Source organism: Stenotrophomonas sp. KH_029, assembly GCF_057839765.1.
Genome location: NZ_CM174498.1, coordinates 1,153,173 through 1,210,460, shown reverse-complemented (window position 1 = coordinate 1,210,460; position 57,288 = coordinate 1,153,173). Strand labels below are relative to the sequence as shown.

The following is a 57,288-nucleotide window of genomic DNA, read 5'->3' as shown; positions in this document are numbered from 1 at the left end:
CGCAGCCGCCCTGCCCGCCTCGACCTCGACTGTCTCTGCCTCCGACGATTTCCTCGGCCACCCCAAGGGCGTCTACGTCTGCTTCTTCACCGAGATGTGGGAACGGTTCTCGTTCTACGGAATGAAGGCGCTGCTGTTGCTGTACCTGACCAAGTACCACCTGTTCGGCGACAAGGCCGGGCTGGACCTGCTCGGCGCCTACGGTGGCCTGGTCTACTGCATTCCGGTATTCGGCGGGCTGCTGGCCGACCGCTGGCTGGGCATGCGCAAGGCGGTGGTGTTCGGCGGCGTGCTGCTGGTGCTGGGCCACCTGGGCATGGCGTTCGAGGGTCATGCGGCTACCCGCATCGACGGCCAGGTCGTGCGCGACGACGCCGCGCTGGGCATCACCTACCTGTCGCTGGCGCTGATCATCATGGGCGTGGGTTTCCTCAAGCCCAACATCTCCACCATCGTCGGCAAGCTGTACCCGGAAAACGATCCGCGCCGCGATTCGGGCTTTTCGCTGTTCTATGCCGGCATCAACCTGGGCGCGCTGTTCGCCTCGCTGGTGTGCGGCTTCCTCGGTGAAGCCTACGGCTGGAAGTACGGTTTCGGCGCGGCCGGAATCGGCATGGTGATCGGCCTGGGCATGTTCCTGTGGGGGCAGAAATACCTGCAGGGCCACGCCGAACCGTCCGATGCGCCGGCGCTGCGCCAGCGCGTGCTGGGCATCGGCCGCGAGTGGCTGATCTATGCGGTGGCCGTGCTCGCGGTGATTCCGGTGGCCGCGCTGATGTGGGCCGCCGCCAACGGCGCGTTCGCGCTCGGCGGCGAGCTCAGCCTGGCGCTGATGCTGATGATCGTGGTGCTGGGCGCGGTGCTGCTGTGGTTTGCCTGGTTCACCGGCACCCGCTGCACGCCGGTGCAGCGCCAGCAGATGATCGCGCTGATGGCGTTGATCTTCATGGCGCTGGTGTTCTTCACCCTGTACGAGCAAACCTACGGTTCCTGGGTGACCTTCACCGACCGCCTGCTGACCAAGGACCTGGTGCCGGCGCTGGTGGTCCGTGGCGGCACTCCGCTGCCGTGGTCGATCGCCTCACTGCTGCTGGCACCGCTGGGTTTTGTGGCAGCCGCGCGTCTGTCCGAGCGCAGCCCCGCCTCCAGCGCGCCGCGCAACCTGTTCATCGCCATCGTCGCGCTGATGCTGGTGATGCTGATCCGCGACTGCCTGGTGATTCCGCAGACCGCCGGTTCGCTGACCTACCTGGGCGGCCTGTTCCTGGTGGTGCTGGCGCCGCTGTTCGCGATCCTGTGGGCGTGGCTGGACCGGCGCCGGCTGGACCCGTCCAAACCGCTTAAATCTTCGTTCGGGCTGGTCTTCGCCGCGCTGTCGTTCGTGCCGCTGGCGCTGGCCGCCCAGCAGGTCGGCGCGACCGGGCAGATGGCCAGCGTGTGGTGGCTGGTGCTGGCCTACCTGATCCTGGAAATCGGCGAGATGTGCCTGTCGCCGGTCGGCCTGTCGGCGGTCACCCAGCTGGCCGCGCCGCGCGTGGTCAGCCTGATGATGGGCACCTGGTTCCTGGCCACCGCGTTCTCCGAAACGCTGGCCGCGCTGTTCGGCAAGCTGGCCGCGATCGAGGTGCCCGAGGGCGGCACCCTCAACCTGAGCAGTGCCGCCGCCAGTTACGAACACCTGTTCTGGCTGCTGATGTGGATCGGCCTGGGCTGCGCGGCGGTCGCATTGGCCTGCGCGCCGCTGTTGAAGCGGATGATGCACGGAGTGCGGTAGGTCCGACCCATGGTCGGATGCATTGCGGTGCGGCGATGTCCGCGATGGCGTTGCCCGAGCATGGCCCGGGCCTACCGGGAGGTGGCACGACAACGGCACCTTGCGGTGCCGTTGTCGTTTCGCGCCTTGCCTGGCGCCTAGCGCTTGGCCGGCTCGGCCGCTGCTGCAGCAGCGGTGCTGCCGCCCAGGCTGCGCGACAGGAAGGCCAGCAGCTGGGTGTAGTACTCGCGGCGGTGCGGATCGGTATAGAAACCGTGGCCCTCGGTGGGGTAATACAGGGCCTCCACCGGTACCCCGGCCTTCTTCAAGGCCGCCTCCATGCGCCTGGTGTGCTGGATCGGCGCGCGCTCGTCCTCGCCACCGGCGGCCAGGAATACCGGCACCTTGATCTGCGCGGCCAGATTGACCGGCGATACCGCCGCCAGTGTCTTCGGGTCGCCGATCCATTCCTTCAGGTAGGTCTCGCCCGAGCCACGGCGCTGGATGTCGCCGGTGGTGAACATCATCGGCAGGTCGTACACGCCCACGTAGCCGGCCGCGCAGCGGTACAGCGCCGGTTCCCTGGCCGCGCCCATCAGGGCGGCGTAGCCGCCATAGCTGGCGCCATAGATGCAGACCTTGGCCGCATTGGCCACGCCCTGCCCGATCGCCCAGCGGGTGGCATCGGTCAGGTCATCCTGCATGGTGCCGCCCCACTGGCGGCCACCGGCATTGCGGTGCGCGCGGCCGTAGTTGCCCGAGCCGCGGTAGTTCACCTGCAGCACCGCATAACCGGCCGCAGCCAGCAATTGGGTCTCCACGTCGTACTTGCCATCGTCGAACGGACCGAACGGCCCGCCATGCGGCATCACCACCATCGGCAGGTTGCGGCCCTCGCCGCCGGCCGGCAGGGTCAGGAAGCCATGCAGCGGCAGCCCGTCGCGGGCCTTGAGCTGGAACGGCCGCACCGTGGCCGTGGTGCCCGGATCGATCCAGTCGCTGCGGCTGATCACGTGCTCGGCCTTGCGGGTGTCGGTGTTGTAGATGAAGAAGTCGCCGGGATTGCGCCCCGACCAGGTTTCCACCATCAACTGCCTGCCGTCGCGGGTGCTGGAGGTGACAAACACCGCATCGCCGCCGAATGCCGCTTCCAGGCTGCGGTACAGCCGGGCCTCGGGCGAGGTTTCGTCGAAGAACCGCGTGCGCGGGGTATCGCCCAGATACAGCGCACCGACCGGCACGGCGGTGCCCGGCTTGTAGATCACCCGGTACGCATCCACCAGCGGGTCGCGCAGGATCTGCCGGCGCTCATCGGTGGCCGGGTCCCAGCTCAGGATGGCGTCGGGGCCCTGCTCCATCTCGGTGTGCAGGTAGGCCAGGCGGCCATCGGCGGAGAACCCGATCGGCAGTTCGATGCGGTTGTTGTTGACCGCCTCGTCGTTGATCAGCTTCCAGGTATCGCCCGAGCCTTCGCGGTAATACAGCTTGTTGACGTTGTCGGTGCCGGCGCCATGGGCGAAGCGCACCTGGCCCTGGTGGTCGGTGACGAAATCGGCGCGCCGCACCGGTGAGCGGGCCACGGTCTGGCGGCGGCCGCTCTGCACGTCCAGGCGGTCGGCGCGGGTGAACGGATCGTCGCTGAACGGCCACACGCTGACCAGCACGTTGCGGTCGTCCTGCGGCAGGTCGTCGGCCAGGAACGCGGCAACGGCTTCGACTTTCTTGGGCTGGATCAGGGTGCCCGGCCCCTTGCTCTCCACCCGGTAACCGACCAGCAGCTCGCCGCGGCCGCCGTTGGCGTTGATCGCATACAGCTCACCGGTCGGGCGCGGTTCGTCCAGCGAGCCGAACTTCTCGGCCAGGCCGATCAGCACGCGCTCGGCGTTGACCCAGTCGAAGGAGCTGGCGTGATTGTTCCTGGGCGGCACGAACGAACCCACCACCTTGCCGTCCTCGCGGCGCAGGATCGCCAGCGCGGTACGGTCTTCCATCGGCACCGTGGCCGCGTAGTAGTCGCCGCCCGGCGAAATCTTGATATCGGCGAAGGTATCGCGCTTGAGATAGCGCTCCAGGTCCACCGCGCCGGCCTGGCCGACCAACATGCCCCACATTCCCGCTACGGCCAACGCCGCCCAACCTGACTTGCGCATCCCTTACCCCCTGTTTCCGGACATCGTGTCCGTGTCGGCGATTCTAGGGGGTGGGCCGGGCTGCGGACCAGCGGCAGGTCACAAAGAAGAATGGCACCGCGAACGGTGCCATTCAAAGGTATGCATCGATGGAGAGAGATCAATGCATGCCGCGGAACACCAGGGTCAGGGCCAGGATCGACAGGATCACCGCGATGGTGCCGTCGAGAATGCGCCAGGTCCTGGGCTTGGTGAACAACGGGGCCAGCAGGCGCGCGCCCAGGCCCTGCGCGGTCAGCCACAGGCAGCTGGCGGTGAACACCCCGGCGGCGAAGGCCATGCGCGCATTGCCGAAGTTTTCGGCGATGCCGCCGATGACCATCATGTCCAGCCAGAAATGCGGGTTGATCAGCGAGAAGCCGACCGCGGCGGTGAGCACCGCGCGGCGCGAGCTGGTATCGCCATCATCGACATTCATGCCACCGCCACCGGCCAGCGCGCGGCGCGCGGACTGCCAGGCGTACCAGGCCAGGAAGGCCACGCCGCCCCACAGCACCACCGTGGTCAGCCACGGCAGGGCCTGGGTCAGCGTGCGCAGGCCGGCCACGCTGGCGAAAATGAAGATGCCGTCGATCGCCGCGCAGGTGGCCACCACCGGCACGATGTGCTTGCGCAGGATGCCCTGGCGCAGGATGAAGGCGCTCTGCGCGCCGACCACCGCGAACAGGCCGATGCCGGTGGCCGCGCCACTGAGCCACGCGGCCAGACCCGGGCCGCCGGAGATGATCGAGAACATGGGGTACCGCCTTGTCTTGCTTGGGGAGCGGTGCCTCGCCAAGGCGTACAGCACCGGATGCGCGTATTGTCGCGCCGCAACATTAAAAAGTAGAGCTAAACTTACTTAACCATCTTTAGCAGGACTTAAGATCATGCGCATCGACCATGCCCAGCTGCGCGCCCTGGCCGCGGTGATCCGCGAAGGCAGCTTCGAGCGCGCCGCGCAATCGCTCAATGTCACCGCCTCGGCGGTATCGCAACGGATCAAGGCGCTGGAAGACCGGGTCGGCCGGCTGCTGGTCAAGCGCTCCTCGCCGGCGGTGGCCACCCACGAGGGCCAGGTGCTGGTGCAGCTGGCCGAACAGACCGCCCTGCTCGAGCACGACGCGCTGCACCGGATGGGCCTGGCCGACGAGGACCTGCCGCATGCCAGCATCCCGGTGGCGGTGAACCACGACAGCCTGGAAACCTGGTTCCCCGAGGCGGCGCTGAGCTTCGCCCGGCAGACCGGCACCACCCTGGACCTGCGCTCGGAAGACCAGGACCACACGGTGGCGCTGCTGCGCCAGGGCGCGGTGCTGGGCGCAGTGACCACCCTGGACGAGCCGGTGCAGGGCTGCCAGATCCATGCACTGGGCAGCATCCGCTATGCCGCCACCTGCACCCCGGCCTTCCAGGAGAAGTACTTCGCCAAGGGGGTCAACGCGCAGTCGCTGGCCCAGGCACCGGTGCTGGTGTTCAACCGCAAGGACGACCTGCAGGCCCGGTTTGCGCGGCGGCTGGCCGGCACCGACCTGCCGCTGACCGCACCGACCTGGTGGATTCCCTCCACCCGCGCCTTCGTCCAGGCCAACCTGGGCGGGCTGGGCTGGACCATGAACCCGCTGCCGCTGGTCAAGCGCCACCTGGAGGCCGGGCGCCTGGTCTACATGAAACAGCGCGCCTGGGAGGACGTGCCGCTGTACTGGCAGCACTGGAAGGGCGACGTGCAGACCATGGCCCTGCTGACCCGCGCGGTGCTGGCGGCATCGGCGACGCTGGTGCGCAGGAAGCGCTGACGCCCCGGCCGGGCAGCACCGGCTCTACACGGCGTGCTTACCCGGTCCGGGGCAGCATCGACCCATCCAGCCATGGGGACATCGATGGGAACCGATCCGGTCTACCTGCATATCCGCGTGGTGCTCAGCATCATCCTGGGCCTGAGCATCACCACCCTGCTGCGCGGACTGGCCTCGATCATCGAACACCCGCAGCGCCGTGGCTGGTCGTGGATCCACCTGTGCTGGGTGGTGTGGGCGCTGATCTCGGTGGTCAGTTTCTGGTGGTGGGAGTTCGGCCTGGGCGAGGTACGGCAGTGGACCTTCGAGCTGTATCTGTTCGTGATCGTCTACTGCGCCTGCTGGTTCATGCTGTGCGTGCTGCTGTTCCCCGACGACCTGCGCGAGTTCGGCAGCTACGAGAACTACCTGCTGCAGCGCCGCGGCGGTTTCTTCGGGATGCTGGCGCTGGTCACCCTGCTCGACCTGGGCGATACCGCGATCAAGGGCCACAGCCGCTGGCAGATGCTTGGCCAGGCCTACCTGGTGCATACCGCGATCATGCTGGTCATCGCCGGGCTGGGCATCGCCTGCCGGCGGCGCCGTGTGCAGCTGGGCCTGGCGCTGGCGGCGCTGGCCTACCAGTGCGGCTATTTCCTGGTCGAATATTTCACCCTGGCCGGCGACTGACCGGCGATCGGATGCTGCGTTGCACCAAATCAAGGGGCAAAGGCGATAAAATCGCCACCATCGGACGCCCGGCCGCTGCATCTTCACGCCTGCTCCCCATGGCGGCGGCATCCTGTTCACATCTCCCCCACCCGAGATCCCCATGAAAAAACTCGCCAAGGTCGTCCTCGGCCTGCTCGTGCTGCTGCTGTTGGCCGCAGCGGTGTTCCTGTACTGGCCGCTGCACCAGCGCTCGGTGCCGGCCGCCGGCAATGACAAACCCGTCGACGTGGTCCTGGTCGGTGGCGGCATCATGAGCATTACCCTTGCCACCTTCCTGCAGGAACTACAGCCGGACTGGAACATCCAGGTGTACGAACGCCTGGACGGGGTGGCGCTGGAAAGCTCGGACGGCTGGAACAACGCCGGCACCGGGCATTCGGCCTTCGCCGAGCTCAACTACACCCCCGAGCTGCCCGACGGCAGCATCGAGACCAAGCGCGCGGTCGGCATTGCCGAGCAGTTCGAGATCTCGCGCCAGTTCTGGTCGCACCAGGTCAAGGCCGGCCGCCTGAGCCAGCCCTCGGACTTCATCAACCCCACCCCGCACATGAGCTTTGTGTGGGGCGATGACAATATCGCCTACCTGCACAAGCGCCAGCAGGCCCTGGTCAAGAACCCGCTGTTCTACGGCATGCAGTACTCCGAGGACCCCGCGCAGATCCGCCAGTGGGCACCGCTGCTGATGGAAGGCCGCGACCCCGGGCAGAAGGTTGCCGCCACCTGGATGCCGCTGGGCACCGACGTCAACTTCGGGGTGATCACCCGCCAGCTGACCGCCGGCCTGCAGCGCAGCCCGAACTTCAGCCTGCACCTGGAGCATGAAGTCAGCGCGCTGCGCCAGAACGGCGACAAGAGCTGGAACGTCACCGTCAAGGACCTCAAGGCCAACACCGAATCCACGATCAAGTCGCGCTTTGTGTTCATCGGCGCCGGCGGCGCCGCGCTCAAGCTGCTGCAGCTGTCGGGCATTCCCGAATCGAAGAACTACGCCGGCTTCCCGGTCGGCGGCCAGTTCCTGGCGTTCCAGTCGCCGGCGATCGCCGGGCGCCATTCGGTCAAGGCCTACGGCATGGCGGAAACCGGTTCGCCGCCGATGTCGGTGCCGCACCTGGATGCGCGCAAGCTGGACGGCAAGCCGGTGGTGCTGTTCGGGCCGTTCGCGCTGTACAGCACCAAGTTCCTCAAGCATGGCTCGTGGTTCGACCTGTATTCCTCGGTCAACCACAACAACGTGGCCGGCATGCTCGATGTGGGCGCGGAGAACCTGGACCTGGTGAAGTACCTGATGGGCCAGGCGCGGCTGGATGACGCCGACCGCCAGGCCGAGCTGGTCAAGTACTTCCCCAACGCCAGGCGCGAGGACTGGAAGCTGGTCACCGCCGGCCAGCGCGTGCAGATCATCAAGCGCGACCCGGAAAAGGGCGCGGTGCTGCAGTTCGGCACCGAGATCGTGACCGACCAGGACCACACCCTGGCCGCGCTGCTGGGCGCCTCGCCGGGCGCGTCGACCTCGCCGCCGATCATGCTGGACCTGCTCAAGAAGGCCTTCCCCGAGCAGATGGCCGCCGGCTGGGAAACCCGCCTGCGGCAGATCGTGCCGTCTTACGGCCGCAAGCTCAACGACAGCCCGGCGCTGACCAACCAGATCCGTCGCCAGACCAGCCAGGCGCTGAACCTGCCGTACCTGGACGTACCCGAGCAGACCAGCCCGGCGGTGATGCTGACCGCGCCGGCGGCCCCCCCGCCGGCGCAGAAAAAGCGCAACGCCGACGAAGAACTGCAGGCGCTGTAAACCAGCCTGCGGCAGCCCCGGCTGCCCGCTGCAACCGATCCGGCCCCATTTGGGGCCGGATTTTTTTTGCGTCAGTGGCCATACCCCAGCGGCGGCAACCCGGCCGGGCGCGAGCTGCCGCCTGTTCTACGATTGTAAAGCGAGTGAGAACCATTTACATTTGCTCCCCGCTGCACCGACGGTGCGGGTGCCCGACGGTCTCAATGGACTGCCGCCGGCCCCGCTGCGCCTCCCGCCGCCGGTGACCGCCGCGCCGCTCCCGGCCGGTACCCGCATCCCCAGAAGGACCTGTGCCAGGCACCTCCCGTGCCTGGTCCGCCGTGCCCGCTGTCCTGCTGCCTCCCCTCCGACACCGATTCGAGACCTCCGCATGTCCTTCCGCGCTCCTTCGTCCCGTCCCTTCCGCCGTGCGCCACTGGGCCTGGCCCTGCTTGCGGCGCTGTCGCTCGCCCCGCCGCAGGCCCTGGCCGGCACCGCTGCCGATGCCGCCGGCAACGCCGACGCCAAGACCCTGGACAAGGTCAGCGTGGTCGGCGATCGGCCGGCGCCGTCCAGCACCACGCGGCTGCCGCTGACCCTGCAGGAAACCCCGCAATCGACCACTGCCATCGGCCTGCAACGGCTGCAGGACGAATCGTTGTTCAGCCTCAATGACGTGATGCGCAACGTCACCGGCGTCAGCGTGTCCTTCTACGATACCCAGCGCCCGCTGTACTACGCACGCGGCTTTGCGATCACCGATTTCCAGGTGGACGGCATCCCCACCTACAGCGGTTCGACCAACCAGGAATACGACACCGCCTTCTACGACCGCGTCGAAGTGATCCGCGGCGCCAACGGCCTGCTCAGCGGTGCCGGCGTGCCCTCGGCCACGGTCAACCTGCTGCGCAAGCGCCCGGGCAAGGCGTTCGATGCCTCGTTCTCGGTCAGCGCCGGCAGCTGGGATTACCGGCGCATGGAAGCGGACGTCACCGCGCCGCTCAGCGCCGATGGCCGTTTCCGCAGCCGCGTGGTGGCCGCCTATACCGACCGCGATTTCTATTACGACCGCTACAAGGAAAACAAGATGGCCGGCATGGCGGTGCTGGAAGGCGACCTCACCGACAGCACCACCGTCACCGTCGGCTACCAGACCCAGGACAACAACCCGGTGGGTTCGACCTGGGGCACGGTGCCGTTCTTCGACAGCCAGGGCAACTTCGCGCACCTGCCACGGTCGACCAACCTGGCGCCGAAGTGGAGCTACTGGCAGCGCGAAACCAGCACGGTGTTCGCCAACCTGGAGCAGCGCTTCGGCGAAAACTGGCTGCTGAAGGTCAACACCGCCTACACCCAAGGCAACGTGCAGAACATGCGCCTGTACGGCACCGGCAACCCCGACCCGGTGACCGGCGCGGGTATCTACCTGCGTGCCGCCGCCGGTGATTCGGAAGACACCCGCCGCAACGTCGATGCCTACCTGACCGGCACGTTCAACCTGTGGGGCCGGGAGCACGACGTGACCGTGGGCGCGCAGTGGGCGGACCTGGAAGGCACCACCAATACCGTGGCACTGAACTTCCCCGCCGACTGGGCCCGCTGCGGCACCGAGCGGTGCCACTACATCCCCGACATCCGGGCGTGGGATGGCGACATCTCCGAAGTGACCTACACCCGCACCGGCGCGCGCCGCGTGGCCCACACCACCCAGAGCGGCTTCTACCTGGCCACGCGCCTGCGTCTGGCCGATCCGCTGTCGCTGATCGCCGGTGCGCGCCTGAGCCGCTGGGAAACCCTGACCCGCACCTACAACGCCGTCGGCGCCTATACCGGTACCAGCGGCGGCTACAAGGTGAGCGACGAGGTCACCCCGTATGTGGGCCTGGTCTACGACATCACCCCGCAGCTGTCGGCGTACGCCAGCTATACCGAAATCTTCAACCCGCAGAACTACAAGGACCGCAACGAGAACCTGCTGGCGCCGGTGCAGGGTTCCAACCTGGAAGCAGGCATCAAGAGCCAGTGGCTCGACGGCCGCCTGACCGCCAACGCGGCCGTGTTCGAGGCCAAGCAGGACAACTACGCGGTGCGCGACATGAGCGTCCCGGACGGTTCGCTCAGCGATGGCAGCTCGGCCTACCTCGGCGTCAACGGCACCAAGGCGCGCGGCTGGGAAATGGACATCAACGGCGAGATCCTGCCGGGCTGGACGGTCAATGCCGGCTTCACCCACGTCAAGGTGACCCGCGCGGCCACCGACCTGCTGTATGCCAATCCGGCCGAAGACCTGCTGCAGATCAACACCCAGCTGCAGCTGCGCGGTGCGCTGCAGCGGCTGAGCGTGGGCGGTGGCGTGCAGTGGCAGAGCAAGGTGCGCGGCTACAACATCGCCACCCCGGCCGGCGGCACGGTGACGGTGAACCAGCCGGCGTATGCGCTGGTGCAGTTCAACGCCAACTACCGGATCAGCGACAACTGGACCGCCACGCTCAGCGTGCGCAACGCGCTGGACAAGACCTACTGGGCCAACCTGGACTACAACAACTACGGCGAACCGCGCTTTGTGGCGGCCAGCCTGCGCTGGAAGTTCTGACGGCGCGCAGCCAATACCGTGCTGCAACGGACCGGTCGCCTTCGGGCGACCGTTTTTTGTTCGGCAACCCGACATTACGGTAGTGCCGGCCGCTGGCCGGCTCCTCGGCAACCCAGCCATTGCAGGGAGCCGGCCAGCGGCCGGCACTACCGGGGGCGGGTCTCGCGCAATCCCCACAGTACCGGCAGCACCAGCACCGCCACCACCGCGATCATCGCACCGGGCGCCGCGGCCCAGCCGGTGTGGCGCACCAGCAGTTCGGCCAGCAGCGGCGTGGCGCCGCCGAAGAACGCGGTGGCCATGGTCACCCCAAGCGCCAGGCCACTGAGCCGGCCTTCGCCCGGAAACTGCTCGGCGGTGGCCGGTGCGGCCACCGCGCTTACCCCGCCGGCCAGACAGGCCAGCACCACGGCGGCGAGTCCGATCCGCAACGTCTGGCCGCCGGCCATCAGCGTGAACATGCTCAACGGCAGCAGCGCGCACAGCAGCGCCAAGCCGATCAGCACCGGTCGCCGCCCGACCCGGTCGGACAGCGCACCGGCCAGCGGCGTCACCACGATCACTGCCACCGCCGCCACGGCAGACAGCCACAATGCCTCCGATTCACCGACCTCGCCGGCCGAACCCAGGAACGCCGGCACATAGGTGATGCCCACGTAATAGGTGATCGAGCCCAGCGCGGAAATGGCGAAGGTGCGTGCCACCGCACCGCGATGGAAACGCCAGGTATCGCGGATCGGTGAGGTCGGCACCGTACCGGCGGCCTGCTGTCGCTCGAACTCCGGCGACTCGTGCATGGTCGAGCGCGCCAGCAGGATCGCACCGGCCAGCACCGCACCGACGAAGAACGGGATGCGCCAGCCCCAGCCATCCAGCTGCGCGGTGCTCAGCAGCGCCACGGTCAATGCCGACAATGCCACCGCCAGCAGCGCGCCGACCTCGCTGGCCGCCGAGGCCAGTGACGTCACCAACCCGCGCCGCCGGGTGGGCGCGGTTTCCAGCAGATAGGCCACCACTCCGGTGTATTCCCCTCCCACCGAAAATGCCATCACGCAGCGCAGCAGCAACAGCATCACGCCGGCGCTGGCGCCGATGCTGTCGAAGGTGGGCAGCAGCGCAGTGGCCAGCATCGCCACGGTCATCAGCAGCATCGAGGCCAGCAGCATGTAGCGCCGCCCGAAACGATCGCCGAGATGGCCAAAGCACAGCGCGCCCAGCGGACGCATCAGGTAGGACACCGCGAACCCGGCCAGCGTCGCCAGCAGCGCGTTCTGGCCACCGCCGAAGAACACCCGCGACAGCACCGTGGCCAGGTACAGGTACAAGGTGAAGTCGTACCACTCCACCACCGTGGACAGACCGGCGACGATCATCGAGCGGGTGCGCGGCGCCGTCGACGGCGCGCTCAAGGAAGGGTTCAACGACATCGGCAACCGCGCCTGCAATCCAGTGCCGCCGAGCCTACGACATCCGGGCCGGTATCGGGCTCACGCCGCCACTACATCAACCTTCGGCACCTGCGGCCTGGCGCGCATAGTGCAGCAGCCGACCGCGCCCCGGGGCATCGCCTTCGTCATCGAACAGCCCGTACGCCTCGTCCACCGCATAGCCCTGGGCGGCCATGGCGCGCGAGAACGCGCCCACGTTGCCGCGGCCGGGATCGGTGAGCAGCAGTTCGGCGCTGGGGCGCGCGTGGCGCTCCATCATCGTGGCGATCTGCAGGGCGTGGCCGCGCTCGTACAGCACGTCGCTGCCGATGATCAGATCGAAGCGGCCCAGTGACGCATCCGGCAACTCCCACGGCAGATCGCGGTAGTGAATGGCCGGCAGGTCGTTGAGGCCGGCGTTGTAGGCCAGGAACGATTCGGCCAGCGGATGGTGGTCGCTGGCCACCACGTCGGCGCCGCGCCTGGCCAGGACCAGGCTGGACAGGCCCAGGCCACAGCCCAGTTCAAGGATGCGCTTGCCGGCCACCTCGTAGGTGCTCATGGTCTCGGCCAGCACCCTGCCCGCCGGCCAGACCTGCCCGAACAGGCTCCACAAGGACGAATGGATACCGGCGCGGCGGGCGCGGCCGGTCGGGTCGGCGAACTGCTGCAGGTCGCTGAGCGCGCGGATGCGGAAGTCCTGGCCGGCGACCGGGATGGTGAGGATGCGGGTGGTATAGCCCGGCATGTGCGCTCCGTGGGACACGGGGAGTACCGCCTTCGCTGGGAAAGCAGGACTCGGAAAGTGGAGCGAAGCGGGCGGTCGTTGACAGACCGCGCAGGACGCGCGTAACGGCGTGGGACGGGCCCATCCTACAGGACCGCCAGCGCCGGCCTGTCACCGCCGGGCGATGGGCCCGTACTTCACCTGGCAGTTGGGGCAGAAGAACGTGCGGCGCCGGGTCCTGCCAGGGTAGGTCTTGGACACCGGGCCGCCGCAAACCGGACAGGTGCGCCGGGTGTGCACCTGCCAATGGCTGCGCAGTTCGAACGCCTGCTTCCATTCCAGGAAATCGAAGCTGTACTGGCGCGCCTGCGCGATCACCTTGCCCAGCACGCGCGGCGGAAGGTCGCCCACCTTCGATTCGGGGTGTACCCGGGTGCGGAACAGCACTTCGTTCTTGATGATGTTGCCCACCCCGGCAAAAATGTCCTGGTCCAGCAGCGCGTCGCATATCAACGCCTCGGGCTGCTGCTTGAGCCGGCGCCGCGCCAGCCGCGGATCCCATTCCGGCGCCAGCACGTCGCCACGCCAGTCGTAGGTTTCCTCCAGCGCGCCCTCGATGTACTTCAACGAAGCGGCATAGATGTTCAACTCGCCGTTGTCGAACTGCAGCGATACCCGCGGTGGCGACGGCTTGCGTTCGTCGATGCGGTAGCTGCCGAACATCAACAGGTGCACGCGCAGGCTGAAATCGCTGAACTGGACCAGGAAGTGCTTGCCCCAGCTGCGCAGCGCCACCACCCGCCGCCCCTCCATGCGGGCCAGGTCCAGGCGGCTGTTGCCCGGCGCGCGGCGCACGGTCTTGCCGCCGAACTTGGCCGCGGCCTGGCGCAGGATGACGATCGAAGGACCTTCAGGCATCGGACACCATGTCCTGGAGGCGCGCGGCGTTTGCCACGGCGAAGCCGTGCGCGGTGTTGTCGAAGATCACCCACGGCACCTGGCCGGGGGTGCGCCGGGCCGCCACCTGTGCCGCCAGCCCGGCCAGGGCGGCGTCGGGGTAGTCGCTGTAGTACATGCGCGGCGAACCATGCCATCGCCAGTAGTGCCACGTCTGCGCGCCGCCGGGCTGGCTGGCTGCTGGAAAACGCGCCGGATCCACCGCGGCCCGCGCGATGTCATACCGCTGCAGCAGGACGTCGGCCTGCGCGGTGAACCAGCTGGCGTGGCGCGGTTCGCAGACCACGGCCGCCTGGCTGCGCCGACGCAATGCGCCGAAGAAGCTGCTCGCGCGGCGCGCATCCAGGGCCAGCGAGGGCGGCAGCTGCAGCAGCAGGCCGCCCAGCTTGGCGCCAAGTCCGTCCACCTCGTCAAGGAAGCGGTCCAGCAGCGGGCCGGTACCCACCAGGCCGGCGTCGTGCGACACCGTGCGCGGCAGCTTCACCGAAAAACGAAACCCGGCCGGCACCGTGGCCGCCCAACGCTCGTAGGTCTTGCGCTGGTGCGGACGGTAGAACGAGGAGTTGATCTCCACCGCGCTGAACCGGGTGGCGTAACGCGCCAGCATGCTCCCGCCCGGGCCGAACAGGTGGGCATCACGGCGGGCGATGGACCATCCGGCGCATCCGATCCTGGGTGCGGTCGAGGTAGGCATGCCAGACATCGCTCAGCGCAGGATCTCGCCCTGGTCCTGGCCATCCCAATAGTGGATGCGGCCGGCGGTGACCCGGATGAGCACCAGCCCGGGCGTGTCCACGCCCTGCTCGAACCACCGCTCCAGATCCTTGACCCAATGCTGCGCCATGGTGGCCTTGTCGCCGATCAGCGTGGCCCTGCCCTGCACCGCCACGAACAGCGGCGGCTTGCCGAGCAGCGACTTGTTGCCGGTGAAGGTCAACCCGACCCTGGGGTCGCGCTGGATCTCGCGGACCATGTCGGTATCTTCGGTGGAGAAGAACCAGCTGTCGCCGTCGTAGTCGACGTCGCCGTTGTTGCTCATCGGGCGCGCCGCGATCTCGCCGCTGGCGGCGTGGGTCTGCAGCATGCTGAAGTCGATGTCGGCCATCTTCTTGGCCAGTTCGGGCAGGGTCAGGGTGGGCATGGCGCATCCGGTCGGGGAACAGGCTGCCAGCGTCGGCGAGCCGCGGTGACCGCGCCGTGGAGGCATGCTGGCATGGCCTTCACACGCCCGCCGGCATCGGCTGGCCCGGTCATCGGGCAGTCTGGATGAACACCGGGTTGGAATAGAACCACAGGTCCTGCCAGGGATCTTCGCCGCGCACGTCCGCCAGCGGCGTGGCCTCGGCGGTATTGCTGCCGCGCGCACGCACGAAGCCGCCCGCGGCCGGCACCGGCAGGTCCCACGACACGCTGCGCCAGGCGCCCTGCTGCTGCCAGTCGGCCGCGGTGAAGCGCCGGGTCTGCATCCGCACCCCACCGGCACCGTCGCCGCTGCCCACCAGCAGTTGCAGCTGCTGCAGCGGCGGCCGCTGGCCGGCCGCATTGGCGGTGGCAGGCTGGCGCACGCGCAGCTGCACCCGCATCATCGCTGCCGCCGGCAGCCGCAGGGTCTGGCCCATCGTCGCCGACGCGCCGCCGTCCACGGCCTGCACGCTCAGTTCCAATGCATCGATCAGATCCCCGGTAACCGCGAACATCCGGCCGTGGCGCAGTCCGTCCAGGATGTCCTCGGCCTGCGGGCGCGCCCATACGTAGGTCTTGCTGTACTGGCCCGGATCGAAATCACGCCCCCCATCGCGCAGGTTGACGTGCGAGTCGGAACTGGCGCTGATCCAGAACCGTCGCTGCTGCGCCAGCAGCGTGTCCCAGGCACCGCCGACCTGTGCGGTCATCTGGTCGAAGCCGCCCATGGTGGGTGCGCCGGCATTGCGGTACAGGCCGCGCTCATCGACGGTGGCCTGGTGGCCCGGTGCGCCTTCCATGCCGACCAGTACCTGCGGAGCGGCATCGTGCCAATCGCGCAACTCTTCGGGGGTAACCTCGCCCCACTGCCCCATCGCGCTGGCGGTACGCGCGGGGTGGTTGATGAACATCAGCGGCAACGGGGTCAGCGTGCGCAGGTGCGCCAATGCCGCCAGCATGTGCTGCCGGCTGTCGCGGCTGCCGTCCTCCAGCGGCTCGCCGCGGCTGTAGTCGCGCTCGGCGGTGACCAGCTGGTCGCGCTCGTGCGGGCCCGGGGCGATGATCAGGGAGGCATGTTCGCCGGCGGGCACGTCGAACTCCATGCCGTTGAACTGGATCAGCCCGGGCACATCGGCACGCGCCTGCAGCAGTGCCGGATAGGCGTGGTCGCCGGTGACCGCCGAATGGCCGGGGCCGCCGTGGTCGGTATGCACCATCCAGCGCAGGCCGAAGCGCTGTGCCTGCGCCGCGTTGCGGCTGCGCGTATACGGCGAGTCGCCGCCTCGGATCGGCGTGGGCGGGACGGTGCTGTGGTCCCAGTCCACGCTCCATTCGCTGTGCACGTGGTGGTCGCCGGCCAGCCACTGGCGGTCGTGGTCGGCATCGACGGCCAACACCGGGCCGGCCGCCAGCAGGGCAGCCAACAGAAACAAGTCACGCATGCTCGTATTCCTTGTGATGGCACGCCCCCGGCCCGGCTACCGGGCATGCCGGCGCCGGCCGGGGCGGTGGTCCAGGCGCTCAGAAATCCGCGCGCAGGCCCAGGCTGATCCGGCGCCCGGAGGCTTCGTACATGGTCGGGAACGACGGGTCCATGGTGTAGCCGCTGGTGATCTCGTCGGTCAGGTTGATGCCCTTCAGGCTGAGCTTGATGTTGTCGGTGATCCGGTAGCCGATCGACATATCCAGCTGGCCATAGGCATCGCGCCAGATCGGGTACATGTCATAGCCGATCGATTCGACGTAGTCGCCCTTGTGGTTGTACGACAGCCGCGCATCGAAGCGGCTGTTCTCGTAATAGGCGGTTAGGTTCCAGGTCTTCTCGGCCAGGCCCGGCATCGGCGTGCGGATGCCCAGCTTGGACTCGCCGGCCAGCGAACTGTCCAGCATGGTGTAGTTGGCGTTGATGCCGAAGCCTTCCAGCAGCGGGTGGAACATGCCCAGCGGCAGCTGGGCGACCAGCTCCACGCCGTCCACCTGGTAGGCGCCCTTGGCGTTGACCGGCTGGTACACGTCGAAGTCGTAGATGCCGTTGAGGCTGCCGTTGGCGTTGTACACCGCCACGTCCCTGACCACGCCGGTAAGCGAGTTGACCACCACCCCGTCGATGTTCTTGCGGAAGTACGAGGCCGCCAGCAGCCCACCGTTGTCCAGGTACTTTTCCAGGCCCACTTCCCACTGCTTGGCGTAGGTGGGCTTCAGGTCCGGATTGCCGTCGGTGAAGCGGAACGAGCTCCAGCTGGCGGTGCGCTTGTAGGCGATGTCGGTCAGCGCCGGGCGCATCAGCGTCTTGGAGGCGGCCGCGCGCAGCAGCAGGCCGTTGGCCAGTTCGGCGGTGGCGTTCATGCTGGGCAGCACGTTGCTGTAGCTGCCGTCCCGGGACACCGGGGTATCGGTATAGCCGGTACTGCCGTCGGGCCGCTGGATGGGGTGGTAGCCGAACGAGGTCACCGACGTGTCCACGTAGCGGGCACCAGCGTTGACGGTGACCGGCACCGCGCCGATATCGAAGGCGAAATCGGTCATGGCATACAGGCTGGCCACCTGCTCGTCGACCCGGTAGTACTGGCCCGGTTCGAACGGGGTATGGAAGCCGGGGTAGCGGAAGGCGCCGCGCGCATCGGCATTGGACATCTGCTGCCAGTTGCGGCCGTCGATGCTGTAGTCGCCACCGGGCACGATGTCGCCGATCCATTGCAGTGGGTTGTCGGCCAGGGTGCGCCTGTTCACCCAGGAACTGTCGCCGGCCCTGGGGCCGGTGATCTTCAGCTCGCCATACTGGCGCTGCTTGGACTTGTCGGTATAGCGCGCACCGAACTGCAGCCTGCGCAGTGCCGGCAGGAACGCCAGGTCCAGCAGCTTGGTGATGTTGACCTGGGCGGCGTACTTGTCGTCGACCACCTTCTCCAGCGTGGTTTCATAGGCCTCGAACAGGTACTTGTCCGGCGAGGCATACATGTCGAAGCTGCCGGACCTGGCGCTCTTGATGGTCTCCCCGCCCTGGTCGGTCCAGCGCGTGCGCGATGGCGCATAGGCCACATGCTTGAGGTTGGCGTAGTCCGAGCGCTTCTCGGCACCGGAGTACCCGGCCATCGCGTCGATGTACCAGCTCTCCCCCTTCCAGTCCAGGGCCGCGCTGTACTGGCTGTAATCGGTCTTGTTGATCCGCTGCTTGCTGAGGATCTCGTGCTGGGTCGCCGTATAGGAGACATCGCGCAGCACCACCATGCCGTACTCGGACAGGGTACTGGCGTCGTAGGCATGGATGGTGTCGAAGGTGCTGCGGCTGGAGGCGGAATAGGCGGCCGCGTCGTATTCGTCCTCGGTGGCGTCGTAACCGCCACGCATCGCATCGAAGCTGAGGCTGAAGGTGCTGCTGGGCTTGTACTGCAGCGAGGCGGTGGCGCCCCACTTGTCCTGCTCGTTGAGGTAGGCCCGGTCGCCAACCTTGTCCTGGAACACAACCAGGTCGGTCTCGGCGGCGTTCCTGCGGTTGCTGAAGGTGACCCCCGCATCGCGCGCCAGCACCGCGGCGGCCTGGCTGCCGCGGCTGCCGGCATCGGCGAGGAAGCGCGTGGCCGGGCGGAAGTTGATGCCCGAGTTGGCGTCGGTGCGGTTGGTGCGCTTGGCCTGCGAGTAGGAAACCAGCGCGCCCCAGTCGCCCCAGGTGTCGCTGGCCAGGAAGGCGAAGTGCGGATCGACCTTTTCGGAGATGCTGTTGTGCGCCGCTTCGGCCGACAGCACCAGCTTGCGCTCGTTATAGTCGAACGGACGGGCAGTGCTGATCTTCACCGCGCCGGCGATGCCACCTTCCTCATCGGCGGCGGTCGGCGATTTCTGCACCGTCACCTGCTGGATGATTTCCGAGGCGAACATGTCGAACTCCACGTCGCGGCCGCCACTGCCCGACGCGGTGGCCAGGTCGTTGATCGACACCAGGGTGTATTCCGACGGCAGTCCGCGCACGTTTACCTTGGTGCCCAGGCCCTTGCTGCGTTCGATGGTCACCCCTGGCATGCGCTGCAGGGCTTCGGCCAGGTTCTGCTCGGGGAAGTCGGCCACATCGGTGGCCACGATCGAATCGGAAAAGCCGATGTTGCTGCGCTTGAGGTCCACGGCCTGCTCCAGGCTGCGGCTGTAGCTGCCGGTAACCTGGATGGTCTCCAGGTGCTGCACGCCGCCGGCCGCGGCTTCGCCCTCCACCACGGCGACGCTGTCGCTGCCGGCCGCGGCCGGCAGCACGCCCGCTGCCGGGGCCGGCGCGCCGGGTTCTGCCTCGATGGTTACCGTGGTGGTATTGAGGTAGCGGAAGCGCAGGCCGGTACCGGCCAGCAGTTGGGTCAGCACCGCCTCGGCCGATAGCCCGGCCGGGACCGCCACCGTGCGCGGGTTGCCGGCCGCCTGTGCGCTGTAGACGAACTGCAGCCCGGTCTGGCGCGACAGCGCGTTGAGCGCGCTGTCCAGTGGCTGGGCGGCAATGGCCTGGCGGGCGACGCGGGCCGGTTCGGCCGCGGCGGTGGTAGCGGTGACCTGCAGGGCAAGGGCGATGGAAAGGAACAGGGTGCGACGCATCGTGGAGTCCAGTCTGGGAATGGCGGTGGGCGCGCAACGGGTTCGGTCGCGCATGCCATGACTACGACGGCGCAGGGCGCGGATCGGGCACCGCTGTTTCGATGAATTTTTTCTGACAGTGCCGCGGCGAACCGGCATCGCACCGACACGCCGCTGCAACACTTCGCTGTGTCGCCAAGCTCAGCGCGCGGCCGCACCGGCATCGCCGGCGGCGCGCAGGCGCACCGCGATGCCATCGCGGGTGTGGGTGGTGGCCAGGCTCGGCTGCTGGTCCAGGAACACGCGCAGCGAGTCCAGATCATCGGCGCGCAGGTTGCCGGTCAGGCGCAGCGCACCGGCCCCGGCGCTGACCTGCAGCCGTTGCCGGTTGATCCGGTTGAAGCGGTCGGCCACCTCGCGCAGCGGCTCGTCATGGAACACGATCCGGCCCTGCCACCATGCCAGCATGCTCGCCGGGTCTTCATGGGCGATGCGCACCTGCTGGTCGCGGTAGTCCACCTTCGCGCTTTGCCCGGCCACCAGGTCGGCCAGCATGCGGCCCTGGCCGGCCTCGCCGCGGACCTGCACACGCCCTTCGCTGACCCCGACCCGCAACTGCTCGCGCTGCAGCGACACATCGAAGGTGGTGCCGATATCGGTGACCTGCAGGCCGGCGGCATGTACCGTGAATCGGCGCCGGTCCGGTGCGACCGTGAAACTGGCCTGGCCACGCTCCAGTTCCACGCGCCGCCCGAACAGGCTGAAATGCGCCGACAGCGCGCTTTCCGCATTGAGATGCACCACGCTCTGGTCCGGCAGGGTGATCCGGCGCGGCGCGCCGTGTGCGGCGCTGTAGTGCAGCGTGGTCGGCCAGGCCAGCTGTACGGCCAGGCCGATGCTGACCAGCAATGCGGCGGCCGCAGCGATGCCGGGCAGGTGCCGCGGGCGCGGTGCGGCCGGCGCCGGCGCACTGCGCCGCACCGGCAGCGGCACCACGTTGTCGGTCGGCGCCGGCCGCGCCGGTGCCGCCAGCAAAGCGTCCAGGTCGATCGGCATCGCGCGCAGCGCATCGCCGAGCGCACCGGCCACGCGGCTGATGGCCAGGTATTCGCGCAGGTGGTCCGGGGAGGCCAGCATCCACTGCATGAAGGCGCGCTGCTGCGCCGGGCTCAACGCGCCCTCGCGCTGTAGCGCATGCCAGTGCGCGGCGGTGCCGGTCAGTGCGGCCGGATGCGGTACCGGCGTGTTCACCAGCTCTCCGCGCGGTCGGCCAGCCCACGCCGGCACACCGACAGGCCGCGCACCACGTGCTTTTTGACCATGTGCGCCGACACTCCCATACGCTCGGCGATCTGCTTGTAGCTCAGACCGTCGCGATACTGCATCACCAGCACCGCGCGGGTGTGTTCGGGCAGGCTGGCCAGCAAACGCTGCAGGTGCGCGCTGCGTTGTTCGCGTGCGGCCGCGTCCTCCACGCTTTCCTCGCCCGGCTGACCCTGGCTGAGCTGCTCCAGCGCCTCGATCGGCAACATCGACCAGCGCCGTCGCGCGGCCTGCTCGCGCGCCAGGTTCAACGCCACGGTGAACAGGTACGCCTCCGGGTTGGCGATCGCCTCGCCGCCACCGTCATGCGCGCGCAGCAGGCGCAGATAGGTCTCCTGGACCAGGTCCTCGGCCTCCTGCCGCGCGCCGCGCCGGGTGAAGAAGCCACGCAGCAGCGGCGCATGCTCAACGAACATGCGCGCAAGACGCCCTGTTACCTGCTCGGCCACTGCATTGCCCCGCCCCCGGAAGTGCGGCGCAAGGTATGTCGCGCAGATGACGCTGTGGTGACGGTGGTGGGCAGTGCAGACCGGCACGCCCGGAGCGGCTTGTGCTTGACAACACCCCATCGACAGGAACACCATTAATTAACGAATTAGTTAACTACCCGCATGGACCGTATCTTCGAAGCCCTCGCCTCCACCGCCCGCCGGCAGATCCTGGCCTATCTCAACGGTGGCGAGCTCAGTGCCGGCGAGCTGGGCGAACGCTTCGACTTCAGCAAGCCGGCGCTGTCCAGCCACCTGCGCATCCTCGAGGATGCCGGTCTGATCGAACGCGAGAAGCGCGGCCAGTTCGTGTATTTCCGCCAGGTACCGGACACGCTGACCAATACCCTGTTCGCATGGGCGGCCGAGGTCTGCCCGGTGGGTGGCCCGCTGCAGCGCGAAAGCCGTGCCCGCGCGCGGCGCAAGCCCAGCCCCTGAGCCCCCACAGCGCACGACAAGGACCGCGTCATGCTCGACACCACCCGCGTCAGCCGCTCCTTCCCCAGCATCAGCCTGCCCTCCCTCGGCGACGGCAGTCCGGTCGAAGTGACCCTGATCGCCCAGCTGGGGATCGGCGCCGGCGACCTGCTGCTGCGCGATGCCGGGGTCCGCCAGGCGGCGCATCCGCGCTACCTGGATGCGCTCGACGAACCATCGGCCCGGTTGGGCGGCATGCACCTGGCCCAGCAGGATGCCTCGTCGCTGTATTCGTTCTCGGTGGGCCCGCAGGGGCACCCATTCCACCGCCACGCCGGGGTCCGCATGTTTACCGCGATCGCCGGCAGCGGCGGCGCGCAACTGCGCTTTTCCACCGCATCGGACGCGCAGCTGCAGCGCGATCCGGCCGCGTTCGTGCAGGCGCTGCGCTGCGTCGACATCCCCCCGGACAGCCTGTTTACCGTGCGCTTTGGCAGTGCCACCTGGCACCAGTTCGTCTCGCGCCATCCCCGGCATCCGGCCCTGTTCGCGCTGTCCTGCCATGCCGATGAACGCGCTGGCGCGTTGACCGAGGCGCAGCGCGCGCGCGTGCTGGCCGATGCCGCCGACATCCCCGGCCTGACCGAGACCCTGCCGCCGGCGCTGCAGCAGCTGCTGGCGCAGACCGACCTCAACCGCCTGCCGGTGGTGAGCCTGTCGCTGCACGCACCGGCGCCGTCGTTGCTGGCGTTCCTGTGCGCGCGCAGCCGCAGCCTGGCCGGCCGGCTGCGCGCCGGGCTGGCACGGTGGCACGGCGTGCAGGGCCATGTCGGCCGCCGCGCCGCCGCGCATCCGGTGCATGCGCTGGCCCAGGCCCCGGCCGATTCACTGCTGCAGCAGGCGCTTGCCGGCGGCTTCGACCACCAGGATTACACCACCCTGTCGGTGCCGGCGCAGCGGGTCGGCTGCCGCTCGGCCCAGGCCGTGCTGGAGCGGGTACTGGAAGGCTTCATCCACAATCCGCCCGCCGGCGTGGCGCGGCTGATGGCAGTGCGCAACGTGCTGGTGGCGCCGTTGCGGCTGCGTACTTCGCCATTGGGATGCCCGGCATCGTCGCTGCTGTCCAGCGACGGCAAGGAGCGGTTCGCGCACCGCTTCCCGGTCCATGCCCAGGCCGTGGACGGCGCCGACCGCTGCGCCGAAGTGCTGCTGGGCGCCGATGACCGCCACCTGCGGTTCCGCTCCTGCGTGCGCGTGCAGCTGCACGACGACGGTTCGGCAGACGTGGCGCTGGGCATGCGGGTGCGCACCCTCAACCGCTTCGGCCGCTGCTACATGGCGCTGGTCGACCCGCTGCACCGCCACCATATCGCCCCGGCGATGCTGCGCATGGCAGTGGCGCACGCCCTGGCACCGGAGCTGGTACAGGCGACCGCGGCGCACGACCCGCTCACCGCCTGAACCACCAACGCCGGCCCCCGGCCCCGCGCTACGGGGCGCTGCGCAGGGTGATCAGGGTGATCTCCGACGGCACGCCGATGCGCGCGGCAAAGCCCGGCCACAGCCCGGCGCCGTTGCTGACATACAAGGTCATGCCGGCCACGTCGTAGCGGCCGGACACATAGCCGCCATTGGCACGCTTGACCAGCTGGTCCATGCCCAGGATATGGCCGCCATGGGTATGCCCGGACAACTGCAGCGCCACGCCCCTGGCCGCATTGGCGCGCGCCGTGCCGGGGCGGTGGTCGAGCAGGATCACCGGCGCGGCCGGATCGGCGCCGGCCAGTGCCGCGGCCAGGTCCGGCCGCGGCAACCCGTAGTTGGCCGCCGCCGGATCGGTGACCCCGGCAATGGTCAGCGCCGCGCCGCCGCGCCGCACCTGGGCGTGGCTGTTTTCCAGCACCTGCATGCCCAACGCGCGGAAAGCCCGCATCCAGGCGGCGTACTGGGCGTAGTACTCGTGGTTGCCGGTGATCGCGATCACCCCGTCACTGGCGCGCAGTTGGCGCAGCGGCGCGACATCCGGCGCACGCGCCGCCACGCTGCCGTCGATCAGGTCGCCGGTGATCACCACCAGGTCCGGCGACAGCGCATTGCTGTTGGCCACCACCTTGCCCACCCAGGCGCCGGTCAGCAGGTGGCTGGCGTGGATGTCGGTCAATTGCACGATGCGGTAACCATCGAAGGCGGTCGGCAGGCCCTTGATCGCGACCTCGATCTGCCGCGTCTGCGGTACCGCCATGCCCTGCCAGATGCCATAGGCCGACACCAGCAACGCCACGCCCATCGCCGCCGGCCGCAGCCACCCGGTACGCAGCGCGGCGGCCAGGCGCGGGCAGCGCAGCAGCCGCGCGCCCAGCAACACGGCATCCAGCAGCAACAGCAGCACCGCCCCCAGCAGCAGTGCCGTAAAGCCGGTGGCCAGCAGCGCGATGGCCGCCTTGGGAATCTCCGGCGAGGCCATCGTGCCGGCGAAGCGCGCCACGATCCAGTGGTGCAGCGCCAACGCCAGCACCAGCAGGCCCAACGGGCCACGCACCGACACCGGCACCCGCAACGGCCAGACCACACGCCACACCACGTACAGCGCAAGCAGCAAACCAACAACACTCAGCACAGGCAGATCCAGTTTCGATGGGGGAAAGCCGGCACGCCCGCCTCGCGGCGAACGTACAGCCCCTCATCTTTGCCCAATCCGCCCGCGCCTGCCACCGCAGTCCTGTCACATGACCGTGCGATCGACACCGCCGTCGCGTGGGCACCCCGCCGCTAGCGCGCGGGCGGGCAGCGCTCTTCCTTGCGACGCTCTTCTTTGCGGCGCTCTTCTTCACCGCGGCTTTCGTCGCTGTAGTTTTCTTCAGTACCGGCGCGCCGCGCGCCGCAGGCGACCGCCCGGCCCTGGCGGCGCGGTCGGCCACGTTCAGCGCCACCGCCGCGCGGATCAATGCCGTCAACGCCGCCGCATCGATCGCGTCACCTTCGTGCACGTCGATCGCGCGGCGGGTGGCACCGTCCAGGCTGGCGTTGAACAGCCCGGCCGGGTCGTCCAGTGCCGCGCCCTTGGCGAAGGTCATTTTCACCGCAGCCTTGTAGGTCTCACCGGTGCACACGATGCCGGCGTGCTCCCAGACCGGCACGCCACGCCACTTCACCGTCTCCACGATCCCGGGATGGGCCTGCCGGATGATCCGGCGCAGCTGCGCCAGGGTGGTGCCACGCCAATCGTCCAGGCTGGCGATCCTGGCGTCGATCAACTGCGCGGCCGACGGCTCGGTGGCCGCCGCCGCTGTGCTGTGACGGGATTTGTTGGGGGTGGTCGAGGTCATTGGTGTGTCCTGTCCAGGGGCATGGCGGCGCTGCATGCGGCGACCTACATCCGTTCGCCGGGCAGCCGGCTGGCCTGGCGCACCCAGGCACTGAACTGCGCCTCGTCCAGCGGCGCGTCCGGGCCCACGTGCAGATAGCGGGTGTCGCCACTGCGGGAGGGCTGCGGTGGTACCGGCTGCAGTGCGGTACCGCGGAAGAAGGCCACCTTGATGTAGCCGGTATAGCAATGCAGGCCCAGGAACCAGCCCTCATCACCTGCGCCATACAGCGGGCTGTTCCACTTCACCGCCTTGCGCAGGCCCGGCACCGCAGCGGTGATCAGCGCGTCCAGGCGTTGCCCGACGGCGCGCTTCCATCCCGGCATCGCCGCGATATAGGCCTGCACCGGGGCATCGCCGTAGCCCTTCGGGATCTGCGGATTACCACCGGCTAACAGCCGGGGCCCGACACCGTCGGTGGGCGGAGGGGCGGGGGATTTTGCCGTCATCGGCGGCCTTCCTGTCAGCGGTCCAGAACCGCCTTATAGACCCAGCCCGGCACGCCGACAACCTGCCCGGACCTGAACGGCCTGCCCCTGCCCGTGCACCGGCACTTGCAACCGGTACCGGCCACATCTATAAATGAGCAAGCACTCACTTACTCATTTTCCATGGCCCGCCCGCTCAGCGATCACAAACGCGATGCCATCCTTGCCGCCGCCGCCAAGCTGGTGGCCGCGCAGGGCATCGGCGCGTCCACCGCGCAGATCGCACGGGCGGCCAAGGTGGCCGAAGGTACGGTGTTTACCTACTTTCCGAGCAAGGACGCCCTGCTCAACGCGGTATTCGTGCAGCTGGAAACCCGGCTGGCCAATGCGCTGGCCACCGATTTCCCGACCGGGGCCAACGCCCACGACCTGCTGCAGCACGCCTGGAATGCGCTGATCGCCTGGGGCTCGAGCTACCCGGTGGACCGCATGGCGCTGCGCCAGCTCAAGGTGTCCGAGCGCATCAGCGAACACACCCGCAGCGAATGCGCCGGCCTGTTCGGCAGCATGCTGCACAGCCTGGAAACCGGCTTGGCAGACCACGTCGACGGCCAACGCCTGCCGTTCTACCTGGGCCGGGTGCTGATCAACCTGCTGGAAACCACCCTGGATGCCATGGCCGCCGAGCCCGAACACCGGCAGAGGCTGCAGCAGGCCGGTTTCGACCTGTTCTGGAAAGGCATCCAGCGTTGAACCGGTTTTTTCACCCCATGAATGAGTGCCTACGCGCTCAATATTCCAGCAGAGACACATGCGCGCCCTGCCCCTGATTGCCGCCGCCTTTTCCCTCACCGTACTCCTCGGGATGACCCTGACCGTGCCTATCGCCAACCATGCCAATTCGCCGCAGATGACCGCCGGCCAGTTCACCAACGCCGCTCCCAAGCCGAAGGAAACCGTGACCGGCACGCTCAAGCTGCTCTGGGAATTCCTGTTCGACCGCCCGGCCGGCACCACCCCGCCGCAACCGCCACCGGTACGCGCGGTCAGCGCCGCCGAGCTGGCCGACGCGCCCGAGCACAGCCTGTACCGGCTGGGGCATTCGACCCTGCTGGTGAAACTGCGCGGCCACTGGTGGCTGACCGACCCGGTGTTCTCCAAGCGCGCCTCGCCGGTGCAGTGGATGGGGCCCAAACGCTTCCACGCCCCGCCGATCGCCCTGCAGGACCTGCCGCCGATCCGTGGCGTGCTGCTCTCCCACGACCACTACGACCACCTGGACCGCGCCACCATCAAGCACCTGGCCACCCGCGCCGAGGTGTTCCTGACCCCACTGGGCGTGGGCGACCGCCTGATCGCCTGGGGCGTGCCGCGCGAGCGCGTGCGCCAGCTGGACTGGTGGCAGGAAACCGAGGTGGACGGCCTGCGCTTTGCCGCCACCCCGGCCCAGCATTTCTCCGGCCGCGGGCTGCGCGATGGCAACCGCACGCTGTGGGCGTCGTGGGTGATCATGGATGACGGCCTGCGCCTGTTCTTCAGCGGCGACACCGGCTACTTCGACGGCTTCAAGCGCATCGGCGAACGGTACGGCCCGTTCGATGTCACCTTCATCGAAACCGGCGCCTACGATGCCAAGTGGCCGTTCGTGCACATGCAGCCCGAACAGACCGTCCAGGCCCATCAGGACCTGCGCGGGCGCTGGTTGCTGCCGATCCACAACGGCACCTTCGACCTGGCCCTGCACCCGTGGGACGAGCCGTTCGAACGGGTCAGCGCCCTGGCCGCGCAGCGCGGCATCGCCCTGGCCACCCCGGGCATGGGCGAACGCCTGGACCTGGACGCACCGCAGCCGGGCACGCCGTGGTGGCGGCAGGTGAAGGCCGAGCAGCAGGCGCGCCGGATCACCCCGGTGGGCAGCGCGATGTAGGCGCGCTGCTCAGCCCAGGGCCAGCGCCACCATCAGCGCCGCGGCGATGCACCAGGTGATCGCCACGCACAGGCGCACCTGCTGCACGGTCAACGGCTCGCTGAACAGGTCGATCAGGTCGAACGTGAGCAGCGAGAACAATCCCTGCACGCGCTCGGCGCCGCCCAGGAAGACGATCCACAGGCACAGCAGCGAGAACAGCAGAAACAGGATCAGCATGGGTGCTCCCCGGTGGGCACGATGGATCGGCAGGCTGCGTCCACCCCGGAGGCAGCCGACCCGAGCATACGCAGTCCAGGCCGTCCCGTCATCGACGTCCGCGCGGCGCCATGCCCTTCGGGGGTGAGCGCGGCCAGGGTGCATCTGCTACCGTGCCGGCAGCTGCCCGATCGCCTCTGTAATGCCCCTGCCGACCCAACCTGCGTATTTCCTTCCGCTGACCCAGGCAGCGGTCTCCGCCTTCGTGGACCACGCGCAGATTCCGCCCACCGCGCTGGAACGGGCCGGGCTGTTCGCCGCCGCGCTGTGCCAGGGCCGGCCCCCGCACTGGGCCGCGTTGACCGGGCTGATCGACCAGGCCTGCGCGCTGCTGGCCGCCCGACCCGAGGCAGCCGCCGCGCAGTTCAGCGCACTGGCGCCCAGCATGCCGGCCGACCCGGACCACTGGCTGCAGGCCCTGGCCGCGCAAGGCGTGCTGCTGGGCCCGGAGGAGGTGGTGGCGCACTACTGCGCGGTGTCCGCCGATGCCTATCCGGTGGACCTGTTCCAGGCCGCCTGCCAGACCACGCTGGAACCGCACACCATCCGCTTCTACACCGACGCGGCCGTGCATGCCGACCCCGCGCAGGAACCGGCCGGCGACGCCCGGCCGGCCCCCGCCTACGTCGAGCGCACCCACCACTACACCGCCGAACAGGCGCGTGCGCTGCGCGCCATCGTGGCCAACGACGATGAACACATCGACCTGGATGCCTACGCCGGCGCCGGCAAGACCCACCTGATCCTGCAGTTGCTGGACAGCGCAACCCGGCGCTACACCTATATCGCGCCGCGCCCCAGCCAGGTGCAGGCGTTCCGGCGCCGGCTCAGCGGCGCGCTGCCGATCGAGATCCTGTCGCAGATCAGCTTTGCCAACCAGGTAGCCGGCAACGCGCACCGCCTCGGCCTGCTCGGCACGGCGTTCCGGCCGACCTTCCAGATCAGCAAGGCGTCCTTTGCCGATATCGCCCGCCGCATCGGCCTGCAGCCGATCGGCAACCAGCCCCCGGCCAGCGTCCTGCGCGTGGCCTTCGAGGGCATCGCCAGCTGGTGCCGCTCCTCGGATGAGCGCCTGCAGCCCCGCCACTTCGTGCGGGCGCTGCCGTGGGCGATGCTCGATGCGGCGCCGTACCTGGCCGCCGCCGAGCACGTATGGCGCTGCATGTTCGACCCGGTGCTGCAGAAATCCACCCTGCTCAGCCTCAACGTCGACCACCTCGGCAAATGGCTGGCCCAGCACCACGCGCCGATCCCCACCAGCTGGGGCACGCTACTGGTCGACGAAGGCCACGACATGAGCCCGGCCTGGAAGGCGCTGCTGTCCGGCTATGCCGGCGCGGTGATCAGCCTGGGCGACCCCAACCAGCGGCTGATCGGCCGTGCGCCGCGCTTTGCCACCGGCATGACCCTGGAGATCGCCCAGTCGGTGCGCCAGGGCCGCCGGGTCGAGCAGCTGGTCAACCAGACCGTGGCGCTGGATGCCACCGGCTTCATCCAGGCCCCGTTCGAAGGCTCGGCCGACCAGCCGACCCTGGTCCGCACCTATGCCGGCTGGGACGAGGTGCCGGGCAGCGGCGCGCGCGTTTACGGCAGCCCGTGGCGGCTGCTGGAAGAAGCGCAGCGATTGGCCGCGGCCGGGGCCAGCTTCGGCATTCATCCCGACAGCGTGTCCAGCCTCGGCCGCGAGGTGAACCGCGGCGAAGAGGCCTACCGCGAAATGACCTCGCACGGCGGCAGCAGCCAGCGCTGGGAAGCGTTGCTGGCCGAGTGCAACGACCAGGACATGCCGCAGATCCCGCGCATGTTCATGCGTGGCTACAACCGCGACCGTTTCGGCGAACTGGGCCAGCGCCTGGCCGACTACCACCAGGCGCCGCTGCAGCTGCTGCTGGTCGAGCACGCCAAGAACAGCGAATTTGCCCAGGTGGCGATGGCGATCTGCTGCTTCCGTACCGGCTTCGGCCGCGGCCATGGCCACAACCCGGTGCGCGCGGCCTATACCGCGATGACCCGCGGCACCGCGCAGCTGTGGCTGCCGGCCGGCGCATTGGAGGAACTGGAGCAGAGCATGGCGCGCTACCAGGCCCGGCGCGCCGAGCACCGGCGCAGCAAACTGGCCACGCCGGGCCGGCCGGCCAGGCGGTAGCGCCACGCCGTGCGTGGCGGCGGCGGGTCAGATCCAGCGCTGGTCCAGCAGTTCGCGCTTCACGTAGGCATAGAACACCGGCGCGGCCACCAGCCCCGGCAGGCCGAACGCCGCTTCCATCACCAGCATCGCCAGCAGCAGTTCCCACGCCCGCGCCTGGATCTCGCCGCCGACGATGCGTGCGTTGAGGAAATATTCCAGCTTGTGGATCACCACCAGGTACAGCAGCGCCACCACCGCCACATAGAACGACACCGACAGCGCCACGATGGTGATGATGGTGTTGGAGATGATGTTGCCCACCACCGGCAGCAGCCCGGCCAGGAAGGTGATCAGCACCAGCGTCTTGGACAACGGCAGGTGCACGTCGAACAGCGGCAGCACGCCCAGCAGGAAGATCGCGGTGAACAGCGTGTTGAGCAGGGAAATCTTCACCTGCGCGAACACCACCTGGCGGAACGCGGTGGCCAGGCGGCTGGTACGGCCGACCAGCTCCCGCGCCAGCGGCCCCATCTTCGGCAGCGGCAGCTCGTCGTACAGCGCGATCATCGCGCCCAGCACCATACCGATCAGCACCCGCACGCTGATCTGCACCACCGACGTGCCGGCGATACCCAGCTGCTGGCGATGGGTGGCGGCCCAGTCGTTCACCGCCGTGCGCAGCGCCTGCAGGTCTTCGGGGATGTACGGCTGCAACAACGCCGGTACCTGGTGACGGGACGAATTGAGGATGTCCATCAAGCGCATCAGCAGCGCATCGGGGCCGCCGGTTTCATTGCGGAAGAAGGATGCGATACCGATCGCGGCCAGGGTCAGCACACCAATGATCAGCGCCGACAGCACGATCACCGAGTAGGCCCGTGCGCGCCCGGGCGGCAGCTTGCCTTCCACCGTGGAGGCCAGCAGGTGGGTCAGGTGGAACACCAGCAGGCCCAACAGCAGCGTCACCACCAGGCCCAGCTTCAACGCCAGCCACATGCCCAGCAGCATCAACAACCAGGCCGCGATGCGGGCGACGGGCGGCTTGGGCGGCGCGGGAATCACTAGGGACATGGCGGTGCATCCTGGCAGGTGGCCCATGGTAGTGGATGCGGCCGGCCCGCAGCCGTCGCCGGCCAGGCACCGTTCAAACTGGAGAAAGGCCCGCCCGCCAGGCGCACCGACTCACCGGCCGCGGGCGCCCAGCCCCCGGCATGCGGCAAACAGATCCAGCCCCGGCTGGTACACGCGGCTTTGAACATCCAGCAGGCCCAGCATGGAGTGGTAGAAGTTGTCGTGGCTGTAACGGCCCTTGTCGGCATGCTGACGCAAACAGGACAGGTCAAGGCGGGCCGCCTGCGGCACGTGCCTGAGTGCGGTTTGGGCGCAGCGGGACTTAAAGCCAAAACCCGAAGCCAACACGCCGCACCCAAATCTCAGCCCATGCTCATGCCGCGCGCCTGCCCCTGCTGCTCGCGCTCATTCTGCAGTTGCTGCTCCAACTGCTGCGCCTGCTGCTGTTCCTGGCTGACCACCTCGAACCGCTGCAGCGATTCGTTCACCGGGGTCTGTGCAGCCTGCTCGGTGGGCATATGCGCACGTTGGTGCGCGGGGTTGTTCAGTTCGCCCTGCACCACAAAGATGTTGTGCGCTGCAGGCAGCTGCGGAGTGGCATTGCTCAGCACCACATGGTCCACCCGATCCAATCCATTGCCCTTGGCCAAGACCAGCAGGCTGGCCGTCATCCGCTCGCTGGTCGCATCGAAGTTGCGGCCGTGCTTGGCATCCAGCGCCGTCACCTGCTCGCGTATCTGCTGGTAGAGCGCGTGGTCGGGATGACCGGCCTGCATCGGCGTCATCACCACCGGCGGCGTGGCCTGCTGATCGAGCGCCGCCGGCGCCTGGACTACGGGTGCGGCCGGCGCGTTCTCGGTCGACTGAGCAGGCAACGCCTGATTGCGATGCTGATGATCTTCGATGGATGGGTGCTGCACGGCGTCGGGCTGCGCGTTCCCTGGCGAGGGCGGTGTGACCGGCTCGGGTGGGTGGAGCGCGGCAGGCTGCTGCGACGTGTCTTGATTCAGGGCACCTGCTATCTGGACTTCCCGCTTATGGTGCGCCGATGGCGTGGGTTGCAGGGAAGCCGGCTGACCAACATGCATGCCCTGTCGGGTCGAATCATGCATCGCCGCCGATGCCGGCTGCACCTCCGGTTCTGCCCGTGGCGCGTCGCGCTGGGTGAACGGCTGAATTTGTTCAGGGCGCGCTGGGTGAACGGCTGAATTTGTTCAGGGCGTTCCGGGGCGATCGGCGGCGAAGCAGCAATGGGCGCGGAAGCGGCTGCCATCGTCACTACATCAGGTGCAGGGTTTGCATCACGTTGTCGCTGTACATCGACCGCTGTTTGCGGCGCTCGGGTTTCTTCCATCTGCGGAGCGTGCACGTTGACTGCCGCCAAGGTCGCCACCCGCTGCGCCTCCTGGGCGGATACGCCGTGCCGGTTGGCTTCGCGCAGCGTCTGCTCATACGCGTCACGCTCGTCCGGCGACAACGCCGCGATGCGCAACTCGGGGGTATCGGGAATGGGGGCCTGCTCATGGCGGTGGGCTCGCACATCATTCAATGCCTGCCGCAGTGCTTCGCTGCTGGTGATGGCGACCTGGCGAGCTGCTCCATCCGGCCCGGTCTGGAAGTGGATGATCGGGCTATCAAAGCCACGCTTGTCCACCCCATCCGGCCGCAACTGCTGCATCGTCGGGCCAATAACGCCGTTGGCCTCCAGCGTCCGCTGCACCGCCAGCCCGATGGCTTGCTGGGTATCCGGGTTCACATTCAGATCGATGCCCGCACTCCGATAACGGTGCAGCAGCTCGTTCTTCTCGGCTTGGGCTGCCGTCGGCGCCGGCAAGGCCTGGATGTCTGCCAACGCCTGCTGCGAACGCTCCAGCGAAGGCTGGCGTATCAGGTTGGTCATCTCCAACTCCGTGGCCAGGTTGCCATGGGCCAACCCATCCCGGCTGGCCCATTCTCCTGCGTCATTGCGCCGGTAGACCTGGCCGTCCGAGCCCAGCACCACGTCGGGCTTGGCGCGCGCCGTCTCCACCGCTGCCGGCACGTCCACCCGGTAATCCTGCGCCCGTTGTGCGGCGTGGCTCTCCAGGTAAGCGGCGGCAATGGCTTCGCGACCGTTGCTGATATTGCCCTCGATGCGGGCCAGTGCTTCCTGGTTGAGCTGCCGGGCCCGCTCGGGCGTTGCGGTCTGGTTTTCGTAGCTGCCCCGGTCGTTCGCACCGGACACGCCGGTTTTGATCTGGCGTTCCCACGCCAAAGTATCGGGGTTGCGGTGCCAGTCCTGGTTGTCCAGCCCGCGCTGGTCACCGGGTTGGGCGGGGATCTTGAACGGGTCCTGCGGCGGTGGCACCTTGCCCAGCGCCAGCTCCACTGCTTTTGCGCTGGCCATGGCGCCCAGTTCCTGGGACTTCTGATAACTCGCCACCACATCTCGTTCGACGGGACTGCCGCGCCCATTGGACGTGCTATCGAAGGCGGTTTGGCGCTCCCAATTTCGGCCGTCGAACTTCCAGTCGACATCCGCCTTGTCGGTCTGGTGGTAGATGGCCCAGTTGTCGCGCAGGTCCGCGCCTTTCTCGAACGCCTTGCTCAGCAGCAGGGCATCGGCCGCCACTACGGCTGCCGGCAGGAACCCACTACCGCCCAGCGCCAAGGCGGTGGCGCCACCACCCACCCATCCGCCCGCGTTGCGGGCCAGCGCGTGGTTGACCTCCGACTGTGCGGCGGTGGTGTTGCCCTGCTCGAGCAGTTCGGCAGCGCGGCGTGCGGTCATGATGGCATCGGCGCCGGTGGTCAACAGGCCGCCTGTGCGGACCAGATTGCGGGCGGACGCTTCGCCCAGCAGCAGGTCCATGGACACCGCGCCCTGCTGGCTGGGAGGGACGCGGATCCGGTAGGCCGACTCCTCGCCCAGCACCAGCTCGACCCGACGAATGCCCGGCTCGGACATGACCACCCGACCATCGTGGTGGGCGTTGGCGATGGCCAAGGACAGCCCACTGCGCTGCAGCGGGATGTCCCCGCCACGGGTCATCGGCATGCTATCGACGTCGATCTTGTTGAGCATGGTGACGATGCGCGACTCGGTGTGCGCGATGGCACCCCAGCCGTGATCGATACCAGTGAAGCCTTTCAGTGCCTGGAGCTGATGGGCATGTGCCTCATAGTAGGCTGGGATGTTTTCGAAGAAATGCCGGACTCTCTGACTGGTCAGCGCGGGGGTTTGGCCGAACGGAGTATTGGTGTTCAAGTCGCCGTTGATCAGGCCGACCTTAACCGTGTCGCGTAACTGCTCGACGCGCTTGACCACCCGATCCATTGCTGCCAGGTCGCCCTCTATTGCAGCTTGACCATCCAATGTCTCTTGAAGCCTATCCAAGCGCTCCAACATTCCATCCTGATAGGCGCCAAGCGGACCGCCGCTATGCGGTGTAATTCCCAAGGCGTGTGCAAACTGCGGGTTGGCCGGAAGGAATAACCGATTCTCCGGGGCATGGATATCAAACTTTCCAGCCTGTTGCAGCTTGGCGAGCAACTCACTGTTCTTCAGCGTCTGTTGTTCAATGCCGTGGTGGTCTTGGAGGAGCGTACGGTAGTGGGGCATGGATCAGGTTCCTTCCTTGTCGCTGATGTTCTCGGCTCAGCAGTTCACAACGTCTTCAAACCAGAGCCCGTTGGTCGTCCTTGCGGTGACAATGCCCGCTGCCTCCACAGCGTCCTTGAACACTTGGTCACAGAAGACTCCCCCGTGGAACGGCAATCTGAAGACGTGTGCTGAGCCTAGTACGTCACGCTTGAAAGCTAGGCGCACATCGCCCGTAAGGCCGTAGTACTTGCCAGCCTCAAATTCATCACTGATCTCGATGTTGAGCTGGGATGCGGCCTCATCCAGAGCGTCCACCGTACGGATTACATCGCAGAGGAAGTAAGTTGGACCTTGGGAACCGTCGGCCAAGCGATAGTCAGCATTGGTGAAGACGAACGCATCAGGATCCACTGATTGCATCACCTGGCGGAGTCGCTCAGAGACCAGCCAGTAGCCACTCATCCCGCCTTCAAGGTCTTGGGGTGGCACGCCCTCATGCGGGTGGTAGACCAGGCGTGGGACTTCACGCAACGGCGGGAAACCCCCTGCCTTGGGCTGCAAGATCAGCCGCGGCGGCGTCAGCAGAACCTGCTCGTTCTCGAAGACCACCCCGTGACCTTTGCCACCACGACGGGCGTCCGGCCGCAACTTGAAGAACTCTCCGGGCTTGGGTTGGTTGGTCATTGTCAATTCCATGTGTTGGGTCTTGCCCATGTGGGGACAGGCTATGGATGCACGGACAGGTTAGCCCTACAGACTGATGGAAGGCCACTTCGCATTGCTCCGCATGGCACCGATCCATGCCGTGACGGGATCAAGGCGCGCTGCCCAGCGCCCGCGTACTCAGCAATATCAACTACCTAAAATAGTTGGCCCGTCCCTGGGGCTGCTCGTCAATCGACAGCTGAAAGGCCGAGACGGCCCTATGAGCTGGGCCAAAGCCGACATAAAGCGGCTCGCCTGACGCGTCCTGATTGCAAGAGGGGGTTCTAACGCTTGGGCTACCCAGCATGGCGGAGGTGTCCAGCTTCGTGCCCCTGTCCAGTCTGTTTGGCGCTGGGTGTCCAGTTGACTGGCGCTTCGTATATACCTGCCCAACAGCCGACCAATCGCTACGGCGCCAACCTGCAGTGGAGAACCAGGGGTGAAAGGCACGGCTGTCCAGTACCTGCTACGACCGCCAGAAGTACCTGGGCAGGAACGTCAGCGAGGAGATTCCGCTAGATGGCTTAAACTTGGTGGACGTCCAGCTCAGCCGGGAGATCAAGGCGTTCGGCGCGTACGTAGCGGGCATGGACGTCTTCCTCAGCGGCCCCAACCTGCTCAACGAAGACGCGCGGCCGCACAACTCCCCCTCAAGTACGTCGCCCCGCTGCCCGGCCGCGGCGCACCCTCTGCCGTCACCTGCCCCTCGGCGCGCCCGTCGAGCCCCGCAACATCAAACTGAAATCCAGCGTCTGCTGAAGCGGCACATCCACCCCTTCGATGATGGCGAGCAGCAGCTTGACCGCGCGGACACCGATCTCCCGCATGGGTTGCCGGATGGTCGTCAACGGGGGCGTGAGGTAACTGGACGAAGCCAGGTCGTCGAAGCCGACGATGGACAGGTCCTCCGGCACGCGGATGCCCAGATCCCGGCAGGCTGCCAGGACGCCCAGCGCCATCTGGTCGCTGAAGCAGAACACCGCGGTCGGCATCGGCGCGCGGGCCAACAGCGCCATGCCGGCCGCATGGCCGGATTCCACGGAAAAGTCGCCGGGCATCACGCCCAGGTGGCGCAGGCGGCCGCGCGCCCTGCCGGCGGCCCGGGTCCCTTCCAGGCGTTGCCGGTGCAGGGGATTGTCGGGCGGCCCGCCCACCACGGCGACCCGTTCGTGGCCCAGTCCATACAGGTGTTCCATCACCGCGCGCGCGGCGGCCGCGTTGTCGATGTGGACACTGGGAATTCCCAGCGCAGGGTCGAACTCGCATCCATTGACCACCGGCGCAGCGGCGCCCAACTGCTGGACGATCGCGCGCGCCGTGGGTGGAAGGCGATGCCCGAGCACGATCAGGCCGTCGGCCTCGTTGCGCCGGAGCATCTGCGCGTAGCGCTCCTCGCGGTCGGGTTGATGCTGGGTATCGCCCAGCAGGACGGCGTAGCCAACGGCCTGCGCGGCTTCCTCCGCGCCCTGCAGGATCTGGGCGAAGAACGGATTGGCGATGTCCGGGACGGTGACCAGGATCTTGCCGCTGCGCTGGGTCTTGAGCGTCCGCGCAACCGTGTTGGGCACATAGCCCAGCGCGGCGGCGGCCTGCTCGATGCGGGTACGCGTGGCCGGCAGGACTTTCTCCGGCCGGGAAAGCGCCCGCGACACCGTGCCGGCGGAGACGCCGACATGCTTTGCGATGTCGTAAATGGTTGCCATGGCGTTAGTTTTTCTTTCCGCTGTGCAGTGCACAACGGGTCCTGCAGAAGCCCCTGCTAGGATAATGCAATCGATTGCATCTAGGGCGAATCACCTTGAAGACGCTCAAGGGTCCAGCGCTGTTCCTGGCGCAGTTCATCGGCGACACACCTCCGTTCGATCGGCTAGACACGCTGGCCAAGTGGGCCGCGGGCCTGGGCTATTCTGGCTTACAAATACCGACCAGTGCGCCCCACCTGTTCGATCTGGCCGAGGCGGCCCGGAGCCAGGCCTACTGCGACGAGGTGGCCGGCATGCTGGCCGGACATGGCCTGCAGATCACCGAGCTGTCCACCCACCTGCAAGGGCAACTGGTCGCCGTCCACCCCGCCTATGACAGCCTGTTCGACGGATTCGCGCCGCCCGACAAGCGCGGCGATCCGGCCGCTCGCCAGGCCTGGGCGGTGGAGCAGCTGCTGCTGGCGGCCAAGGCCAGCCAGCGCCTGGGGTTGACGGCGCATGCCACGTTCTCCGGCGCGCTGGCCTGGCCCTACTTCTATCCCTGGCCGCAACGCCCGCCCGGGCTGGTGGAAGAAGCCTTCGCCGAACTCGGCCGCCGCTGGCGCCCCATCCTGGATGCCTTCGACGCCTGTGGCGTGGACCTGTGCTTTGAGATCCACCCGGGCGAGGACCTGCACGACGGCGCGACATTCGAGCGCTTCCTCGACGTGGTGGACCACCACCCCCGGGCCCGGATCCTGTACGACCCCAGCCACCTGCTGCTGCAGCAGATCGACTACCTGGGCTTCATCGACCGGTATCACGAGCGTATCGGCATCTTCCACGTCAAGGACGCCGAGTACCGCGCCAGTGCGCGCAGTGGGGTCTATGGCGGCTACCAGGACTGGATCGATCGTCCGGGGCGGTTCCGTTCGCTCGGCGATGGGCAGATCGACTTCAAGGCGATCTTCTCGAAGTTCGCACAGTACGACTTCCCCGGCTGGGCAGTCCTGGAGTGGGAGTGCTGCCTGAAGCACCCCGAAGACGGCGCCCGGGAGGGGGCCGCCTTCATCCGCGACCACATCATCCACGTGACCGAACGCGCCTTCGACGACTTTGCCGACAGCGGTACCGATCCTGGATCGCTGCGCCGCATGCTGGGGATCTGAGCCATCACTGCCTGGGAGGGCAAGCCATGACGCACACCATGTCGCGCTTGGGCGCGATGATGTTTCTGCAGTTCTTCATCTGGGGGGCATGGTTCGTCACCCTAGGCACGTACCTGGTGCAGGGCCCGCTCCAGGCCAGCGCGAGCCAGGTAGCGACGGCCTTCCTCAGCCAATCGATCGGTGCCATCGTCGCCCCCTTCCTGGTCGGCCTGATCGCCGATCGCTACTTCGCCGCGCAGCGCATCCTGGCGGTACTGCACCTGGCCGGCGCGGCACTGATGTGGCTGGCGTCCACGGCGACGGACTTCAGCACCTTCTCCGCTTATGTCATGGGGTACATGCTGCTGTTCATGCCGACGCTGGCGCTGGCCAACAGCGTGGCGATGCGGCACATGCAGTCCCCTGAAAAACAGTTCCCGCTGGTGCGGGTGGCCGGCAGCGTCGGCTGGATCGTGGCGGGTGTGCTGATCGGCTGGCTGGGCTGGGAACAGGCGCATCGGCTCGAGCTCACGTTCCAGATGGCGGCGATGGCATCGCTGGCGCTGGGCCTGTATGCATTCACGCTGCCGCACACCCCGCCGCTGGCGCAACAGCGCGACGCCGGGCTGGGGCAGATCCTGGGGCTGGATTCGCTGCGGCTGCTGAAGTCGCGCTCCTACCTGGTGTTCTTCCTGGCATCCATCGCCATCTGCATCCCGCTGTCGTTCTACTACAACTTCACCAATCCGTATCTCAACGACCTGGGCGTGCGCGGCGCGGCCGGCCTGCAATCGTTGGGGCAGGTCTCCGAAGTCCTGCTGATGCTGGCCATGCCGTTCCTGTTCGTGCGGCTGGGGGTCAAGACGATGCTGGCGGTGGGCATGGCCGCATGGGTAGTGCGCTACGCCATGTTCGCCTTTGGCGATGCGGGCGGCGGCTTCTCCCTGCTGGTGATCGGCATCGTGCTGCACGGCATCTGCTACGACTTCTTCTTCGTCACCGGCCAGATCTACACCGATGCGCATGCCGGCCCCGACGCGCGCAGCAGCGCGCAGGGGTTCATCACCCTGGCCACCTACGGCGTGGGCATGCTGATCGGCACGTTCCTGTCCGGCGCGGTGGTGGAGCACTACACCACCGCCGCGGGCCCGGACTGGCAACGGATCTGGCTGTTCCCGGCAGGCGTCGCGCTGGTCGTGCTGATCGCCTTCCTGTTGCTGTTCCGCGACCGGCCGGTGGTCGCGGCCGCGCCTTCCACGCCCTGAGGAACCCATCCGATGCGCAAACCAGGAATCGCCATCGTCGGTACGGGCATGATCGGCGCCGTGCATCGCCGCGCGGCATTGCTCGCCGGTGCCGAGGTGCGCGGCGTGGCCGCCTCTTCCCCGCAACGCGCACGCGAGGTGGCGCAGTCGTGGAATGTCCCGCGCGCCTATCGGGATATCGAGGAAGTGGTCGCCGATCCCCAGGTGCAGGTCGTGCACATCTGTACGCCCAATCACCTGCACCGCCCCATGGCGCAGGCCGCACTGGAAGCCGGCAAACATGTGATCTGCGAGAAACCGCTGGCGACGACCCTGGAAGACGCCGAGGCCCTGGCGGCATTGGCCGCCTCGACCGGGCTGGTCGCCACGGTGCCCTTCGTCTACCGCTACCACCCGGTGGTCCGCGAGGCACGCGCACGCATCGCGCAGGGCGAGCTGGGGCCGCTGCACCTGATCCACGGCAGCTATCTGCAGGACTGGCTGCTGGACCCGGCCAGCAACAACTGGCGCGTGGACCCGGCGCTGGGCGGCGCGTCGCGCGTGTTCGCCGACATTGGCTCGCACTGGTGTGACCTGGTGGAATGGGTCAGCGGCGAGCGTTTCGTCGACGTCAGCGCGGCGTTCGCCACCGTGATCGCCGAACGCAGCACCGACACCGGGCAGAGCTTCACCACAGCGGTGGCCGGTGGCGCGATGCAGGCGGTCGCGAGCGAGGACGTAGCAGCAGCGATGTTCAGGACCGGCGCGGGTACGCTGGCGTCATTGACGGTCAGCCAGGTGTCGGCCGGACGCCACAATCGCCTCTGGTTCGAGATCGATGGCGCCAAATCAAGCGTGGCATTCAACCAGGAAGACGCCGAGCGGCTGTGGATCGGCCTGCCCGACCAGCGCGAGGAGACCTTCGTGCGTGGCCCGGGGGCCGGCAGTGCCGAACAGCGCCGGCTGTCGGTCCTGCCGGCCGGGCACGCGCAGGGCTACGGCCATTGCTTCGAGGCGTTCGTCGCCGACACCTACCGCGCCATCGACGGCGAGCGGCCGCCGGGCCTGCCCACCTTCGAAGACGGACTGCGCTCGGCGCGGATCGTCGATCACGTCATCGCATCGGCCAGGACGCGCGCCTGGACCGCCATCGGTTGAACCCCGGGAGGATTTCCTGATGAACACCCCTGCTCGCAGAACGGCAACCCTCGCGCTGCTGCTGCTCGTTGCCCTGCCCGCCTTCGCACGCGAAGCTGCCATCCCGCAACAGCCCATCGCGGTGCAGATGTATACGCTGCGCAACGCGGGATCGCTCGACCAGCAGTTGAAGATCGTCCACGACGCGGGCGTAGGCGCGGTGGAAACCGTCGGCACCCAGAACGTCAGCGCCGTGGAACTGAAGCAGCTGCTGGACCGCTATTCGATCAGGGCGATTTCGTCCCACGTGCAGCTGACCGAGCTGCGCCGGGACCTGGACGGCGTGGTGGCCTTCAACCGGTCGATCGGCAACACCATGCTGGTGGTGCCTTACCTGGACGCGAAGGATCGGCCCACCGATGCCGCGGGCTGGACCGCGCTGGGCCAGGAACTGGGCCGGATCGCGAAACAGGTGCGGGCCAAGGGCATGCGCCTGGCCTACCACAACCACGACTTCGAACTGGTAGCCTTCAATGGCAGGACGGGCCTGGAACTGCTGTTCGCCGCGGCCGGCCCCGACCTGCAGAGCGAGCTGGACCTGGCTTGGGTCGCGCGTGCCGGCCTGGACCCGGCGGTGATGCTGGGTAAATTCCGCGGCCGCCTGTTCGCGGTACACGCCAAGGACAATGCCCCTACCGGCCAGGGCGAAGACGAGGGCGGCTTCGCCGCCGTCGGCCAGGGCGTGCTGGACTGGCGCACGATCCTGCCTGCCGCGGCAGCTGCCGGCGTGCAGTGGTACATCGTCGAGCACGACCAGCCACGCGATCCGGCCAAGGTCATCCAGACCGGCGCGGACTACCTGCGTGAACACCTGAACCCCCGTGCGCCCGCCAGTGCACCGCGATGAAGCGTGAAGGAGCCCACATGAAAACGATCCTGGCAATGGCCGTGGTTCTATGCGGCGCCACGTCTGCGACCACGGCATGGTCCAAGGACGACCCTGCTGCCGGTGCCAAGCTCTATACAACCCATTGCACGGCCTGCCATGGCGCGAACCGCGCCGGCATTCCCCCCACGTTCCCGGCGCTCACCGACGTCGCCAAGCGGCTGCAGCCGGCGCAGATCAAGGAGAAGATCAGCAAGGGCGGCGGCTTGATGCCCCCCTTCTCCCAGCTGTCGCCACAGGAGATCGACAATCTCGCCAGTTACCTGGCGAAATAGGATTCCACTACAGCTCGCGCACCCAGATGTTGCGGTAGCTGACCCTGGAATCATGCTCCTGCAGGTAGATCGGCGCGCACGCATGCGGCGCGTACGAAGGCGCGCCGATGTACTCGGTCCTGCCCGCCAGCACCGTGTCGTCCTGCACCAGCACGCCGTTGTGCAGCACGGTGATGCGCGCGGGCGAGATGAGCCCGCCGCCCTGCGAGAAGCGCGGCGCTTTCCAGAGGATGTCGTAGGCCTGCCACTGCCCCGGTGCACGCGAGGCGTTCACCAGCGGCAGGGCCTGCTTGTAGATCGAGGCCGCCTGGCCGTTGGCATAGGTGAGGTTGTTGTAGCTGTCGAGCACCTGCAGCTCGTACAGCTCCTGCAGGAAGATGCCGCTGTTGCCACGGTCCTGGCCCTCGAAACCCCGGGTTTCGAGCGGCGTACGCCACTCGACGTGCAGCTGGACGTCGCAGAAGCGCTGCCTGGTGCGGATGCCCTTGCTGCCCGGAACCACGGTCAGCGCGCCATCGGCAATGCGCCAGGGCACGCGTCCTCCCTGCTCCGACTCCCAGGCCGAGACATCCTTGCCATCGAACAGCACGATCGCATCGGAGGGCGCCCTGCCCGGCGGCGTGGCCACGGCGGCAGGCACGGGCGTCCACACCTCGGTCTTCGCTGGATCGCGCGCAGGGTCGGCCCCAGCCTGTGTGGACGCAGACGCCGTGGCCCACAGGCCGACCGCCAACAGAAGCGGGCTGGCCGTCACCTTGCGACCCATCAGCTGGTCCCCCAGGCAGGCGTGCCGGGAACATAGGCGAGGTCGCCGTCGTAGCGGCCCGGCACGGCAACGTACTGCAGCACTTCGGTCGCGCCGACCTTCGAGGTGAAGAAGCCGAAGATGGTCAGCTGCTTGATCATCGTGAAGTAGTGCGGCATCGCTTCTCCCTGCTCGGCGGTGCCGGTCTCGGTCACCTCGACCGCGTGCTTCCTGGCCCCTGCATCCAGCGCGCGCAGGAGTTCGGTGCGGGCCTGCGGCGCGAGTGAAACGAAGCGGCCGCCGGCGCGTTTGTCGATATCGGCCAGGCCGGCGCGGAACGTCGCCTGCTGCCGGGCGGTGTAGCAGTCGGTGACGAACTGCGCGATGAAAAGCCCTGCGCCCGCGTCTTTCGCTCCCGGCGTTTTCGTCCGCGGCAGGATGGTCTCGGCGATCTCGTCCAGCGTACCCACCTCGGCGTCGGAGAAGAGGGTCTTCGCCCCGGCGGCCGGCACCTGGCCATGGCCGCGCGCGGGCAGGCCGACCATGGCCGCGCCCGTGGCGACGACGATCATCTTCAGCAGTTCGCGGCGATCCATCACAGGTTCCCCGCTTTCAGTTCGCGCACGGCGTGGTCGGCGGCCCGTGCGGTCAGCGCCATGTAGGTGAGCGAGGGATTCACGCAGGCGCTGGAGGTCATGCAGGCACCGTCGGTCACATAGACGTTGGGCGCGTCCCATACCTGGTTGTGCTGGTTCAGCACGGAGTTTTTGCGGTCACGCCCCATGCGCGCGGTCCCCATTTCATGGATGCCCTTGCCCGGGGCATAGTCGTTGTCGTGCATCTCCACGTCCTTGACGCCGGCGGCCTCCAGCATCTCGGCGGCATCGGCGGCCATGTCCTTGCGCATGGCCAATTCGTTGGCGCGCATGGAAACGTCCATCGCCAACACCGGCAACCCCCATTTGTCCCTGCGGTCCGGATCCAGGCGGATCGTATTGTCGTGGTGCGGCAGCATCTCGCCGAAACCGGTCATGCCGATGCGCCAGTCGCCGGGTACGGTCAGCGCCTCCTTCAGGTCGGCACCGATGTTCAGCTCGGCGATCTCACGCGACCACCCGCTGCGGCTGGCGCCGCCCTGGTAACCGAATCCACGCATATAGCCGCGCTTCTCCTCGGCGACGTTGCGGAAACGCGGTATATAGAAGCCGCAGGGACGCCGGCCGAAGTAGTACTTGTCCTCATAGCCCTCGACCCGGCCGGAGGCACCGGCACCGAAATGGTGGTCCATCACGTTGTGCCCCAGCTCGCCGGACGAAGAGCCCAGCCCGCCTTCCCAGACATCGGTGGCCGAGTTCATCAACAGCCAGGTCGAGTTGAAGGACGATGCGTTGAGGAAGATGACCTTGGCCGTGTACTGGTAGGTCTGTCCAGTCTCGGCATCGATGACCTCCACGCCGCGCGCACGCTTGCGGTCCTTGTCGTAGAGCACTTCCTTGACGATCGAGAAGGGCCGCAGCGTCAGGTTGCCGGTCTTCATCGCTGCCGGCAGCGTCGCCGACTGGGTCGAGAAGTAGGCGCCGAAGGGGCAGCCCAGGATGCACTTGTTGCGGTACTGGCAGTTGACGCGGCCCTGCTCGGGCATGGGCTGGGTGATGTTGGCGGTGCGCGAGTGGATCAGGTGCCGCGTTCCACCAAAGGCCTTTTTGATCCGCGCGGCCACGTCCTTCTCGACGATGTTCAATGGGATCGGCGGCAGGAACTGGCCGTCGGGCAGCACATCCAGCCCTTCGCGCGTGCCGGCGATGCCGGCGAACTTCTCCACGTGGTCGTACCAGGGCGCGATGTCGGCGTAACGGATCGGCCAGTCAGTGGCGATGCCGTCCTTGAGGTTCGCCTGGAAATCCAGGTCCGACAGCCGATAGCTCTGCCGCCCCCACAACAGCGAGCGCCCGCCCACGTGATAGCCGCGGAACCAGTCGAATCGCTTGGTCTCGACGTAGGGCGACTCCTTTTCATCGGCCCACATTCCCTGCAGGTTCTCGACCAGGCCGTAGTCGCGCATCAACACCGGATAATCGGCCTTCATCGCCTGGGTTGGCCGGTTGCGATGCGGAAAATCCCACGTCTCCTTCATCGCGTTGACGTAGTCCTTGACGTGCTCGATGTTGCGTCCGCGTTCCAGCATCAGGACCTTGAGGCCCTTCTCGGTCAGTTCCTTTGCTGCCCAACCGCCACTGATTCCCGAGCCGACGACGATGGCGTCGTAGTGATTGTCTGCCATGGGTTCTACTTCACCTGGGTGGATATCGTTTCAGACGTCGCAAAGGCGTATCGCCTCGCGCAGCGAGCCGACGGGATCCGGCGCCGCAGGCATGAACTCCTGCGCCAGATAACCATCGAAACCGGTGTCGCCGATCGCGCGACAGATGGCGGGATAGTGGAGTTCCTGCTGGTCGCCGATCTCGTGCCGGCCAGGCACGCCTGCGGTGTGGTAATGCTTGAAGCAGGCGTGATGCCTGCCGATGGTGGCGATGATGTCGCCCTCCATGATCTGCATGTGGTAGATGTCGTACAGCAGGCCGAAATGCGCCGAGCCGATCCGCCGGCACAGCTCCACGCCCCATGCGGAGTGGTCGCACAGGTAGTCGGGATGATCGACCTTGGAGTTCAGCAGCTCCATCACCAGCACGACGCCACGCTTCTCGGCATGCCCGAGGATGCGCTTGAGGCCTGCTTCGGCATGGGCCATGCCTTCCTGCGGGTCCATGCCGTTGCGATTGCCGGAAAAACAGATGAGGTTGCGATAGCCGGCATCGGCCACCAGGTCGATATGCCGTGTATAGCGCTGCACCAGCTGATCGTGGAACTGGCGGCCGGCAAAGCCCTTGTCCAGGCCCATCTCCGCGCCGTTGCACATCGAGCTGTACACGCCATGGGCCTTCAGCGTGGGCCAATCGGCCGGGCCAACCAGATCGATGGCGGCAAAGCCAATGCCCTTCACCGTCTGGCAAAGCTGGGCGACCGACAGCTGCGGGAACGTCCAGCGGGCGACGGAGTGCTTCAGCTTGCCCTTGCGCGGCATGGCGGCGGCAAACGCCGGCAGCACGCCCGCAGCCCCCAGGCCAAGGCCCCCGGCGACCGCCATGCGCAGCGCCTCGCGCCGCGTGAGCCCCTGGCCCGGAGCCGGTCCGATCGAGTGGATAGGCATTCACTTTCCGGCCTCCCGACCGGTATCAAACGCAACCAATCACCGCAATGCAATCGATTGCACCATAGGGTACGGGATCGTTTTTTTGCAAGACGCAGTGCACGAAAACCCATGTTGCAGGGCACAACGCGCATCGCGCGGGTTGCCGCGTAACGGTGATGGACAGTCGGGAAGCGGCCGGAGGCGGGCTGCTGGATGGGCCGAGGGGGTGTGCAACACCCTCGCCACCGACGGCGCAGGCAAGCACCGGAGGGCGACCGTGCGATGAAGGCCGCTGTTGCCACGTTCAATGGCGCCTGCGCGGCTACCTCGGCAATGGCGCGTTGAATGGAAGAATCTTCGGGACAAAGAAAAGCCCCGTAAAACGGGGCTCTCCTTGAAACGTCCAGCACTTGCCGGCAAGTGTTGTTCAGAACGGAATATCGTCGTCGGCGAAATCGTCCATCGGCGGAGCCGACTGCGGGGCCTGCTGCTGCGGACGCTGCTGGCCGTAGCCGCCGCCCTGGCCGCCCTGGCGCTGACCACCGCCGCCAGCACCGCCGCCTTCACCACGGCCGCCCAGCATCTGCATTTCATCGGCAATGATGTCGGTGGAGTACTTCTCCACGCCGTCCTGGCCGGTGTACTTGTCGTAGCGCAGGCTGCCTTCGACGTAGACCGAGCTGCCCTTGCGCAGGTACTCGCCGGCGATCTCGCCGAGCTTGCCGAAGAACACCACGCGGTGCCATTCGGTGCGCTCCTGCTGGTTGCCGTCCTTGTCCTTGCGGACGCTGGTGGTGGCCAGGCTGATGCGGGTGATCGCCATACCGCCCTGGGTGTACTTCACGTCCGGGTCGTTGCCGAGGTTGCCGACCAGGATGACTTTATTGATGCCGCGCGCCATAGGGTTGCTCTTCCGTTGTCCGAGGGCAGGCCGCAGTGATACCACAGCCCCGGCCGGGGTGCAGGTACGCAGTGCCGCCCCTGGGAAATTGGGGGGATCCAGAATGCCCCATCTTATCATTGCCATCGCGCCCGGCTCGGTCGGAATTCCGGCCAAAAACGACCGGAATCGGCCTCACGCCTTGTGCGGCAAGGCCGGCCGGCGGTAGCGGCCGTGCCACAGCCGCCCCGGCCACGGCCTGGATGCGGCGGGCACCGCCGGGCCCGGCCAGGGACGGGCCGCGCATGGCATGATACGGGTCGTATCCCCGTCGTCCCCGGCAATGACCATCCGCGGCAAAGCCACTTCCCTGGATATCGCGCACCTGGCCGGGGTGTCGCAGCCGACCGTGTCGCGCGCGCTGCGCGGCAGCCCGATGGTCAACCCGGAAACCCGCGAGCGCATCCTGCGCATCGCCCGGGAGCTGAACTACAAGGTCGACAAGAACGCCTCCAGCCTGCGCCTGCGCAATGCCGGCACGCTGGCGCTGCTGTTCTTCGAGGACCCCACCAACGACGATTCGCTGATCAACCCGTTCTTCCACGCCATGCTGGGCGCGATCACCCGCGCCTGCGCGCTGCGCGGCTACGACCTGCTGGTGTCCTTCCAGCAGCTGTCCACCGACTGGCAGGCCGACTACGAGGACAGCAACAAGGCCGACGGCATCATCCTGCTCGGCTACGGCGACTACCACGAGTCGCGCCAGCGGCTGCAGCGGCTGGTCGAACAGGGCACCCACTTCGTGCGCTGGGGCGCGGCCCTGCCCGACCAGCCCGGGGTGTCGATCGGCAGCGACAATTTCCAGGGCGGCTTCGACATCACCGCCCACCTGCTCGACCAGGGCTGCCGGCGGATCGCCTTCCTCGGCCATGCCTCCAGCCACTACCCCGAGTTCGAAGAACGCTACCGCGGCCACGTGGCGGCGATGGCCGCGCGCGGGATCCGTGCCGACCCCGGCCTGCAGCACGATGCGATCACCACCGAACAGGATGGCTTCGACGCCTGCCAGGCGCTGCTGGCGCGTGGAGAGCAGATGGACGGGGTATTCGCGGCCAGCGACCTGATTGCCATCGGCGCGATGCGCGCCCTGCGCGAGCGCGGGTTGCGCATTCCGCAGGACGTGGCCCTGGCCGGTTTCGACGACATCCCGCTGGCCGCCTCGGTGTCGCCCACGCTCACCACCGTGCAGCAGGACACCAAACAGGCCGGACAGCTGCTGGTGGAAAAGCTGCTGGCGCTGATCAACGGCGAGGCGGTGGACAGCCAGACCATCGCCGTGCGGCAGGTACTGCGCGAGTCGTCGCGGCACCGCTGAGCCTTCGTGCGACGGATCGGCCGTCGGGCCACGCTCAGGCCACGCACGCCTCGTGTCCGTCGGCCAGCGCCTTGCGCACCGCCGCGCTGAACTCGTCGAGCAGGAATGGTTTGGCAATCATCGCCATCCCGGCCTCCAGGAACGCCGAGCGTTCCTGCGCCTTTTCGGCGTAGCCGGTCATGAACAGGATCGGCAGCACCGGGCGCGACTGCCGCGCGATCTCGGCCAGCTGGCGCCCGTTGAGCCCGGGCAGGCCCACGTCGGTGATCAACAGATCGATGACGCGCGGGGAGGCCAGCGGCGGAATGGCCGCATCGGCGTCGCCGACCACTTCGACCTGGTAGCCCAGGTCCTCCAGCACCACGGTGACCAGCATCCGCACCTGCTCGTCGTCTTCGACCACCAGGATGGACTGCCCTGCCCCCAGCGAGACCACGGCGGCCGCGGCCGGTTCGGCCGGCGTGGCCGGTGCCTGCGCCAACGGGATGTACAGCGATACCGTGGTGCCCTGCCCTGGCGCCGAATCGATGGCGATATGTCCGCCGGACTGCTGCATGAAACCGTACACCATGGACATGCCCAGGCCGGTGCCCTTGCCGATCGGCTTGGTGGTGAAGAACGGCTCGAACGCGCGCTCCACCACTTCCGGCGGCATGCCGGTGCCGGTGTCGGAGACGGCCACCACCGCATAGTGGCCGGCCGGAATGCTGGCATGCTCACCCTGCCCCATCTGCACCGCGCGGGTCCGCAGCACCAGCGCGCCGCCATGCGGCATCGCATCGCGCGCATTGATCGCCAGGTTCAACAGGGCGCTTTCGAACTGGTTGGCATCCAGCGTGGCGTGCAGCGGCGCGGCGGCGATCCGGGTATCGAGCCGTACCGTTTCGCCCAGGGTGGTGCGCAGCAGGTGCAGCACCGATCCGACCAGGGCATTGAGCTCGAGCGGCTTTGCATCCAGCGATTGCCGCCGGGCGAAGGCCAGCAGGCGCTGGGTCAGGCCGGCGGCACGCTGGCTGGAGGCGGTGGCGGTATCCAGGAAGCGGTGCAGGTCGTCGGTACGGCCCATTTCCAGCCGCATCCGCACGATGTCCAGCGCCGACAGGATGCCGGTCAGCATGTTGTTGAAATCGTGCGCGATGCCGCCGGTCAGTTGGCCGATGGCTTCCATCTTCTGCGCCTGGCGCAGGGCCGATTCGCTGGCTTCGCGCGCGGCCATCTGCGCTTCCACGCTCGGCCACCATCTCCTCCAGCTCCTGCGCATGCTGCCGGCTGCTTTCCAGGGCCAGTTTGGACACGGTGATGTCGGTAACGAAGACATGGAAGCCGTCGGCACTGCCATCGGCGAGCAGGCGCGGCGAATAGCGCACCTCCACGTCGCAGCGGCGGCCGTCGCGGCGCGGCCAGGTGGTCTCGAACACGGTTTCGTGCCCGGCCAGCGCACGGTCCATGGCCGGCATGCGCTGCTCCCACGCGTCGGCGCCGATCACCGCACTGACATGCTGGCCGATCACCTCGCCGACCGGCCGCTCGAACCAGGCTTCGTAGGCCTTGTTGGCGAACCGGTAATGCAGGCTGCGGTCGATGAAGGCGATCAGCACCGGCATGGCGTCGGCGATCAGCCGCAGCTCCGCCTCGCTGCGCACCAGGGCCACGCGGCTGTCGGCCAGCGCCTGCATCTGGTCGCGCACCAGGTACTGCTTCTGGCGCGCGCGCAACGCGCCCTGCACGGCGCTGAGCAGCGAGATGCTGCCCAGCGGGCGGTCCAGTTCCACCACGTTGAGCGAACGGGGCAGCAATCCGTCGGCCGGTGAACGGCGATGGGCGCGCGGGGAGCGCAGCAGGATGAAGGGCAGATCGGACCAGGCCGGCTGCGCGTTCAACGCCGCCAGCAGGGCCTCGGTGCCGCCGACAATGGCCTCTTCGGTGACCAGCGCGGCCCCGGCGCGTTCGTCGATGGCCGCGCCCAGTGCCGCCAGCTGCGGCGCGATCTGCGTGCTCAGCCCGGCGCTGTGCAGCACCGTGGCAATGCGGTCGGCATCGCGCCCGAACGGCGCGACGATGTGCACCACCCCTGTACTGCCGTGATCATCCGGCATGGGCCTGGCCCAGCAATGCCGTACTGTCGCCGACGAATTCGGGGGTGCCGGTGAGGATGCCCTTGAATTCCTTCAGTGGGCCGCTGAGCGACAGCCCGCGGCCGTTGATCTTGAGCTCGCGGATGGTGTCCTCGTGGGCGCCGCCGCGGTTCTTGATCACCGAGATCGCCTTGCGGATGCGTCCCTGCGCTTCGAAGAAGCGGAACAGGATGACCGCATCGGCGATGTAGGAAACGTTCAAGTTGCCGGTGGACATGCTGCCCACCAGCCCATGCTGCGGGTTGACCAGGAAGGTCACCACGCCCTGCTGGTTGAGGTAGGACAGCAGCTCATGCAGCTGCAGCATCAGCTGCTTTTCCTGCGGCATGGCCGCGACGTAGCCGTTGAGGCTGTCGATCATCAGCACGCTGCAACCGCCCTGCTCGACCGCCCTCTGGATGTTCCAGGAGAACTCGCCGGGCGAGATGTCGGCCGGGTCCATCTGGATGATCTCCAGCAGGCCCGACGCCAGGTGCTGGTGCAGGTCGATGTCCAGCGCCCTGGCGCGCGCCAGCAGCGTGCCCACGCGCTCGTCGAACTCGAAGATGCAGCACTTCTCGCCGCGCTCGCAGGCCGCCCAGATGTACTGCAGGGCCACGTTGGTCTTGCCGCTGCCGGCCGGGCCGGTGAGCAGGGTGCAGGTACCGCGCAGGGGGCCGCCGCCGAGCAGGTTGTCGATCTCGGCCACGCCGCTGCCAACGGGGGTGCCATGGAACTGCTCATGGTGCTGGTTGGCGATCAGGCGCGGAAACACCTCCAGCCCACCGCCACGGATCACCATGTCGTGGTAGCCGGCCACGAAGTCCACGCCGCGCAGCTTCTGCACCTGCAGCCGGCGCCGGGCCGGGCCGAAATCCAGGGTCAGCCGTTCCAGCGACAGCACCCCATGGCACAGGCTGTGCAGCTGGCCGTCGCGATCTTCGCTGGTGGAGGTCAGATCGTCGACCAGGAATACCGTGGCCGCCTTGGGCGCGAAGAACTGCTTCAGCGCCAGGATCTGGCGACGGTAGCGCAGTGAATCCTGCGCCAGCAGGCGCAGTTCGGACAGCGAGTCGAACACGATCCGCGACGGACCGATCCGGTCCACTTCGCCCAGGATCAGGTTGACCGTTTCATCCAGTTCCACCTCCCACGAATGCAGCACCGACTGCAGGCGGCCGTTGCCCAGCGCGTCCTCGGCCGAGCCCAGCTCGAACAGCTGCAGCCCGTCCAGCGACCAGCCGTGCGCGGTGGCGACCTCGCGCAACTCCTCGGCGGTCTCCGACAGCGTGATGTAGAGGCAGCGTTCGCCCCGGCGCAGGCCTTCGAGCAGGAACTGCAGCGACAAGGTGGTCTTGCCCGAACCAGGCGGCCCTTCCAGCAGGTACAACCGCCCTTGCGGGAAGCCGCCGCGGAGGATCTGGTCCAGGCCCTGGATACCAGTGGTGATGCGGGAAGTTTGTGTCTGCATAGGGCATAGGTTCGCCATTTTCGACGCGGCGAGTCTAGCAACGGGTCTTGTGTAGGCCTTGTGTGATCTGCGTTGCTGGCTGAAAGCACATTAAGCAACGTGTGGGCGGCGTAAAACCAGCCCGGCAGCGCAACCTAGGCGAAATCCTTGAGGATCTCGCCGATGCCGGCCGGCGAGAGTTCCAAGCCCAGCGTGGTGCCCGGGTTGACCACCACGCCATATCCGCCGGGCACGCGCTTGAGCACCTCGAGCATCGGCACGCGCAGCGTGTGCGGCGCCTGCTGGCTGTGGAAGCCCACCCGCGCCATGTCGGTGAACACCGCCACGTGCAGCACGCCCTGCTTGTCGAACAGCAGCGGGTCGAAGCCGCTGCCGTCGGGGGTGACCAGGCTGCCGGTCAGCAACACCACCTCGGCGGCCACGAAGGCCTTCATGAACAGCCCGATCGGCAGTTGCCCGTCCATGGCGGATTTGAGCAGGGTTTCGATCGGGTTCTGCGGGGCAAGCTCGGTCATGGGGCCAGGTGCGACGGTTGCGGGGGCGCCATTGTACCGGGGCGGTGTGGCGGAGCCCGCAACGCTGGCGCAACACCTAGCCACCAATGGTGGCGCGATGTACCCACCAACGGTGGGTACCTACCGGGCCAGGCGCCGGGTGCGCGCCTGCTGGTCGGCGACGGCACGCTGCAGCTCGGCCTGCAACTGCGGCTGGGCCACCGGGGCGTCCAGCAGGTACACCTTGACCCCGTGCGCGGGCACGGTCGCCTTGAGGCTGCCCGTTACCTGCCGGCTGCCACCGTCCAGCGCATCGCGCCAGCGGCCTGCCTGCAGGTAGCGGCGCACCTCCATCGTGCGCGCGGTGTCGCCCTTGTTGAGCAGCACCAGCGCGGTCTGGGTGGTATCGCCCTGCTGCAGCACGCGGAAGAACACAGCCTCATCGCCGTGCAGGCGCTCGTTGACCTGCAGGCCGCGCTGCAGCGCCGGGGTGGCCTGGCGCAGCCGGGCGATGCGCTGCAGCGGGGCGAAGATCGGGCTCTGCGGGGCCGCGTCGATGCGCGGCTGGCCGAAGTAGGCGCGGTTGCCGGCATGTTCGGCGCGGCTGCGCATGAAGCCGGTTTCCGAGCCGTAGTAGATCACCGGAATGCCGCGCGCGGTGAACAGCCAGTGGTGCGCGTCGATGAAGCCGTTGTCGCTGGCGTCCAGGCGGGCCATGTCGTGGTTGTCGTAGAAGCTCATCAGCTCGTACGGATTGGCGTACGGGCCACCGACCAGGTGCAGCGGTTCGGCCAGGGTTTCAAAGCCCTGCTGCGCCTTGCCGAACACCGAGGACAACGCGCCACGCAACGGGAAATCCAGCACGCTGACGTTGGCATTGGCCGGCCAGGTGTGTTCGGCGATCTTGCCGGCATCGTAGTCGAAGGCCTCGCCGAACATGAACATGCCCGGATGCGCGGCGCGGATGCGGCCGACGAATTCATGCCACCACGGGTGCGGCAGCCAACCGATGGTGTCGATGCGCAGCGCATCCACGCCCTGCGCGGTCCACTGCAGGTAGGCGCCGACCAGGTAATCCATCACCGCCGGATTGTGCGGATTGAAATCGGACAGCTCGGCCAGGTTGCCGTCGAAGATCGAGCCGTTCTTGCTGTCGACCGGGCCGATGTTGCTATAGAACGCGTGCAGCGGGTTGTGCGCCGGGTCCAGCTGCTGCGGCGGCAGGTTCTGGTGGTCGGCGACGAGCGTTCCGTGCTTGTCCAAGAGCTGCCCGAACTGCGGCTGGCGCGTTGGCATGGTCCACGCCGGCGAGCCGTGGTTGCCGACGATGTCCAGTACCACCTTCAGCCTGGCCGCGTGCAGGCCACGGGTGAGCCCGGCAAAGTCCAGGCCGGCGCTGGGCAGGTGCTCGTCGAGTTTGTAGAAGTTGATGCCCCAGTAGCCGTGGTAGCCGGTCTTGCCGCGGTCGGTCAGGGTGCTGCTGCAGCTGATCGGCTTGCTGCCGGTGAAGGCCTGGTCCGGGTTGTCCACGATCGGAGTGATCCACACCGCGCCGAAACCCAGGTTGGCGATGTAGTCGGCGTTGTCGAGCACGCCCTTGAAGTCGCCGCCGAGGTAGCCGATGTTGCCGTCGACCTTGTCCGGGCACGCCACCGGGATGTCGAAGGTGCGGTGCCTGCCGCCCTGGTCGCGGTGGTCGTTGTCCGGGTCGCCGTTGACGAAGCGGTCGGTGACCACGAAGTACACCGCCTCGCTGGCGAACGGTTCGCTGGTACCCACATACTCCGGGCGCGGCGCGGCGACGGCCTGGGCCGACAGCAGTGCGAACGACAGGCCCAGCGACAACCGGGAAGAACCACGCATCAGGCAAGCTCCTGTGAGGAAGGCACGTACAGCACGCACAGCCCGGCCAGCACCAGGCTGGCCCCGCCCAGGGCGAGCACGTGCATCGGATCGCCGCCCAGCCAGGTGCGCAGCATGAAGCCCAGCGCGCTGGCGGCGACCAGCTGCGGGATGACGATGAAGAAATTGAACAGGCCCATGTAGATACCCATCTTGGCCGCCGGCACGCTGTCGGACAGCATCGCGTAGGGCAGCGACAGGATCGAGGCCCAGGCGAAGCCCACCCCGACCATCGACAGCAGCAGCCACCTGGGGTCGTCGATGAACATCAGCGAGACCAGCCCGGCGCCGCCCAGCCACAGGTTGAGCAGGTGGCTCCAGCGCAGGCCGAACCGGCGCACCATCGGCGGGATCAGCAGCGCGGCCAGCGCGGCAAAGCCGTTGTAGGCGCCAAACAATACGCCCACCCAGTTGGCGCCCTCGTTGTAGGCGGCCGAGGCGGGGTCGGTGGAGCCGAAGTGGGTGCCGGCCACCGCGGCGGTGGTGTAGATCCACATCGCAAACAACGCGAACCACGAGAAGAACTGCACCCAGGCCAGCCGGCGCATGGTCTGCGGCATGCTGCGCAGGTCATCGACGATCTGCGCCAGCATATGCGTGCCCGGCACTACCCGCGCCAGGCCCAGCAGCACGCCATAGGCCGCACACAGCCCGGCCAGCACATACAGCATCTTGTCGCCGCGCTGCCAGGCGATGGCCGCGGCCAGTACCACCCCGACCAGCAGCCACAGGGCGCCCTGCGCCCACGCCGGCGGGCCGGCCACGCGCGCAGGCAGGTGCGCGGCGGGCGGCTGCGCATCGGCGAACCCGGCCAGTTCGGCCGGCGAATACTCACGCGTACGCAGCACCGTCCAGCAGATCGCGCCCAGCAGCACCACCGCACCGAAGTAGAACGCATAGCGCACGGTATCGGGCACCTGCCCTGCCCCGGCGGTGTTGGCCACGCCGAGGTGGGCCAGGATGAAGGGCAGGAAGCTGGCCACGATCGCGCCGATGCCGATGAAGAAGCTCTGCATCGCGTAGCCGGCCGGCCGCTGGCGCGGCGCCAGCTGGTCGCCGACAAAGGCGCGGAACGGCTCCATCGACACGTTGATCGAGGCATCCAGCACCCACAGCGTGCCGGCGGCGATCCACAGCGTCGGCGAGTTGGGCATCACCAGCAGCGCCAGGGTGGTGAGCACCGCGCCGGCCATGAAGTACGGACGGCGCCGGCCCCAGCGGGTCCAGGTGCGGTCGGACCAGTAGCCGATCACCGGCTGCACCAGCAGGCCGGTCAGCGGCGCGGCGATCCACAGCCCGGGCACTGCATCCATCGGCGCGCCCAGGGTTTCGAAGATGCGGCTGGCATTGGCGTTCTGCAGGGCGAACCCGAACTGGATGCCGAGGAAGCCGAAGCACATGTTCCAGATCTGCCAGAACGACAGCGCGGGCTTGGCCGGGCGGCTCATCGTGCATCCCCTGCGGCAGCGGCGATCGGCGCGATCAGCAGCGCGCTGACCTGGGCCTGGTTGAGCACGCCATCGCGGCCGCCCTTGCCGCCGTTGTAGGTGGCAAAGTGCGCCAGTGCGCTCATGTTGAAGCCTTCTTCCAGCGTAAAGCGACAGCGCCCGCCGGGCAGGTCGAATTCGGCGGCGGTGGAGTCCTGCGGGCCTACGCTGTGCGGCATCACCACGCTGGCGCGCAGCGCCGGCTGGCCCGGGCACTGCGCGACCAGTTGTTTCACCGCCACGGTGACGCCGGTGTTGATCGGGCCATTGGGATTGGCATAGCGCAGGCGGATGCGTACCCGGGTGGGGGCCGCGGCGGTCCAGGACCATTGCCTCGCGCCGGCCAGGCGCTGCTGCGGGCCGACGCAGGTGGTCGGGCTGTGCAGCGATTCCAGCGGGCCTTCGCGGCGGGTGACGCTGAGGCAGTGCCGGTGGCCGTCGTCGCCGAGGGTGAACGATGGCGCGGCGGTGACCTCGCGGCCGTCCAGCCACAGTGCGTGGTTGGCGGGAACGGCGATCGACCACGCCTTGCCGCGCCGGACCGGCTTGGGCGCGGTGGGCGTGGCGGGGGCGTAGGCAGCTGCAGAAGCAGAGGCAACCGAGCGTGGCTCGGCACTCCCCGGCGCCGGTGCGGCCACCAGCTGCACGGTGACGGTGTTGCCCCTGCGCGCGGTCTTGCCGGCCACCAGCAGCTGCCCGTCCAGTTTGCGCGGGCGCTTGAGCACGTAACGGGTTTTGCCGTCGTCCAGTTCGATAGTGCCGCGCTTGCCGAACAAGGCCGGCACCAGCGCGGTCGGCAGTTTCGGCACGACGCTGCCGTCGGTTTCCACGCCGAACACCCCTTCCAGCACCATCGACAGGTAGCCGGCCACCGACCACAGCTGGCGTGGCGAATTGACCACCGGGCCGCTCAATGCGCCCTCATCGACATGCACGGCAAGGCTGCGCATCTCGTAGTTTTCCATGTTGGAGCCGGCCAGCGCGCTGCCGCGCATCAGCGATTCGATCTCCCGCTGGATGCGGGCGGCATCGTCCAGCCGGCGCGCGGCGCGCAGCGAGTAGGCGCTCACGAACGGCCAGACCGCGCGGTTGTGGTAGATCGGCTGCCGCGCTTCCTGCGGCCACACCACCGGGCTGCCGCCCTCCACCGCCGGGTAACTGGCCAGCGCGCGGCGGGCGCGGTCGGCCGGGAACACGTCGGCCAGCACGCCCAGCGAGATCGCCAGCAGGTCGTACTTGGCATACGGCACCGGGTGCGCGGCCTCGCCGATGTAGCTCATGTACAGGCCGGCGTCCCCGCGCCAGAAGCGCGCATCGATCTGGATGGCCAGCGCGTCGGCCCAGCCGGCGTAGTCCGCCGCGCGGGCATCGCCGCGCTCGCGGGCCAGCCGCTCGGCCAGCCGCAACGCCTGGTAATGCAGCACGTTGGTGGACAGCGCGAAGGAATCGCCGATGAAGCGTACGTCCTTGGCCGTCCAGTCCGGGTAGGTCTGCTCGCGCCAGTCCAGGAACGAGGTCTCGCCCCGGTACAGGCCGATGCGGGGATCGAATACCGCCGCACGGTCCTGCGCCAGGGTGGCCTGCAAAGCCTGCCAGGTCTGCCCGGCGAACGCCGGGTCATCGAGCAGCGCGCGCGCGGCCAGGAACCACACCACCCGGTCGCTGCTGATCGGCCAGCTGCCGCCCGAGCCGGTGTCCTGGGCGACGAACAGCCCCGGGGTACGCCCGTCGCGGGCGGTGGACAGCTTGAACTGCAGCGATTGGCGGGTGCGTACCGGGTCCAGCCGCGCCAGCGCCAGGTCGGCGGCGAAACTCACATCGCGGGTCCACACATAGGGCCAGCGTTCGCCGGTCTGGAAGCAGTCGCAG

General features: G+C 67.9%; 46 protein-coding genes and 3 pseudogenes (2 of these 49 running past the window's edge). 17 read left to right on the top strand and 32 right to left on the bottom strand.

The genetic code is table 11. The features are described 5' to 3' along the window. On the top strand, positions 1-1,774 hold the 3' portion of the coding sequence (locus AC3ITM_RS05625) for a peptide MFS transporter (protein WP_489269031.1). The gene continues 5 nt to the left of window position 1, outside the view; only the last 1,774 of its 1,779 coding nucleotides appear in the window; the start codon falls outside the window, past its left edge; its stop codon occupies positions 1,772-1,774. 137 nt (positions 1,775-1,911) lie between these two features. Here the strand turns inward: AC3ITM_RS05625 and AC3ITM_RS05620 are convergent, their stop codons facing one another. Further along, positions 1,912-3,903, bottom strand: coding sequence for an alpha/beta hydrolase family protein (locus AC3ITM_RS05620; protein WP_489269030.1), 1,992 nt, complete (start codon positions 3,901-3,903; stop codon positions 1,912-1,914). A 139-nt stretch (positions 3,904-4,042) separates the two neighbouring features. Beyond that, positions 4,043-4,678 (bottom strand): LysE/ArgO family amino acid transporter, encoded by a 636-nt coding sequence (locus AC3ITM_RS05615; protein WP_489269029.1) that lies wholly within the window; start codon positions 4,676-4,678, stop codon positions 4,043-4,045. Positions 4,679-4,811: 133 nt separating this feature from the next. Between AC3ITM_RS05615 and AC3ITM_RS05610 the strand changes: the two genes are divergently transcribed. The 4 genes from AC3ITM_RS05610 (at position 4,812) to AC3ITM_RS05595 (ending at position 10,792) form a co-directional block, all read left to right on the top strand. Next, positions 4,812-5,717, top strand: a complete 906-nt coding sequence (locus tag AC3ITM_RS05610) for a LysR family transcriptional regulator ArgP (protein ID WP_489269028.1) — start codon at positions 4,812-4,814, stop codon at positions 5,715-5,717. An 84-nt stretch (positions 5,718-5,801) separates the two neighbouring features. Continuing rightward, the gene (locus AC3ITM_RS05605) at positions 5,802-6,386 is read left to right on the top strand and encodes a hypothetical protein (RefSeq protein ID WP_489269027.1); all 585 of its coding nucleotides are present in this window, start codon (positions 5,802-5,804) and stop codon (positions 6,384-6,386) included. Positions 6,387-6,528: 142 nt separating this feature from the next. Continuing rightward, entirely contained in the window at positions 6,529-8,220 is a 1,692-nt protein-coding gene (gene mqo, locus AC3ITM_RS05600) for a malate dehydrogenase (quinone) (protein WP_489269026.1), read from the top strand. Between the two features lie 370 nt (positions 8,221-8,590). Further along, positions 8,591-10,792 (top strand): TonB-dependent siderophore receptor, encoded by a 2,202-nt coding sequence (locus tag AC3ITM_RS05595; RefSeq protein ID WP_489269025.1) that lies wholly within the window; start codon positions 8,591-8,593, stop codon positions 10,790-10,792. 146 nt (positions 10,793-10,938) lie between these two features. Here AC3ITM_RS05595 and AC3ITM_RS05590 read toward each other — a convergent pair whose 3' ends face one another. From AC3ITM_RS05590 to AC3ITM_RS05550, 9 genes are all read right to left on the bottom strand, one after another. Next, positions 10,939-12,219 (bottom strand): MFS transporter, encoded by a 1,281-nt coding sequence (locus AC3ITM_RS05590; RefSeq protein WP_489269024.1) that lies wholly within the window; start codon positions 12,217-12,219, stop codon positions 10,939-10,941. A 76-nt stretch (positions 12,220-12,295) separates the two neighbouring features. Further along, on the bottom strand, positions 12,296-12,967 hold the full coding sequence (locus AC3ITM_RS05585; protein ID WP_489269023.1) for a class I SAM-dependent methyltransferase: 672 nt from the start codon (positions 12,965-12,967) through the stop codon (positions 12,296-12,298). Between the two features lie 150 nt (positions 12,968-13,117). Then, on the bottom strand, positions 13,118-13,864 hold the full coding sequence (locus AC3ITM_RS05580; RefSeq protein ID WP_489269022.1) for a DNA-formamidopyrimidine glycosylase family protein: 747 nt from the start codon (positions 13,862-13,864) through the stop codon (positions 13,118-13,120). Next, positions 13,857-14,606, bottom strand: a complete 750-nt coding sequence (locus AC3ITM_RS05575) for a DUF72 domain-containing protein (protein WP_489269021.1) — start codon at positions 14,604-14,606, stop codon at positions 13,857-13,859. The genes AC3ITM_RS05580 and AC3ITM_RS05575 overlap by 8 nt, the downstream gene beginning before the upstream one ends. Before the next feature lie 3 nt (positions 14,607-14,609). Beyond that, positions 14,610-15,044, bottom strand: coding sequence for a pyridoxamine 5'-phosphate oxidase family protein (locus tag AC3ITM_RS05570; RefSeq protein ID WP_489269020.1), 435 nt, complete (start codon positions 15,042-15,044; stop codon positions 14,610-14,612). 109 nt (positions 15,045-15,153) lie between these two features. Next, positions 15,154-16,527 (bottom strand): CehA/McbA family metallohydrolase domain-containing protein, encoded by a 1,374-nt coding sequence (locus AC3ITM_RS05565; protein WP_489269019.1) that lies wholly within the window; start codon positions 16,525-16,527, stop codon positions 15,154-15,156. 79 nt (positions 16,528-16,606) lie between these two features. Next, the gene (locus AC3ITM_RS05560; RefSeq protein WP_489269018.1) at positions 16,607-19,657 is read right to left on the bottom strand and encodes a TonB-dependent receptor; all 3,051 of its coding nucleotides are present in this window, start codon (positions 19,655-19,657) and stop codon (positions 16,607-16,609) included. Positions 19,658-19,837: 180 nt separating this feature from the next. Beyond that, on the bottom strand, positions 19,838-20,887 hold the full coding sequence (locus AC3ITM_RS05555) for a FecR family protein (RefSeq protein WP_489269017.1): 1,050 nt from the start codon (positions 20,885-20,887) through the stop codon (positions 19,838-19,840). Beyond that, complete coding sequence (locus tag AC3ITM_RS05550) at positions 20,884-21,375, bottom strand: RNA polymerase sigma factor (RefSeq protein WP_489269016.1); 492 nt, start codon at positions 21,373-21,375, stop codon at positions 20,884-20,886. Before AC3ITM_RS05550 ends, AC3ITM_RS05555 begins: the two co-directional genes overlap by 4 nt. A 195-nt stretch (positions 21,376-21,570) precedes the next feature. Between AC3ITM_RS05550 and AC3ITM_RS05545 the strand changes: the two genes are divergently transcribed. Both AC3ITM_RS05545 and AC3ITM_RS05540 read left to right on the top strand, forming a co-directional pair. Then, positions 21,571-21,885 carry a metalloregulator ArsR/SmtB family transcription factor gene (locus tag AC3ITM_RS05545; protein WP_228886263.1) on the top strand — a complete coding sequence of 105 codons (315 nt, stop codon included), beginning with the start codon at positions 21,571-21,573 and terminating at the stop codon, positions 21,883-21,885. Between the two features lie 30 nt (positions 21,886-21,915). Beyond that, positions 21,916-23,325, top strand: a complete 1,410-nt coding sequence (locus tag AC3ITM_RS05540; RefSeq protein ID WP_489269015.1) for a DUF2867 domain-containing protein — start codon at positions 21,916-21,918, stop codon at positions 23,323-23,325. Positions 23,326-23,353: 28 nt separating this feature from the next. Here AC3ITM_RS05540 and AC3ITM_RS05535 read toward each other — a convergent pair whose 3' ends face one another. From AC3ITM_RS05535 to AC3ITM_RS05525, 3 genes and pseudogenes are all read right to left on the bottom strand, one after another. After that, a complete protein-coding gene (locus tag AC3ITM_RS05535; RefSeq protein ID WP_489269014.1) occupies positions 23,354-24,481 on the bottom strand; it encodes a metallophosphoesterase in 1,128 nt (375 codons plus the stop codon). A gap of 289 nt (positions 24,482-24,770) precedes the next feature. Then, a pseudogene (locus AC3ITM_RS05530) lies at positions 24,771-25,190 on the bottom strand (DUF1801 domain-containing protein); the annotation flags it as partial. Between the two features lie 44 nt (positions 25,191-25,234). Next, a complete protein-coding gene (locus tag AC3ITM_RS05525) occupies positions 25,235-25,678 on the bottom strand; it encodes a DUF1801 domain-containing protein (protein WP_489269012.1) in 444 nt (147 codons plus the stop codon). 162 nt (positions 25,679-25,840) lie between these two features. On the opposite strand from AC3ITM_RS05525, the gene AC3ITM_RS05520 reads away from it, so the two are divergent. Together AC3ITM_RS05520 and AC3ITM_RS05515 are read left to right on the top strand one after the other, a co-directional pair. Then, complete coding sequence (locus tag AC3ITM_RS05520) at positions 25,841-26,410, top strand: TetR/AcrR family transcriptional regulator (RefSeq protein WP_228886259.1); 570 nt, start codon at positions 25,841-25,843, stop codon at positions 26,408-26,410. A 112-nt stretch (positions 26,411-26,522) separates the two neighbouring features. After that, positions 26,523-27,584 (top strand): MBL fold metallo-hydrolase, encoded by a 1,062-nt coding sequence (locus tag AC3ITM_RS05515; protein ID WP_489270032.1) that lies wholly within the window; start codon positions 26,523-26,525, stop codon positions 27,582-27,584. A 9-nt stretch (positions 27,585-27,593) separates the two neighbouring features. Here the strand turns inward: AC3ITM_RS05515 and AC3ITM_RS05510 are convergent, their stop codons facing one another. After that, on the bottom strand, positions 27,594-27,803 hold the full coding sequence (locus AC3ITM_RS05510; protein ID WP_228886258.1) for a hypothetical protein: 210 nt from the start codon (positions 27,801-27,803) through the stop codon (positions 27,594-27,596). 181 nt (positions 27,804-27,984) lie between these two features. Here AC3ITM_RS05510 and AC3ITM_RS05505 point away from each other — a divergent pair, with 181 nt between their 5' ends. Next, positions 27,985-29,988: a hypothetical protein gene (locus AC3ITM_RS05505; protein WP_489269009.1), complete on the top strand. Its 2,004-nt coding sequence runs from the start codon at positions 27,985-27,987 to the stop codon at positions 29,986-29,988. Positions 29,989-30,015: 27 nt separating this feature from the next. Here the strand turns inward: AC3ITM_RS05505 and AC3ITM_RS05500 are convergent, their stop codons facing one another. From AC3ITM_RS05500 to AC3ITM_RS05480, 5 genes are all read right to left on the bottom strand, one after another. Beyond that, complete coding sequence (locus tag AC3ITM_RS05500) at positions 30,016-31,041, bottom strand: AI-2E family transporter (protein WP_489269007.1); 1,026 nt, start codon at positions 31,039-31,041, stop codon at positions 30,016-30,018. Positions 31,042-31,152: 111 nt separating this feature from the next. Beyond that, positions 31,153-31,299, bottom strand: coding sequence for a hypothetical protein (locus AC3ITM_RS05495; RefSeq protein WP_489269005.1), 147 nt, complete (start codon positions 31,297-31,299; stop codon positions 31,153-31,155). A 104-nt stretch (positions 31,300-31,403) separates the two neighbouring features. Continuing rightward, on the bottom strand, positions 31,404-32,129 hold the full coding sequence (locus AC3ITM_RS05490) for an XVIPCD domain-containing protein (protein ID WP_489269004.1): 726 nt from the start codon (positions 32,127-32,129) through the stop codon (positions 31,404-31,406). Next, on the bottom strand, positions 32,060-34,642 hold the full coding sequence (locus tag AC3ITM_RS05485) for a hypothetical protein (RefSeq protein ID WP_489269002.1): 2,583 nt from the start codon (positions 34,640-34,642) through the stop codon (positions 32,060-32,062). Before AC3ITM_RS05485 ends, AC3ITM_RS05490 begins: the two co-directional genes overlap by 70 nt. A 36-nt stretch (positions 34,643-34,678) precedes the next feature. Beyond that, positions 34,679-35,338 carry a DUF1629 domain-containing protein gene (locus tag AC3ITM_RS05480; protein WP_489269000.1) on the bottom strand — a complete coding sequence of 220 codons (660 nt, stop codon included), beginning with the start codon at positions 35,336-35,338 and terminating at the stop codon, positions 34,679-34,681. Positions 35,339-35,707: 369 nt separating this feature from the next. Between AC3ITM_RS05480 and AC3ITM_RS05475 the strand changes: the two are divergent. Next, positions 35,708-36,071: pseudogene (locus tag AC3ITM_RS05475) on the top strand (hypothetical protein); the annotation flags it as partial. On the opposite strand, the gene AC3ITM_RS05470 reads toward AC3ITM_RS05475, so the two are convergent. Continuing rightward, a complete protein-coding gene (locus AC3ITM_RS05470) occupies positions 36,025-37,032 on the bottom strand; it encodes a LacI family DNA-binding transcriptional regulator (protein ID WP_489268998.1) in 1,008 nt (335 codons plus the stop codon). The pseudogene AC3ITM_RS05475 and the gene AC3ITM_RS05470 sit on opposite strands and share 47 nt — an antisense overlap. Before the next feature lie 95 nt (positions 37,033-37,127). On the opposite strand from AC3ITM_RS05470, the gene AC3ITM_RS05465 reads away from it, so the two are divergent. From AC3ITM_RS05465 to AC3ITM_RS05445, 5 genes are read left to right on the top strand one after another with little or no spacing between them, the layout of a single operon-like run. Further along, on the top strand, positions 37,128-38,180 hold the full coding sequence (locus AC3ITM_RS05465) for a sugar phosphate isomerase/epimerase family protein (protein ID WP_489268996.1): 1,053 nt from the start codon (positions 37,128-37,130) through the stop codon (positions 38,178-38,180). A gap of 26 nt (positions 38,181-38,206) precedes the next feature. Then, the gene (locus AC3ITM_RS05460) at positions 38,207-39,424 is read left to right on the top strand and encodes a nucleoside permease (RefSeq protein WP_489268995.1); all 1,218 of its coding nucleotides are present in this window, start codon (positions 38,207-38,209) and stop codon (positions 39,422-39,424) included. Positions 39,425-39,436: 12 nt separating this feature from the next. Further along, entirely contained in the window at positions 39,437-40,561 is a 1,125-nt protein-coding gene (locus AC3ITM_RS05455) for a Gfo/Idh/MocA family protein (RefSeq protein WP_489268994.1), read from the top strand. Between the two features lie 19 nt (positions 40,562-40,580). Further along, complete coding sequence (locus AC3ITM_RS05450) at positions 40,581-41,447, top strand: sugar phosphate isomerase/epimerase family protein (RefSeq protein WP_489268992.1); 867 nt, start codon at positions 40,581-40,583, stop codon at positions 41,445-41,447. A gap of 17 nt (positions 41,448-41,464) precedes the next feature. Then, positions 41,465-41,761: a c-type cytochrome gene (locus tag AC3ITM_RS05445; RefSeq protein ID WP_489268991.1), complete on the top strand. Its 297-nt coding sequence runs from the start codon at positions 41,465-41,467 to the stop codon at positions 41,759-41,761. Between the two features lie 7 nt (positions 41,762-41,768). Here AC3ITM_RS05445 and AC3ITM_RS05440 read toward each other — a convergent pair whose 3' ends face one another. The 5 genes from AC3ITM_RS05440 to AC3ITM_RS05420 all read right to left on the bottom strand — a co-directional run bounded on the left by AC3ITM_RS05440 (position 41,769) and on the right by AC3ITM_RS05420 (position 46,597). Beyond that, entirely contained in the window at positions 41,769-42,527 is a 759-nt protein-coding gene (locus tag AC3ITM_RS05440) for a 3-keto-disaccharide hydrolase (RefSeq protein ID WP_489268989.1), read from the bottom strand. Then, entirely contained in the window at positions 42,527-43,102 is a 576-nt protein-coding gene (locus AC3ITM_RS05435; protein WP_489268987.1) for a gluconate 2-dehydrogenase subunit 3 family protein, read from the bottom strand. Before AC3ITM_RS05435 ends, AC3ITM_RS05440 begins: the two co-directional genes overlap by 1 nt. Beyond that, positions 43,102-44,787 carry a GMC oxidoreductase gene (locus tag AC3ITM_RS05430; protein ID WP_489268986.1) on the bottom strand — a complete coding sequence of 562 codons (1,686 nt, stop codon included), beginning with the start codon at positions 44,785-44,787 and terminating at the stop codon, positions 43,102-43,104. Before AC3ITM_RS05430 ends, AC3ITM_RS05435 begins: the two co-directional genes overlap by 1 nt. Before the next feature lie 30 nt (positions 44,788-44,817). Then, positions 44,818-45,714, bottom strand: a complete 897-nt coding sequence (locus tag AC3ITM_RS05425; protein ID WP_489268984.1) for a hydroxypyruvate isomerase family protein — start codon at positions 45,712-45,714, stop codon at positions 44,818-44,820. Between the two features lie 409 nt (positions 45,715-46,123). After that, positions 46,124-46,597: a single-stranded DNA-binding protein gene (locus AC3ITM_RS05420; protein WP_489268983.1), complete on the bottom strand. Its 474-nt coding sequence runs from the start codon at positions 46,595-46,597 to the stop codon at positions 46,124-46,126. A gap of 322 nt (positions 46,598-46,919) precedes the next feature. Here AC3ITM_RS05420 and AC3ITM_RS05415 point away from each other — a divergent pair, with 322 nt between their 5' ends. Then, on the top strand, positions 46,920-47,951 hold the full coding sequence (locus AC3ITM_RS05415) for a LacI family DNA-binding transcriptional regulator (protein ID WP_489268981.1): 1,032 nt from the start codon (positions 46,920-46,922) through the stop codon (positions 47,949-47,951). Between the two features lie 34 nt (positions 47,952-47,985). On the opposite strand, the pseudogene AC3ITM_RS05410 reads toward AC3ITM_RS05415, so the two are convergent. From AC3ITM_RS05410 to AC3ITM_RS05385, 6 genes and pseudogenes are all read right to left on the bottom strand, one after another. Then, positions 47,986-50,047 (bottom strand): annotated as a pseudogene (locus tag AC3ITM_RS05410) (hybrid sensor histidine kinase/response regulator). Next, complete coding sequence (locus AC3ITM_RS05405) at positions 50,037-51,554, bottom strand: DUF7125 family protein (RefSeq protein WP_489268980.1); 1,518 nt, start codon at positions 51,552-51,554, stop codon at positions 50,037-50,039. The pseudogene AC3ITM_RS05410 and the gene AC3ITM_RS05405 overlap by 11 nt, the downstream one beginning before the upstream one ends. 116 nt (positions 51,555-51,670) lie before the next feature. Next, positions 51,671-52,051, bottom strand: coding sequence for an SseB family protein (locus AC3ITM_RS05400; protein ID WP_489268979.1), 381 nt, complete (start codon positions 52,049-52,051; stop codon positions 51,671-51,673). Positions 52,052-52,171: 120 nt separating this feature from the next. Continuing rightward, on the bottom strand, positions 52,172-53,893 hold the full coding sequence (locus AC3ITM_RS05395; protein ID WP_489268977.1) for an alpha-amylase family glycosyl hydrolase: 1,722 nt from the start codon (positions 53,891-53,893) through the stop codon (positions 52,172-52,174). Further along, a complete protein-coding gene (locus AC3ITM_RS05390; protein ID WP_489268975.1) occupies positions 53,893-55,380 on the bottom strand; it encodes an MFS transporter in 1,488 nt (495 codons plus the stop codon). The genes AC3ITM_RS05395 and AC3ITM_RS05390 overlap by 1 nt, the downstream gene beginning before the upstream one ends. Continuing rightward, on the bottom strand, positions 55,377-57,288 hold the 3' portion of the coding sequence (locus tag AC3ITM_RS05385) for a Six-hairpin glycosidase-like protein (RefSeq protein ID WP_489268973.1). 290 nt of this gene lie beyond the right edge of the window; the window shows 1,912 of its 2,202 coding nt (coding positions 291-2,202); the start codon falls outside the window, past its right edge; its stop codon occupies positions 55,377-55,379. The genes AC3ITM_RS05390 and AC3ITM_RS05385 overlap by 4 nt, the downstream gene beginning before the upstream one ends.

Excerpts from the sequence above, each read along its gene's own strand:
- AC3ITM_RS05470 (WP_489268998.1), bottom strand. The coding sequence starts at position 37,032 with ATGGCAACCATTTACGACATCGCAAAGCATGTCGGCGTCTCCGCCGGC.
- AC3ITM_RS05585 (WP_489269023.1), bottom strand. The coding sequence starts at position 12,967 with ATGCCGGGCTATACCACCCGCATCCTCACCATCCCGGTCGCCGGCCAG.
- AC3ITM_RS05450 (WP_489268992.1), top strand. The coding sequence starts at position 40,581 with ATGAACACCCCTGCTCGCAGAACGGCAACCCTCGCGCTGCTGCTGCTC.
- AC3ITM_RS05415 (WP_489268981.1), top strand. The coding sequence starts at position 46,920 with ATGACCATCCGCGGCAAAGCCACTTCCCTGGATATCGCGCACCTGGCC.
- AC3ITM_RS05590 (WP_489269024.1), bottom strand. The coding sequence starts at position 12,219 with ATGTCGTTGAACCCTTCCTTGAGCGCGCCGTCGACGGCGCCGCGCACC.
- AC3ITM_RS05610 (WP_489269028.1), top strand. The coding sequence starts at position 4,812 with ATGCGCATCGACCATGCCCAGCTGCGCGCCCTGGCCGCGGTGATCCGC.
- AC3ITM_RS05565 (WP_489269019.1), bottom strand. The coding sequence starts at position 16,527 with ATGCGTGACTTGTTTCTGTTGGCTGCCCTGCTGGCGGCCGGCCCGGTG.
- AC3ITM_RS05525 (WP_489269012.1), bottom strand. The coding sequence starts at position 25,678 with ATGACGGCAAAATCCCCCGCCCCTCCGCCCACCGACGGTGTCGGGCCC.
- AC3ITM_RS05515 (WP_489270032.1), top strand. The coding sequence starts at position 26,523 with ATGACCCTGACCGTGCCTATCGCCAACCATGCCAATTCGCCGCAGATG.
- AC3ITM_RS05460 (WP_489268995.1), top strand. The coding sequence starts at position 38,207 with ATGACGCACACCATGTCGCGCTTGGGCGCGATGATGTTTCTGCAGTTC.
- AC3ITM_RS05400 (WP_489268979.1), bottom strand. The coding sequence starts at position 52,051 with ATGACCGAGCTTGCCCCGCAGAACCCGATCGAAACCCTGCTCAAATCC.
- AC3ITM_RS05440 (WP_489268989.1), bottom strand. The coding sequence starts at position 42,527 with ATGGGTCGCAAGGTGACGGCCAGCCCGCTTCTGTTGGCGGTCGGCCTG.
- AC3ITM_RS05435 (WP_489268987.1), bottom strand. The coding sequence starts at position 43,102 with ATGGATCGCCGCGAACTGCTGAAGATGATCGTCGTCGCCACGGGCGCG.
- AC3ITM_RS05545 (WP_228886263.1), top strand. The coding sequence starts at position 21,571 with ATGGACCGTATCTTCGAAGCCCTCGCCTCCACCGCCCGCCGGCAGATC.
- AC3ITM_RS05620 (WP_489269030.1), bottom strand. The coding sequence starts at position 3,903 with ATGCGCAAGTCAGGTTGGGCGGCGTTGGCCGTAGCGGGAATGTGGGGC.
- AC3ITM_RS05395 (WP_489268977.1), bottom strand. The coding sequence starts at position 53,893 with ATGCGTGGTTCTTCCCGGTTGTCGCTGGGCCTGTCGTTCGCACTGCTG.
- AC3ITM_RS05405 (WP_489268980.1), bottom strand. The coding sequence starts at position 51,554 with ATGGCGAACCTATGCCCTATGCAGACACAAACTTCCCGCATCACCACT.
- AC3ITM_RS05605 (WP_489269027.1), top strand. The coding sequence starts at position 5,802 with ATGGGAACCGATCCGGTCTACCTGCATATCCGCGTGGTGCTCAGCATC.
- AC3ITM_RS05490 (WP_489269004.1), bottom strand. The coding sequence starts at position 32,129 with ATGCATGTTGGTCAGCCGGCTTCCCTGCAACCCACGCCATCGGCGCAC.
- AC3ITM_RS05520 (WP_228886259.1), top strand. The coding sequence starts at position 25,841 with ATGGCCCGCCCGCTCAGCGATCACAAACGCGATGCCATCCTTGCCGCC.
- AC3ITM_RS05510 (WP_228886258.1), bottom strand. The coding sequence starts at position 27,803 with ATGCTGATCCTGTTTCTGCTGTTCTCGCTGCTGTGCCTGTGGATCGTC.
- AC3ITM_RS05560 (WP_489269018.1), bottom strand. The coding sequence starts at position 19,657 with ATGCGTCGCACCCTGTTCCTTTCCATCGCCCTTGCCCTGCAGGTCACC.
- AC3ITM_RS05430 (WP_489268986.1), bottom strand. The coding sequence starts at position 44,787 with ATGGCAGACAATCACTACGACGCCATCGTCGTCGGCTCGGGAATCAGT.
- AC3ITM_RS05425 (WP_489268984.1), bottom strand. The coding sequence starts at position 45,714 with ATGCCTATCCACTCGATCGGACCGGCTCCGGGCCAGGGGCTCACGCGG.
- AC3ITM_RS05615 (WP_489269029.1), bottom strand. The coding sequence starts at position 4,678 with ATGTTCTCGATCATCTCCGGCGGCCCGGGTCTGGCCGCGTGGCTCAGT.
- AC3ITM_RS05480 (WP_489269000.1), bottom strand. The coding sequence starts at position 35,338 with ATGGGCAAGACCCAACACATGGAATTGACAATGACCAACCAACCCAAG.
- mqo (WP_489269026.1), top strand. The coding sequence starts at position 6,529 with ATGAAAAAACTCGCCAAGGTCGTCCTCGGCCTGCTCGTGCTGCTGCTG.
- AC3ITM_RS05575 (WP_489269021.1), bottom strand. The coding sequence starts at position 14,606 with ATGTCTGGCATGCCTACCTCGACCGCACCCAGGATCGGATGCGCCGGA.
- AC3ITM_RS05550 (WP_489269016.1), bottom strand. The coding sequence starts at position 21,375 with ATGTTCGTTGAGCATGCGCCGCTGCTGCGTGGCTTCTTCACCCGGCGC.
- AC3ITM_RS05500 (WP_489269007.1), bottom strand. The coding sequence starts at position 31,041 with ATGTCCCTAGTGATTCCCGCGCCGCCCAAGCCGCCCGTCGCCCGCATC.
- AC3ITM_RS05420 (WP_489268983.1), bottom strand. The coding sequence starts at position 46,597 with ATGGCGCGCGGCATCAATAAAGTCATCCTGGTCGGCAACCTCGGCAAC.
- AC3ITM_RS05390 (WP_489268975.1), bottom strand. The coding sequence starts at position 55,380 with ATGAGCCGCCCGGCCAAGCCCGCGCTGTCGTTCTGGCAGATCTGGAAC.
- AC3ITM_RS05595 (WP_489269025.1), top strand. The coding sequence starts at position 8,591 with ATGTCCTTCCGCGCTCCTTCGTCCCGTCCCTTCCGCCGTGCGCCACTG.
- AC3ITM_RS05580 (WP_489269022.1), bottom strand. The coding sequence starts at position 13,864 with ATGCCTGAAGGTCCTTCGATCGTCATCCTGCGCCAGGCCGCGGCCAAG.
- AC3ITM_RS05455 (WP_489268994.1), top strand. The coding sequence starts at position 39,437 with ATGCGCAAACCAGGAATCGCCATCGTCGGTACGGGCATGATCGGCGCC.
- AC3ITM_RS05540 (WP_489269015.1), top strand. The coding sequence starts at position 21,916 with ATGCTCGACACCACCCGCGTCAGCCGCTCCTTCCCCAGCATCAGCCTG.
- AC3ITM_RS05505 (WP_489269009.1), top strand. The coding sequence starts at position 27,985 with ATGCCCCTGCCGACCCAACCTGCGTATTTCCTTCCGCTGACCCAGGCA.
- AC3ITM_RS05570 (WP_489269020.1), bottom strand. The coding sequence starts at position 15,044 with ATGCCCACCCTGACCCTGCCCGAACTGGCCAAGAAGATGGCCGACATC.
- AC3ITM_RS05485 (WP_489269002.1), bottom strand. The coding sequence starts at position 34,642 with ATGCCCCACTACCGTACGCTCCTCCAAGACCACCACGGCATTGAACAA.
- AC3ITM_RS05445 (WP_489268991.1), top strand. The coding sequence starts at position 41,465 with ATGAAAACGATCCTGGCAATGGCCGTGGTTCTATGCGGCGCCACGTCT.